The 57,671-nt window shown below is 47.4% G+C and carries 52 protein-coding genes and 3 tRNA genes (2 of these 55 running past the window's edge); 19 read left to right on the top strand and 36 right to left on the bottom strand.

Features of this window, described 5'->3' with window-relative positions; genetic code table 11:
- The 6 genes from glgB to F6I03_RS00625 all read right to left on the bottom strand — a co-directional run.
- A protein-coding gene (gene glgB, locus F6I03_RS00650; protein WP_150983032.1) for a 1,4-alpha-glucan branching protein GlgB crosses the window boundary here: on the bottom strand, positions 1–142 show its 5' portion. The gene continues 1,817 nt to the left of window position 1, outside the view; 142 of the gene's 1,959 nt are visible here — the first part of the coding sequence; it begins with the start codon at positions 140–142; the stop codon falls past the left edge of the window.
- Positions 143–383: 241 nt separating this feature from the next.
- A complete protein-coding gene (locus tag F6I03_RS00645; RefSeq protein WP_070430945.1) occupies positions 384–770 on the bottom strand; it encodes a VOC family protein in 387 nt (128 codons plus the stop codon).
- A 418-nt stretch (positions 771–1,188) separates the two neighbouring features.
- Positions 1,189–1,273: transfer RNA gene (locus F6I03_RS00640), tRNA-Leu, on the bottom strand.
- 66 nt (positions 1,274–1,339) lie between these two features.
- A complete protein-coding gene (locus tag F6I03_RS00635) occupies positions 1,340–2,140 on the bottom strand; it encodes a hypothetical protein (RefSeq protein WP_070430946.1) in 801 nt (266 codons plus the stop codon).
- A 160-nt stretch (positions 2,141–2,300) separates the two neighbouring features.
- Entirely contained in the window at positions 2,301–2,792 is a 492-nt protein-coding gene (locus F6I03_RS00630; RefSeq protein ID WP_083290562.1) for a SprT family protein, read from the bottom strand.
- Positions 2,782–4,929, bottom strand: a complete 2,148-nt coding sequence (locus F6I03_RS00625) for a Tex family protein (protein WP_070430947.1) — start codon at positions 4,927–4,929, stop codon at positions 2,782–2,784. Before F6I03_RS00625 ends, F6I03_RS00630 begins: the two co-directional genes overlap by 11 nt.
- 377 nt (positions 4,930–5,306) lie before the next feature.
- On the opposite strand from F6I03_RS00625, the gene F6I03_RS00620 reads away from it, so the two are divergent.
- Complete coding sequence (locus tag F6I03_RS00620; RefSeq protein WP_070431016.1) at positions 5,307–7,976, top strand: cation-translocating P-type ATPase; 2,670 nt, start codon at positions 5,307–5,309, stop codon at positions 7,974–7,976.
- 77 nt (positions 7,977–8,053) lie between these two features.
- On the opposite strand, the gene F6I03_RS00615 is transcribed toward F6I03_RS00620, so the two are convergent.
- Positions 8,054–8,743, bottom strand: a complete 690-nt coding sequence (locus tag F6I03_RS00615; RefSeq protein WP_070430948.1) for a hypothetical protein — start codon at positions 8,741–8,743, stop codon at positions 8,054–8,056.
- 257 nt (positions 8,744–9,000) lie between these two features.
- Between F6I03_RS00615 and F6I03_RS00610 the strand changes: the two genes are divergently transcribed.
- Positions 9,001–10,197 (top strand): O-antigen ligase family protein, encoded by a 1,197-nt coding sequence (locus F6I03_RS00610; protein ID WP_070626019.1) that lies wholly within the window; start codon positions 9,001–9,003, stop codon positions 10,195–10,197.
- A gap of 83 nt (positions 10,198–10,280) precedes the next feature.
- Here F6I03_RS00610 and argS read toward each other — a convergent pair whose 3' ends face one another.
- Together argS and F6I03_RS00600 are read right to left on the bottom strand one after the other, a co-directional pair.
- A complete protein-coding gene (argS, locus tag F6I03_RS00605; RefSeq protein WP_070430950.1) occupies positions 10,281–11,972 on the bottom strand; it encodes an arginine--tRNA ligase in 1,692 nt (563 codons plus the stop codon).
- An 88-nt stretch (positions 11,973–12,060) separates the two neighbouring features.
- Positions 12,061–13,959 (bottom strand): M13 family metallopeptidase, encoded by a 1,899-nt coding sequence (locus tag F6I03_RS00600; protein WP_070430951.1) that lies wholly within the window; start codon positions 13,957–13,959, stop codon positions 12,061–12,063.
- A 236-nt stretch (positions 13,960–14,195) separates the two neighbouring features.
- Between F6I03_RS00600 and F6I03_RS00595 the strand changes: the two genes are divergently transcribed.
- Positions 14,196–14,483 carry a hypothetical protein gene (locus F6I03_RS00595; RefSeq protein ID WP_070430952.1) on the top strand — a complete coding sequence of 96 codons (288 nt, stop codon included), beginning with the start codon at positions 14,196–14,198 and terminating at the stop codon, positions 14,481–14,483.
- A gap of 40 nt (positions 14,484–14,523) precedes the next feature.
- Here F6I03_RS00595 and F6I03_RS00590 read toward each other — a convergent pair whose 3' ends face one another.
- The gene (locus F6I03_RS00590) at positions 14,524–14,724 is read right to left on the bottom strand and encodes a helix-turn-helix domain-containing protein (protein ID WP_070430953.1); all 201 of its coding nucleotides are present in this window, start codon (positions 14,722–14,724) and stop codon (positions 14,524–14,526) included.
- Between the two features lie 180 nt (positions 14,725–14,904).
- Here F6I03_RS00590 and F6I03_RS00585 point away from each other — a divergent pair, with 180 nt between their 5' ends.
- Positions 14,905–15,210, top strand: a complete 306-nt coding sequence (locus F6I03_RS00585) for a helix-turn-helix transcriptional regulator (protein ID WP_070430954.1) — start codon at positions 14,905–14,907, stop codon at positions 15,208–15,210.
- 263 nt (positions 15,211–15,473) lie between these two features.
- Here the strand turns inward: F6I03_RS00585 and fsa are convergent, their stop codons facing one another.
- The gene (gene fsa, locus F6I03_RS00580; RefSeq protein WP_070430955.1) at positions 15,474–16,121 is read right to left on the bottom strand and encodes a fructose-6-phosphate aldolase; all 648 of its coding nucleotides are present in this window, start codon (positions 16,119–16,121) and stop codon (positions 15,474–15,476) included.
- A 531-nt stretch (positions 16,122–16,652) separates the two neighbouring features.
- Between fsa and F6I03_RS00570 the strand changes: the two genes are divergently transcribed.
- Positions 16,653–17,030: a type II toxin-antitoxin system HicB family antitoxin gene (locus F6I03_RS00570; RefSeq protein ID WP_070430956.1), complete on the top strand. Its 378-nt coding sequence runs from the start codon at positions 16,653–16,655 to the stop codon at positions 17,028–17,030.
- Positions 17,031–17,467: 437 nt separating this feature from the next.
- Here F6I03_RS00570 and sufB read toward each other — a convergent pair whose 3' ends face one another.
- The 5 genes from sufB to sufC are packed head-to-tail and all read right to left on the bottom strand — an operon-like array spanning position 17,468 to position 22,650.
- Complete coding sequence (sufB, locus tag F6I03_RS00565; protein WP_070430957.1) at positions 17,468–18,868, bottom strand: Fe-S cluster assembly protein SufB; 1,401 nt, start codon at positions 18,866–18,868, stop codon at positions 17,468–17,470.
- Positions 18,869–19,360: a Fe-S cluster assembly sulfur transfer protein SufU gene (gene sufU / locus F6I03_RS00560; RefSeq protein ID WP_070430958.1), complete on the bottom strand. Its 492-nt coding sequence runs from the start codon at positions 19,358–19,360 to the stop codon at positions 18,869–18,871. It lies immediately after the preceding gene.
- Positions 19,347–20,576: an aminotransferase class V-fold PLP-dependent enzyme gene (locus F6I03_RS00555; RefSeq protein ID WP_070430959.1), complete on the bottom strand. Its 1,230-nt coding sequence runs from the start codon at positions 20,574–20,576 to the stop codon at positions 19,347–19,349. The genes sufU and F6I03_RS00555 overlap by 14 nt, the downstream gene beginning before the upstream one ends.
- A complete protein-coding gene (sufD, locus tag F6I03_RS00550; RefSeq protein ID WP_141737854.1) occupies positions 20,569–21,864 on the bottom strand; it encodes a Fe-S cluster assembly protein SufD in 1,296 nt (431 codons plus the stop codon). The genes F6I03_RS00555 and sufD overlap by 8 nt, the downstream gene beginning before the upstream one ends.
- 18 nt (positions 21,865–21,882) lie before the next feature.
- A complete protein-coding gene (gene sufC, locus F6I03_RS00545) occupies positions 21,883–22,650 on the bottom strand; it encodes a Fe-S cluster assembly ATPase SufC (RefSeq protein ID WP_070430960.1) in 768 nt (255 codons plus the stop codon).
- Positions 22,651–22,871: 221 nt separating this feature from the next.
- Here sufC and F6I03_RS00540 point away from each other — a divergent pair, with 221 nt between their 5' ends.
- Genes F6I03_RS00540 through F6I03_RS00525 form a run of 4 tightly spaced genes read left to right on the top strand, consistent with a single transcriptional unit; the run spans position 22,872 to position 28,878 of the window.
- Positions 22,872–24,515 carry a class I adenylate-forming enzyme family protein gene (locus F6I03_RS00540; protein ID WP_070430961.1) on the top strand — a complete coding sequence of 548 codons (1,644 nt, stop codon included), beginning with the start codon at positions 22,872–22,874 and terminating at the stop codon, positions 24,513–24,515.
- Entirely contained in the window at positions 24,502–26,748 is a 2,247-nt protein-coding gene (locus F6I03_RS00535; RefSeq protein ID WP_070430962.1) for a 3-hydroxyacyl-CoA dehydrogenase/enoyl-CoA hydratase family protein, read from the top strand. Before F6I03_RS00540 ends, F6I03_RS00535 begins: the two co-directional genes overlap by 14 nt.
- Positions 26,749–26,760: 12 nt before the next feature.
- A complete protein-coding gene (locus tag F6I03_RS00530; RefSeq protein ID WP_070430963.1) occupies positions 26,761–27,930 on the top strand; it encodes a thiolase family protein in 1,170 nt (389 codons plus the stop codon).
- 12 nt (positions 27,931–27,942) lie between these two features.
- Positions 27,943–28,878, top strand: coding sequence for an NAD(P)H-dependent flavin oxidoreductase (locus tag F6I03_RS00525; protein ID WP_070430964.1), 936 nt, complete (start codon positions 27,943–27,945; stop codon positions 28,876–28,878).
- Between the two features lie 64 nt (positions 28,879–28,942).
- On the opposite strand, the gene F6I03_RS00520 is transcribed toward F6I03_RS00525, so the two are convergent.
- The 5 genes from F6I03_RS00520 to F6I03_RS00500 form a co-directional block, all read right to left on the bottom strand.
- Entirely contained in the window at positions 28,943–29,305 is a 363-nt protein-coding gene (locus F6I03_RS00520) for an ArsC/Spx/MgsR family protein (RefSeq protein ID WP_070430965.1), read from the bottom strand.
- Entirely contained in the window at positions 29,268–30,572 is a 1,305-nt protein-coding gene (locus F6I03_RS00515; protein WP_318174203.1) for an FtsW/RodA/SpoVE family cell cycle protein, read from the bottom strand. The genes F6I03_RS00520 and F6I03_RS00515 overlap by 38 nt, the downstream gene beginning before the upstream one ends.
- Positions 30,572–31,558 (bottom strand): YihY/virulence factor BrkB family protein, encoded by a 987-nt coding sequence (locus tag F6I03_RS00510; protein WP_070430966.1) that lies wholly within the window; start codon positions 31,556–31,558, stop codon positions 30,572–30,574. Before F6I03_RS00510 ends, F6I03_RS00515 begins: the two co-directional genes overlap by 1 nt.
- Before the next feature lie 93 nt (positions 31,559–31,651).
- Entirely contained in the window at positions 31,652–32,224 is a 573-nt protein-coding gene (locus F6I03_RS00505) for a hypothetical protein (protein ID WP_141737855.1), read from the bottom strand.
- Between the two features lie 110 nt (positions 32,225–32,334).
- Positions 32,335–33,150 carry a MetQ/NlpA family ABC transporter substrate-binding protein gene (locus F6I03_RS00500; RefSeq protein WP_070430968.1) on the bottom strand — a complete coding sequence of 272 codons (816 nt, stop codon included), beginning with the start codon at positions 33,148–33,150 and terminating at the stop codon, positions 32,335–32,337.
- A gap of 251 nt (positions 33,151–33,401) precedes the next feature.
- On the opposite strand from F6I03_RS00500, the gene F6I03_RS00495 reads away from it, so the two are divergent.
- Positions 33,402–34,586, top strand: a complete 1,185-nt coding sequence (locus F6I03_RS00495) for an NADH-dependent oxidoreductase (protein ID WP_083290564.1) — start codon at positions 33,402–33,404, stop codon at positions 34,584–34,586.
- Positions 34,587–34,637: 51 nt separating this feature from the next.
- Here F6I03_RS00495 and F6I03_RS00490 read toward each other — a convergent pair.
- The 4 genes from F6I03_RS00490 to F6I03_RS00475 all read right to left on the bottom strand — a co-directional run bounded on the left by F6I03_RS00490 (position 34,638) and on the right by F6I03_RS00475 (position 37,148).
- Positions 34,638–34,711 (bottom strand) — tRNA-Arg (locus F6I03_RS00490).
- Positions 34,712–34,840: 129 nt separating this feature from the next.
- Positions 34,841–34,937, bottom strand: a tRNA-Sec gene (locus F6I03_RS00485).
- Between the two features lie 45 nt (positions 34,938–34,982).
- Entirely contained in the window at positions 34,983–36,206 is a 1,224-nt protein-coding gene (locus tag F6I03_RS00480) for a beta-ketoacyl-[acyl-carrier-protein] synthase family protein (protein WP_070430970.1), read from the bottom strand.
- Positions 36,207–36,272: 66 nt separating this feature from the next.
- On the bottom strand, positions 36,273–37,148 hold the full coding sequence (locus F6I03_RS00475) for a DegV family protein (protein WP_070430971.1): 876 nt from the start codon (positions 37,146–37,148) through the stop codon (positions 36,273–36,275).
- A 151-nt stretch (positions 37,149–37,299) separates the two neighbouring features.
- Between F6I03_RS00475 and F6I03_RS00470 the strand changes: the two genes are divergently transcribed.
- Positions 37,300–37,905 carry an SGNH/GDSL hydrolase family protein gene (locus F6I03_RS00470; RefSeq protein WP_070430972.1) on the top strand — a complete coding sequence of 202 codons (606 nt, stop codon included), beginning with the start codon at positions 37,300–37,302 and terminating at the stop codon, positions 37,903–37,905.
- A gap of 40 nt (positions 37,906–37,945) precedes the next feature.
- Here the strand turns inward: F6I03_RS00470 and rpoD are convergent, their stop codons facing one another.
- The 5 genes from rpoD to tig all read right to left on the bottom strand — a co-directional run bounded on the left by rpoD (position 37,946) and on the right by tig (position 44,456).
- Complete coding sequence (gene rpoD, locus F6I03_RS00465) at positions 37,946–39,172, bottom strand: RNA polymerase sigma factor RpoD (protein ID WP_224788478.1); 1,227 nt, start codon at positions 39,170–39,172, stop codon at positions 37,946–37,948.
- Positions 39,173–39,190: 18 nt separating this feature from the next.
- Positions 39,191–41,056, bottom strand: a complete 1,866-nt coding sequence (dnaG, locus tag F6I03_RS00460) for a DNA primase (protein ID WP_150983031.1) — start codon at positions 41,054–41,056, stop codon at positions 39,191–39,193.
- A 76-nt stretch (positions 41,057–41,132) separates the two neighbouring features.
- Positions 41,133–41,732, bottom strand: a complete 600-nt coding sequence (yihA, locus tag F6I03_RS00455) for a ribosome biogenesis GTP-binding protein YihA/YsxC (protein WP_070430975.1) — start codon at positions 41,730–41,732, stop codon at positions 41,133–41,135.
- A 74-nt stretch (positions 41,733–41,806) separates the two neighbouring features.
- Positions 41,807–43,075 carry an ATP-dependent Clp protease ATP-binding subunit ClpX gene (clpX, locus tag F6I03_RS00450; protein ID WP_070430976.1) on the bottom strand — a complete coding sequence of 423 codons (1,269 nt, stop codon included), beginning with the start codon at positions 43,073–43,075 and terminating at the stop codon, positions 41,807–41,809.
- A gap of 100 nt (positions 43,076–43,175) precedes the next feature.
- Entirely contained in the window at positions 43,176–44,456 is a 1,281-nt protein-coding gene (gene tig / locus F6I03_RS00445) for a trigger factor (protein WP_070430977.1), read from the bottom strand.
- Between the two features lie 314 nt (positions 44,457–44,770).
- On the opposite strand from tig, the gene recU reads away from it, so the two are divergent.
- Together recU and F6I03_RS00435 are read left to right on the top strand one after the other, a co-directional pair.
- Positions 44,771–45,388: a Holliday junction resolvase RecU gene (gene recU / locus F6I03_RS00440; protein ID WP_070430978.1), complete on the top strand. Its 618-nt coding sequence runs from the start codon at positions 44,771–44,773 to the stop codon at positions 45,386–45,388.
- A gap of 35 nt (positions 45,389–45,423) precedes the next feature.
- Entirely contained in the window at positions 45,424–47,847 is a 2,424-nt protein-coding gene (locus F6I03_RS00435; RefSeq protein ID WP_070430979.1) for a PBP1A family penicillin-binding protein, read from the top strand.
- A gap of 58 nt (positions 47,848–47,905) precedes the next feature.
- Here the strand turns inward: F6I03_RS00435 and F6I03_RS00430 are convergent, their stop codons facing one another.
- Positions 47,906–49,414 carry a DUF1846 domain-containing protein gene (locus tag F6I03_RS00430; protein WP_070430980.1) on the bottom strand — a complete coding sequence of 503 codons (1,509 nt, stop codon included), beginning with the start codon at positions 49,412–49,414 and terminating at the stop codon, positions 47,906–47,908.
- 188 nt (positions 49,415–49,602) lie between these two features.
- Here F6I03_RS00430 and F6I03_RS00425 point away from each other — a divergent pair, with 188 nt between their 5' ends.
- Positions 49,603–50,523, top strand: coding sequence for an alpha/beta hydrolase (locus tag F6I03_RS00425; protein WP_070430981.1), 921 nt, complete (start codon positions 49,603–49,605; stop codon positions 50,521–50,523).
- Positions 50,524–50,704: 181 nt separating this feature from the next.
- Positions 50,705–51,139 (top strand): CopY/TcrY family copper transport repressor, encoded by a 435-nt coding sequence (locus F6I03_RS00420; RefSeq protein WP_070430982.1) that lies wholly within the window; start codon positions 50,705–50,707, stop codon positions 51,137–51,139.
- Here the strand turns inward: F6I03_RS00420 and F6I03_RS00415 are convergent.
- Complete coding sequence (locus F6I03_RS00415; RefSeq protein WP_070430983.1) at positions 51,136–51,810, bottom strand: uracil-DNA glycosylase; 675 nt, start codon at positions 51,808–51,810, stop codon at positions 51,136–51,138. The two genes, F6I03_RS00420 and F6I03_RS00415, sit on opposite strands and share 4 nt — an antisense overlap.
- Positions 51,811–51,917: 107 nt before the next feature.
- Between F6I03_RS00415 and F6I03_RS00410 the strand changes: the two genes are divergently transcribed.
- The 4 genes from F6I03_RS00410 to F6I03_RS00395 all read left to right on the top strand — a co-directional run bounded on the left by F6I03_RS00410 (position 51,918) and on the right by F6I03_RS00395 (position 54,401).
- On the top strand, positions 51,918–52,796 hold the full coding sequence (locus F6I03_RS00410) for a Cof-type HAD-IIB family hydrolase (protein ID WP_070430984.1): 879 nt from the start codon (positions 51,918–51,920) through the stop codon (positions 52,794–52,796).
- 68 nt (positions 52,797–52,864) lie between these two features.
- On the top strand, positions 52,865–53,347 hold the full coding sequence (locus tag F6I03_RS00405) for a low molecular weight protein-tyrosine-phosphatase (protein WP_070430985.1): 483 nt from the start codon (positions 52,865–52,867) through the stop codon (positions 53,345–53,347).
- Positions 53,347–53,889, top strand: a complete 543-nt coding sequence (locus F6I03_RS00400; RefSeq protein WP_070430986.1) for a TIGR01440 family protein — start codon at positions 53,347–53,349, stop codon at positions 53,887–53,889. Before F6I03_RS00405 ends, F6I03_RS00400 begins: the two co-directional genes overlap by 1 nt.
- Before the next feature lie 47 nt (positions 53,890–53,936).
- Positions 53,937–54,401, top strand: coding sequence for a Dps family protein (locus tag F6I03_RS00395; protein ID WP_070430987.1), 465 nt, complete (start codon positions 53,937–53,939; stop codon positions 54,399–54,401).
- A gap of 69 nt (positions 54,402–54,470) precedes the next feature.
- Here F6I03_RS00395 and F6I03_RS00390 read toward each other — a convergent pair whose 3' ends face one another.
- The 4 genes in view from F6I03_RS00390 to F6I03_RS00375 are tightly spaced (at most 18 nt apart) and all read right to left on the bottom strand, a layout consistent with a single transcriptional unit that may run on beyond the window.
- Positions 54,471–55,217, bottom strand: coding sequence for a glycerophosphodiester phosphodiesterase (locus F6I03_RS00390; RefSeq protein WP_070430988.1), 747 nt, complete (start codon positions 55,215–55,217; stop codon positions 54,471–54,473).
- An 18-nt stretch (positions 55,218–55,235) separates the two neighbouring features.
- Positions 55,236–56,354 (bottom strand): ABC transporter ATP-binding protein, encoded by a 1,119-nt coding sequence (locus tag F6I03_RS00385; protein ID WP_070626015.1) that lies wholly within the window; start codon positions 56,352–56,354, stop codon positions 55,236–55,238.
- Positions 56,355–56,357: 3 nt separating this feature from the next.
- Positions 56,358–57,236, bottom strand: a complete 879-nt coding sequence (locus F6I03_RS00380; RefSeq protein WP_150983030.1) for a carbohydrate ABC transporter permease — start codon at positions 57,234–57,236, stop codon at positions 56,358–56,360.
- Positions 57,236–57,671: the final stretch of a carbohydrate ABC transporter permease gene (locus tag F6I03_RS00375; RefSeq protein WP_224788477.1), read on the bottom strand. Its footprint extends 452 nt past the window's final position; only the last 436 of its 888 coding nucleotides appear in the window; its start codon lies off the right edge, out of view; the stop codon is at positions 57,236–57,238. The genes F6I03_RS00380 and F6I03_RS00375 overlap by 1 nt, the downstream gene beginning before the upstream one ends.

Raw genomic sequence — 57,671 nt, 5'->3', positions numbered from 1 at the left:
CCCAAACTGTGAAATGGTAGCCCTCCTGGCCAGCTTGGTTTCTACCAGGCTTGGCGCCCAGAAACTGATATGCGGAAAAATGATTGCCTAAATTGAAATAATACATCTCTGTCGCCAGCTGGTCTTTGGTCAATTGCGGCATATTCCCCCTCCTCCCTAAATAAAAACGCTTGCATTTTTTCTAAAAAAGAAAGCGAGAACAAATTTAATTGTTCTCGCTCTCTCCTAGACTAGGGATAAAGCTGTTCACATCAACTTTATCCGAGCACCTACTTCCCGTAGTGTTGCTTAGCAACTTGTGCTCTCTATATTCTCAATACACAGTTAAGTGTACTCAGCTCATCGCGAGATAAGTATAACATGGTTTCCACTAAAAAGGCAAGTTATTTCCAAGCCTCTTCATCAATAACTTCAATCTTATAGCCGTCTGGGTCAGTTACAAAGTAGTAAAATGGTTCTGTCCCAGGTAAACCTACATAGTCTGTTACGGGATAACCAGCTTCCTTATGAGCTTGGTGAAGTCCTTGGGCATCCGCCGTTACAATGGCAATATGCCCATAACCATCGCCTAAATCATAGGCTTCATGGTCATAGTTATAGGTTAACTCTAATTTATAGTCTTGGCCTGGTAGTGAAAGATAGCAGAGGGTAAATTCATTGTCAGGAAAGTCCCGACGTTCCACCTCTTCAAAACCAAAGGCATCTTGGTAAAACGTAATTGACGCTTCTAAATTTTTGACACGTACACATGTATGGTCTACAAATGCCATTCAATCATCACCTTTCCTTATGTCTATTCTACCTAACTTTCACGCATTTTAAAAGAAATATGATAAAAAAATGATAAGTTTATCAAAGAATTTTTGTGACCTTCATCTTTTAGTCCTTATGATTGAATGACCTGGCTGTTAGAGAAGTTCTTTTACTTGTTTACTCTCCGTAAGCGTCGGCTGATTATTCTTCTCATCATAAAGAAGGCCAAGTAAAAACAAGCTAAAATAAGGTTTATTTTTAACATGATTGATAAGTCTAGCCTTGCTGGACCTGCCCCTCCCCTCTCATCTTTAAGATAAGTTCATTCTATCACAAGAAACGAATTATTGCTTAACATAAAAAAGGCTAGCAAGGATTGCCTTAACAATTCTTGCTAGCCTTTTTGATAGCTGCTAAAGTTTTGCAGTTTTTTTATGCGGGTAACAGGACTTGAACCTGCACGGGAGTTACTCCCACTACCCCCTCAAGGTAGCGCGTCTGCCTATTCCGCCATACCCGCGTTGCTTAACACAAGATATATCTTACCGCATATCGGTTAAGCTGTCAACTATTTTTCCTAATTTTTTTAGAAAATAATATTTATTAGGAAGATATTGAGCAGGACAAAGCAGGCAATAGCAAGTAAAGACGCATAATAGCGATTGATCCAAGCCACCCGCGACTCATAGAGGTAATAGAGAAGCGGAATGGAGATAAGGAAGACGATATACTCCAGGAGCATCAAGAAGAGTACGAGAATGGAGAATAGCAAGGGAGCGATCAGGCTACAGAGCATAGCCAAGATCGAGAGGACCACTGTCAGGCTGTTCATCCCCATAAAGCGGGTCAACCATTCTAGGTTACTCTGATCCAGCTTAAAGATCAGGCGCATGGTAGCCTGGCTAACCGCTGCGATCAGCCAGAACATGACAAAGAAATAAACCAGGGCCTGGACAAAGAAGAGCCAAGGATTAAAGCTATAGTCAATATTCGGTAAGATGGAGATACTGGATAGCCAAGCATAATTGGAGAAGGCAAAGTTAGCCATAGCTGTTAGGGTCACCGTATTCGTCAGGGTCAGAATAATGAGCATGGCGACCCCATAATAGGAATTGATGTAGCTAGCATTCTGGATATTCTTAATCGGATTCCTTAAAAAAGCTAAGAAGCAGCGGAAAAAGTCTTTAGCATAGGCCGACCACTTCTCCTGGTCTGCCTTCTTCTTCCGGCTCAGCAGCTTGGTCTTCTTCTCTGCTTCTGCCTGGTCTGGCTTGACTTCTTCTTCCAAATAAAAATCATCGTCTGTCTGGAAAACCTGTCCACACTTGGGACAAACTAAATCGTTTTCCGCCAAGAGGCAGTCGCAATTTTGGCATCTTTTAATCATGAAAAACTCCTTTCTTTATTATTAAGGGTGTGAGAGAATGCGGGAGAAATAGACCTCTGGAGCAGAGAGCCAGAGAAGACTGCAAGTCTTCGGCGGATCTTTGTGAAGAGGAGCTATTTCTACATCCTCGAACCCGACTATAGGATGTGAGAGCGCGCGATCAGCTTCCTTTCAAGCCAGCTTCAGGTCCCTCGACTTGGACTAAGCCCCCCAAGCAGAGGCCGCAAACGATGCGGCTTTTCACGATTCGACGTTCACGTTCATACACTTGATGGCAGCATTGGCAACGGTAATAGTAGAGCTTACGCTCAGAGGGATCAAGCAAGTCCGGCACATAGTCGATGCCCCCTACTTCTTTTAAGAGCTCTTTGAAGTCCCAGTTTCCATGCCGGTAGCCCTGCCCTTCTCGGTAGAGGTGGTAGTGGCAGAGTTCATGGCGGATCACTTGGATCAATAAATCTTCATCATAACGGTCGAGGATTCTCGGGTTAAAATCCAATTTGCAGGACGGGGAATGGAAGCGCCCACCTGTCGTCCGCAAGCGCCGGTTCCAAATGGCCCGGTGCATGAAAGGGCGACCAAAGTCTTCTAAAGAGACCTTTTCCACCAGGGCCTGAAGTTTGTCAGCTGAATAGGTCGGTTTATTTTTCAATCATGGTCAGTCCAATCCGTCCTGTTTGGGTGTCTACCGATTCCACCCAAACATTAACAATTTCACCCACTGCGACGACATCGCTCGGATGCTTGACAAATTTCTTGCTGAGCTTGGAGATATGGACTAGGCCATCTTGCTTCACTCCGACATCCACGAAAGCGCCAAAGTCGACCACATTGCGGACGGTACCTTGTAGAGCCATCCCCTCTTTAAGGTCACTAAGTTTCAAGACATCAGAGCGCAGGATTGGAGCATCCAGATCATCCCGTGGGTCGCGTCCTGGGGCTAGGAGGGAGTCTTGAATATCCTTGAGACTTTCTTCCCCAATCCCATAATTAGCAGCCAGAGACGAAATATCCCAAGCCTTAATCTGTTGGCGGACGCTATCTTGGTGGATTGCTCCTAGGTCAATCCCCTGGTCAGCCAGGAGCTTTCTAGTGAGTTGATAGCTTTCGGGGTGGATAGCCGTCGCATCTAAGACTTCTTCACCATTGAGGATGCGCAGGAAGCCCGCACACTGTTCAAAGGCTTTAGGCCCTAGGCGTGAAACATCCTTCAGTTCTTTACGGTTCTTAAAGAGGCCCTTGTCATTGCGGTAGGCCACAATATTCTTAGCCACTGACTTGTTCACGCCGGAGACATGGACGAGTAAGGAAGGGCTTGCCGTATTTAAGTTTACCCCCACCCGGTTCACCACTGTTTCTACCGTAAAGTCTAGTGAATCGGAAAGTTCTTTTTGAGACACATCATGCTGGTATTGGCCGACCCCGATGGACTTGGGATCAATCTTCACCAATTCCGCAAGGGGATCTTGCAAGCGGCGGGCGATGCTGACGGCAGACCGCTCTTCAACATTGAAGTCCGGAAATTCCGCCCGGGCCACCTTGCTAGCAGAATAGACCGACGCCCCACTTTCATTAACGATCATATATTGAAGTTTTGGAAAGCGATCCTGGATTTGGTCCGCCACAAACTGTTCGGATTCCCGGCTGGCTGTTCCGTTCCCAATTGCCACCATTTCGACCCCATATTTTTCAACTAATTGGCCAAAAATTTGGGCTGCTTCTTCGACCTTGTTCACTGGATGCGTCGGATAAATAATCGCCTTGTCGAGGAATTTCCCTGTTTCGTCAACCACTGCCAGCTTGCAGCCGGTTCGGAAGGCAGGGTCCAAGCCGAGCACCACCCGCCCCTTGAGCGGTGCTTGCATGAGCAAGTGGTAGAGGTTCTCGGAAAAGGTCTCAATGGCATGGCCTTCCGCCTCTTCTGTTAATTCAGAGCGGATTTCTCGCTCAACAGCTGGCAGGAGGAAACGCTGCATGGCGTCCTGGATGGCTGCCTGGAGTTCCTTCAAGCTGACCGGATGGCCCTCAATGACCTGGTTGACCAGGTATTCTAAGACCGGAAATTCATCAAAATTGAAGCTTAAGCGCAAGATTTTTTCTTTTTCACCACGGTTAAGGGCGAGCACTTGATAGGGCTTGAGCTTGCTAATGGCCTGGGAGAAGTCGTAGTAGACCTTATAGACTTGCTTATTGTCCTCAGCCCCCTTGGCCTTCTCGCTCACTAGGCGGCCCTCTTCTTTGACATAGCGACGCAGCCACTGCCGGTAGCGGGCGGTTTCGCTAATCCATTCGCAGAGGATTTCGTGGGCCCCAGCTAGGGCATCTTCCACTGTGCCCACTTCATCGGACAGATAGGCAGCTGCCTTTTCTTTAGGGTCCCCCGACTTCGGACTCGCATAAAGCCATTCCGCCAAGCCTTCCAGCCCTTGTTCCTTGGCAATCGTCGCCTTGGTCCGGCGCTTGGGTTTGTAGGGTTCATAGAGGTCCTCTAATTCTTGCAGCTTGTTGGCCTTTAAGATTTCTTTTTTCAGTTTGGAATCGAGCTTGCCCGCTGCTTCAATGGTCTCTAGGATGGTTGCTCTACGCTTCTCTAAATTTTCAATATACTCATAGTTTTTTTGGATTTGACGGATTTCCACTTCATCTAAAGCTCCCGTTTGCTCCTTACGGTAGCGGGCGATGAAGGGCACCGTGTTGCCCTCAGCTAATAAACTAAGGACACTTTGAATTTGTTTTTTTGAATAAGTTGGCATCTCTTGATGCACTAATTTCAAATAATCTTCATTCATAAATCTGTGACACCTAACTTCCTTTAAAAATTCCCTTATAAGTTTTCATTATAGCATTCTTCTCCCGCTTGTACACGTTTAAAATAATTGCGGGAAATGCCAGTTAAAAATTGCAATTTCAAGGATTATCCACTATACTTACTATACATATTAGTGTACAAATCATAAGGGAGTAACCTGCAGCATGTCTGCGGTAATATCAACAGGCGCAGTCAATTGTATTGCTGGTATTACCTTAATTTGGTGAGACTTATGCTACTGGGGGATGACAGTAGTATGGGTCTTTTTTTACACTATTATATAATAAAAAGCTCAGCTGAGCGAAGAAGGAGTGTTTATAATTGGACGAACAACAGTCAGGGAAGAAATACTTCACCATGGATATTCCTGCCGTTGAAGAAGAATTCCAAACGTCGACTAGCGGCTTAAGCGATACCCAAGCCAAAGAACGTCTGGACCAATACGGCCCGAATGAAATCCAAGAAGGTGAAAGTAAGTCCACTTTCCAAAAGTTTATTGATCAGTTCAAGGATCTGATGATCATTATCCTGCTGATTGCCGCCGTGCTTTCAGTGGTTCTTGAAGGTTATGAGGGGATGGTCGACGCGATCATTATCCTTGCCGTCGTTATTATTAATGCCATCCTTGGGGTTATCCAAGAGAATAAGGCTGAGGACGCCATCAATTCATTGAAGGAAATGTCTTCACCCCAAGCCAATGTCCGCCGTAACGGTCAAATCCGCGCTATCGATTCGCGAGAAATTGTACCTGGCGATGTGGTTTTACTCGAAGCAGGGAATGTGGTTCCAGCTGATATGCGCTTGATCGAAAGTAATTCCTTGCAGATTGAAGAAGCTGCCCTTACTGGGGAATCTGTTCCCGTAACCAAAAACTTGGAATTGGTTGATGACAAGGCAGCTATCGGGGACCGCAAGAATATGGCCTTCTCCTCCACTAACGTGACTTATGGACGGGGTGCTGGGATTGTCACTGGTACCGGGATGAACACAGAGGTTGGTCATATCGCTACCATGTTGGATAATGCCGAAACCAAGAAGACCCCATTACAAGAAGACCAAGACAAGTTATCCAAGTTCCTAACGGTAGCGATCATTGTCATCGCGATCATTATCTTCGTGGTTGGTTTAGTCCAAGGCCGCTACTGGGTAGACATGCTCCTGACAGCCATTTCGATTGCCGTCGCTGCCCTACCAGAAGGCCTGCCTGCGATTTCAACCATTATCCTCGCTTTGGGTACCCAAAAAATGGCCGACCGCAACGCCCTTGTCCGCAAGTTGCCTGCTGTTGAAACCTTGGGGGGGACTGAAGTTATTTGTTCCGACAAGACAGGTACCCTGACTCAAAACAAGATGACCATTGAAAAAGTTTACTATAATGGGCAACTCCATGATGCGAGCGAAGAGATTGACTTCGAAGAGCCTGTCTTCAAGATTATGAATATGGCTAACGATACCACGATCTCAGAAGATAAGAGCCTAGCCGGTGACCCAACCGAAACCGCCATGGTGCAATTTGGGATCGACAAAGGCTTCCAACTTGACCAAGCTCTCGAAGCCCAACCTCGGATTGGCGAAATTCCTTTCGACTCCGAACGTAAGATGTCAACCACTGTTCACCCTAGCGCCGATAAGAGCCAAGGTCAATTTGTAGTCATGACCAAGGGGGCTCCTGATGTTATCATCGATAACTGTGACTACTACTATGAAAATGGCCAAGTCCATGAAATGACAGAAGCCTACCGCGAGAAACTTCTAACCGCTAACCACGACATGGCCGTTGAAGCCCTCCGTGTGCTCGCCATGGCCTTCAAGTATATCGATGAAGAAGCCGACGAGTATACTAGCCAAGAGCATGAACGTCACTTAGTTTATGCCGGTATGGTCGGTGAAATTGACCCTGAGCGTCCAGAAGCTAAGGATGCTATCGCAACCGCTAAGGCAGCTGGTATCCGGACTGTTATGATTACCGGTGACCACCAAACCACAGCTGCTGCCATTGCAGAGCGTTTGGGTATCATTACGGAAGAACATGACGAATCGGCTGTCACGACTGGGGCCTATCTTGACACCATCGATGACACCCAGTTGGAACAAGAAGTTGAACAATACTCGGTTTATGCCCGGGTTGCTCCTGAACATAAGGTCCGCATTGTGCGTGCTTGGCAGTCTAAGACCCACAACAAGGTCGTTGCGATGACCGGTGATGGGGTTAACGATGCGCCATCCCTCAAACAAGCTGATATCGGGATTGGGATGGGGATCACTGGTACCGAAGTATCTAAGGGTGCCTCAGACATGGTACTGGCTGACGATAACTTCGCTACTATTGTCCATGCCGTTGAAGAAGGACGTAAAGTCTTCGCCAATATCCAAAAAGCGGTTCAGTATCTCCTCTCCGCTAACTTGGGTGAAGTAATGACCCTCTTTATCGCAACCTTTGCGAACTGGACCATCTTAGAACCGATCCATATTCTTTGGATTAACCTGGTTACCGATACCTTCCCAGCCATTGCCCTCGGTCTAGAAGAAGCAGAACCTGACGTGATGGAACACAAACCACGTGGGCGCCGGACCAACCTCCTCTCTGGTGGGGTCCTGGAAGGAATTATCTACCAAGGGATCTACGAAGGTGGAATTACCCTCTTCGTCTACTGGTATGCGATTAACCGGATGCAAGTTGAGCACGTTGATGCGGAAGCCATGGCCTTCCTCACCCTGGCCTTCATCCAACTGGCCCATGCCTTCAACTGTAAGTCCGTTTACCGCTCACTCTTCTCGGGTAACCCCTTCAACAACAAGGCCTTCAACTTGGCAATCTTAGTATCAGCTGCTATGCTGATCATTACCGTCTTCGTACCAGGCTTAAACGATGCCTTCGGTACTGTTCACCTGGTAAACGATCCAAATGCTGGCCAAATGTGGACAGTCATCATTGTAGCTGCCCTGTCCATCATCCCTTACGTAGAGATCGTCAAATTCTTCCTACGTCAATCCGGCTATGCAGCGAAATCAGAAGACCATAAATAAGCCTTTAAGCTAGGCCTAAAAAAACAGAGCCTCCTGTCCATAAAGACAGGGGCTCTGTTTTTATTTGTTATGACCGCTTAAATAAAGAGATCCAAAATATCATTTAAAGACTTACCAAAGACAGTCCGACCTTCTGCTTCTTCAGCCTGATCTAAGGCCTCTTGCCGGTAGCTATTACGATGGAAACGGACAGCTTCATCTGCTTCCCCCTTGTTGTTCTGGTCTTCTTCCTCTAAGGAGTCAAGGGGTTCAGGTAAAGGCTCTAAATAGGCATAGGTGAAGCCGTACTTGGCTGGTAGAATAGCCTGGGACTTGCCGTGGTTATCATAACAGCGGAATTCCAAGTCGCCCTGGTCATTGTAACGGTAGGCGTAAGCCAGGAGCCAGTGGTTGCCATAGGGTGAGCCTAAGAGACCAGCTGTTCCTAGAACAAAGGGTCCATAGCCTGCTTGCATCAGTTCTGGCACATGAACTTCAGGGAAGAGGCCCAGCCTAACCCGGTAGCCCTGAGGCCCGAGTAAGCTATCCAAGCCCGAATAGATATTCCAGATAAAAGTGCCCTTGTGCAGGTGGTTGTCATCAACCAGCTCTTGACTGGCTCCCAGTAATAAGTCCTTATCTAAATTTCGCCCGGTATCTTCAAACACCCGGTCGTGCACCAAAACAGCCGTGACATAAGAGCCACAGATTCCCGGCTCCTCGCGGTTAATCCATCTTCTATATTTAGCAAAACGCTCTGCTGGCAGACCCTGCCATTGTTCAGTCATGCCTTTCCCTCCATCTCGCAAATTTTCATAGTCTTATTCTACCATTCCTTGGCTACTTTGTCAGACTTGGGACTAGGAATTAGGCCAAACGAAGCCTTTCGTCCTATCCCTAGCCCTTGCTAGGAGATAGGATATCACTGCAGGGCTTAAGCCCTGTTCGTTCACTTCCTTTGATTTTAGAAATTCTTTGTACTTCTCCAGTCATAACATGGTATCATAATAATTAATGACATTTTATAAAGGAGGAGGTGATTCGCATGAAGACCCTCTCAAGCGATCGTTTACCCTGGGACTTACAAGCCCTGCTCTTAATGATCCTCTTAATTAGCAATTTCTTCCCCTTCTATATTACGGTCACCGTGATGACAGTGATTTTTATCATTTTAGCGGTCTGTGGGCTCTTCCGCCCCAGCTTTACCGATAATAGTGGGGTCATGGCAGCCTTTTGGATATTTATTGCCTATAGCATTTCGATTTCTCTCGTCTATCAGAACTGGCTGGGTGTCTTGATTTCCTTGGGCTTTGCTATTTACCTGATCTTCTTCAAGTATTATTTTGATGCCATCAAACCCTATTTTGTAGAAGACCTGATCAATATCAGCCTTATTGCCAGCTTTATCCTCTTTATCTTTGCCCTGCTCGAGCACTTCCAGTTCATCCAGGAATGGGACTATACCTTTATTTCTGAAGCCATGGGCAAGCAGCATGCGGATCGGGTGGAAGCGACCTTTTTCAACCCGAATTACTATGCCATGATGCTTGAATTCTTTATCATTATTGGTTTCTACAAGTTGACCCGGACCAAGAAATTACGGAAAAAATTAGCCTTTGCCTTCATTACGCTCTGTAACCTATCAGCTATCTTCTTTACCGGGGCGCGTACGAGCTTTATGGTGGTTGTTGGCTCCATCGTCGTCTTCTATTATGTCTATGGCTACCACAAGCAGGCGCTCATCAGTCTCGGCATTATGGTTTTGGCTGTTGTTGGCTTAATGCTGACCAACCTCTTCCCCCGCATGGACACTCTGTCCTGGGCTTTAGGCGACCGGATCCATATCTGGCAAACGGCTTTACGGGCCATCCGCCACAATTATCTATTCGGCCAAGGCCCACTGACCTACTTGCAGGTCTGGAATGAGTATCCAGGTGGGAAGTCGACCATTCATTCCCATAGCATCTACCTCGATCCGATCCTGAGCTATGGCATTGTCGGCTGCAGCATCCTCTTTCTCCCCTTCTATCGCTTGGCGGCGATGATCCATACCATGAGGCGCTACCCCGCCCTCCGCTTGCGTTTGGCCCTGATCTGCTCCTTCATCTCGATTGTCCTCCTCCATGGCCTCTTAGATTTGACCATCTTTTGGATTCAGACCAGCTTCCTCTTCTTAATCATCGTCCTCCCGATTAAGAATATAATCCAAGAAGCTCAAGCAGGCCAGTATCCCTATAGTTAAAAAAAGAAGCCTTGACCCCAGTTAGACTGGCAGGTCAAGGCTTCTTTTTTTGATTTTCTAGGAATTATTCATAGGGCTGCTAGCTACATTTCGTGCGGGGCAGCAACACCTAAGAGGTTTAGGGCGGCTTCTAGAACGATTGTTGTCGCTTTGACAAGGGCTAGACGTGAAGCTAAGCCCTCGTTGTCTTCTAGAATCCGATTGTGGGCATAGTAGCGGTTAAAGTTTTGCGCGAGGTTGATCGCATACTTAGCAATCACACTCGGTTCATAATGCCGGTAAGCCTTCTCAATCGTCGCTGGGAAGTCGTTTAAAGCCTTGATAATCGCATAGGCTTCTGGATCTTCCAAGGAGTAATCAGCTGATAGGTCAAGCGTTTGGCCGGACTTACGCAAGATAGAATGGGCCCGAGCATTAGCATATTGGACATAAGGTCCAGTTTCCCCTTCAAACTGAACAATTTCATCCAGCTTAAAGTCGAAGTTATTCATCCGGTCATTCTTCAGATCGTGGAAGATAACCGCCCCAACCCCAACTTGGTGAGCCACTTGGTCCTTATTGGGCAAGTCTGGATTCTTCTCTTCAATCTGTGCCTCAGCTAAGCGAATGGCTTCATTGAGGACTTCTTCTAAGAGTACAACCTTCCCTTTACGGGTCGATAACTTCTTGCCGTCCTTGGTCACCAGGCCAAAGGGAATGTGGTGGATATCCTTATACCAGTCATAACCCATCTCTTTAAGGACAGCTTTCAATTGCTTGAAGTGGATGCTCTGCTCATTACCCACAACATAGAGAGATTGGGCAAAGTTATAGTGGTCCTTGCGGTAGAGGGCAGCGGCCAAGTCCCGGGTCATGTAGAGCGTTGCCCCGTCTGACTTCTTAACTAAGGCAGGGATCAGGTCGTACTTGTCCAGGTCGACAATGGTGGCGCCGTTATCAACTTTGAGCAGGTCTTTTTCTTCTAAGAGCTCGATGACACGGTCCATCTTATCATTATAGAAGGCTTCCCCCTTGTCAGAGTCGAATTCAATGCCCAACATGGCATAGATGCGGTTGAATTCTTTGAGGGATTCGCTTCTAAACCAACGCCAGAGGGCCAGTTCTTCTTCTGAACCTTCTTCTAAGGCCTTGAAAGCTTGCCGGCCCTTGTCATTGAGGCTGTCATCTTTCTCTGCTTCTTCGTGGAACTTCACGTAGAGGCGCAAGAGTTCTTGAATCGGGTTAGCCCGAACTTCTTCTTCCGTCCCCCATAAGCGGTAAGCAACGATCAATTTCCCGAATTGGGTCCCCCAGTCGCCCAGGTGGTTGATTCGAATGGGATTAAAGCCCACCTTAGCCAAGATATTCCCAATGGCATTCCCAATCACGGTTGAACGCAAGTGGCCCATAGACATTGGCTTGGCAATGTTAGGGCTGGACATGTCGATGGTGACATTGCCCCCTTGACCCAGGTCTTGCTGGCCAAAGTCTGAAGCTTGGCTGAGAATTTCTTTGAGTACCTGCTTAGAGACTTGGTCTGCTTTGAGGAAGAAATTCAAATACGGACCAACTGCTTCCACCTTTTCAAGGGCAGGGTCTTCCATCTCAGACGCTAGGTCTTGGGCAATCGCTTGGGGAGCCTTGCGCAAGGCCTTGGCTAAAAGAAAGCAGGGAAAGGCAATATCGCCATGATCACTATGCTTAGGCGTTTCGAGGGCAGCTTCAATTTGATCCAGATCTAAATGGTCAGAAACTGACTCGTAAATCACTTCAGCAACATGATGTTTTAAATCCATAACACAACTCCTTGTCTTTTTAGGTGCAGATTTAAGCACCACTTTCGTCTTATCTATTTTAGCATAGAATGTATTCGACTTATAGCACCTACCAAATAACCACGCGATTTTCTTTGGCTAGGTACATCGGATCACCTTCCTGGACGTCGAAACAAGCATGGAAGGCATCGATATTCTTCACTTGAACATTGGCGCGAAGAGGACTTGGGGCGTGGACATCCATGCTGAGCAGCAATTGCTTGTATTGGTCTCGGGCTTTCTGGCACCAAATCCGTGCCCAGTTAATGAAGAAGGCTTGGAGATCGTAGTCTTCTTCATGCTGGCAGGCTTCGAGAGCTGCTTGGAGGCCGCCAGCATCAGCAATATTTTCCGAAACTGTCAGTCGGCCATTCACTTGTCCCCCAGCAAAAGGCAGGCCATCGAATTGATCGACCATATCTTCCGCCTTGGCATTGAAGACCTCATAGTCAGCTTCCTGCCACCAATTGGTCATATTTCCCTTCTCATCAAATTGGGCCCCATTGTTGTCAAAGGCATGGGAAATTTCATGGGCAATTACCGCCCCAATCCCGCCATAATTTTGGCTCCGGCTCTGGTCAATGGCATAGAAGGGCGCTTGCAGGATAGCTGCAGGGAAACAGATATGGTTGAAGCTAGGATTATAGTAGGCATTCACCGTGGCGGGTGACATCCCCCATTCCGTCCGGTCAACCACTTGGCCGTAGCGTCCCAAACGATTGGCCACTTTGATCTGGCTGAAGGCTTGGAGGTTGCCGTAGAAGCTGAGCTCAGGATCCACCTTCAACTGGCGGTAGATATCGGGATAAGTGTCCGGATAGCCGACCAAGATATCGATGGCATCGAGCTTCACAATGGCCTTAGCGATGGTTTCCGGACTCAGCCAATCATTGGCTTCTAGACGCTGCTTATAAACCTCAATCATTTCCACAACCATCTGGCGGACATCCTCGCGAGCTTGGGGGCCGAAATGTTTCTTCCCGTAATAGAGGCCAATCACCTGGTCAAACATAGCGGTAGCCGCATAGAAGGCCTGCTTCTCCTGGGATAGGGTTTCCGGATTTCCAGACAAAGCCAAGCTGTACTGGCTGCCAAGTTGGCGCATCTCTTCACTCAGGCAATTAGAGGCTGAATTGACCACTTTGACTAGGAGCCAGGCTTTCACTTGATCGAAAGTCGATGCATTGACTAGCTCATCGAAATGATCAAAGAAAGCAGGCTGGGTCACAATGACTTGGTCAGGGACTTGACCTATGACCGCCTCAAAGTAGGCTGTAAAATCAAAGTGGGAAGAATAGGCCTGGACCTGGTCCAAGGACCGTGGATTATAGAGCTTGGGGTAGTCCGCTAATTCCTCATTAGACTTCATATAACGGGCTAGGGACCGGTCAAAGGCTAGGGCATCAGCCGTCAGTTGGTCAGCCTGGTCAATCCCACAATAAGCCAGTAATTCCTTAGACTGCTTGGCAAAGATAGCCAGCAAGACTTGGCCAGCCTCATGCCCTTCCTCGTAATAAGTCGTATCCGGTAAAATCAGGCTGGGAGCATCCAAGTAGAGGATGTAATGATCCGTGTCCTTCATGTCTGCTTCCACACTGATTGCAAAGGGAAGGTCATTATTCTTAAAGGTCCAGTCTTTGGCAAAGGCCTGGAAGTCCGCGATGTCTTCTAAGTGAGCCACTTGAGTCATTTCATCTTGCAGAGGCTGGCTCCCTTGTGCTTCCCTCTCCTCAAAGTCTAGGGCCTTATTATAATAAGCCACGAATTCTTGAATTTCCGGCTGGTCTAAGCCGATTTCACCCTGACGCATGGCCTGGGTCTCTTCTAACAAGAGGTCTTCCATCTGGTCTCTTAGACTGGTAAAACCTCCTGTTGCAGCTTTGTCAGCAGGAATTTCTGCTTGAGCTAGCCAGTCACCGTTAACGGCTAGGTAAAGGTCATCTTTAATCGAATCATAATCGATGGTCATTTTGCTCTCCCTCTCCATATAGTCTGTAGTTTCTATTTTAACACAAGCGCTGGGCAGCTGAGCCCTTAAAGTTTCCTAAAAGCGCTTTTAAGCTAAGTGATAATTGAAAGCTTGGCTTTTTTAGCTTCTGCTAAAGAGTGAACTTTCAATAATTTTAGAAGCATAACTTGTAAACGCATACATTTATAGGTACAATGATTAAAAGCATACTAACAGCATACGAGGAGGAATTTAGCATGTCTAAAGAACTAATCACATTCTTAGAGTACGAATACAGGGTCCAACCTGGCCAATATTTCCAATTTGATTATTCTTTTACTGAGGATTACTTAATCCGAAATGTTATTATTGACCAGGATGATGTCTTCACCAAGCTCTTGACCATCTACCCCATTACGGATACCCGCGACTTCGTCATGTACATGGAACAAAACCAAGATGGATCGCTCTATCGGACCAACTATCCCCTTAGATTAAAGGATAATTCCGATATCTATGAAGCCATCCTCCCCAACTTTAAATAAGACAAAAGCAGCAAAGTGTCTCTACTGAACTTTGCTGCTTTTATTTGATTTCTAATTGGTCTGGGTGAATATTTAAGACCTCTGCTATTCTTAATACATTGGCATATGAGGCGTGGCAGAGATTTCGTGGGTCCTTCTCATAATTTGCAATCGTCCGGGTTGTGATACGGACAGCCTGGGCCAATTGTTCTTGGGTCAGTCCCTTACTCTTGCGCCAGTCCTCTAGGTGTTTTCTTTCCATAGCAAGCCTCCTCATATGAATTATATAGTTAGCATATATGTAAGTCAAATTTATTTCATCAAATTTCTAAATTATCGAACTATATTTCTAAATATTAGAAGTAAAACAAATTTCATGAATTTGGTTTCATTATTCATATGAACATGCTATGATTAATATAAATATAAAGGAGGGTGTTATATGTTAGCAGAAAACTTAAAATATCTGCGCCAGAAGAATCATTACTACCAAAAAGACATTGCTCGTAAGCTTAACCGCAAAACCAATTCCACAATTTCAGATTGGGAGAATGGAAAATATACCCCATCCTTGGATGTGGTAGAAGAATTGGCTGCCATTTACCATGTCGGCATTGACGAGCTCCTCACAGAAGACCTGCGTGAAAAGTACCAGAGCCCAGGTGACCAACTCGTACAAATCTTCGACTCCCTGGATACAGACAAGCAGGCCCAATTACTCCACTATGCCCAAGAGTTAAAAGACTAAAAAAGAGAATCTACCTCCTACCGTATGGTAAAGTGTAGATTCTCTTTTTTTGACTGGCTATGATTGGGGTCAGACGCACAGAAAGCTATCGCTCTGTAAAAAACTTTCGCCAGAGCTCCCTTTCTAAGCGCTCTTGCTCACACCCTTTAGTTGGGTTCGGGCTAGCAGAAATAGCTCCTCTTCGCAAAGATCCGCCGAAGACTTACAGTCTTCTCTGGCTCTTTGCTCCAGAGGTCTATTTCTCCCGCTAGCCCTCACACCCTTTACTTATTTGAATAGTTTTCCCAGTCTTTGAGGAAGCCTTCGATCCCTGAATCTGTTAGGGGGTGTTTCCACAATTTAGGGAATAAGTTACCTGGCACAGTGGCAATATGGGCGCCGCGCCGGACAACTTCTTCAAAGTGAGGCAGGGTCCGGATGCTGGCGGCAATAATTTCGGTGTCGTAGCCGTAAAAGTCCAGCATGTCCCGAATATCGGAGATCAGGGCATAGGCATCTGTCCCGATATCTTCCAAGCGCCCAACGAAGGGACTGACATAAGTAGCGCCAGCCTTGGCTGCCATCACTGCCTGGCTAAGCGTAAAGACCAGGGTCACATTCGTCTTGATTCCTTCTTCTGACAATTGGTAGACAGCTGCTAGTCCTGCTTCCGTCATAGGAATCTTAACCACAACATTAGAAGCCCATTTGGCTAAGTTGCGGGCCTCATTAACCATACCTTCTGTGTCCAAGCTCACGACTTCCGCACTAACAGGTCCGTCGACGACAGAGCAGATTTCCTTGATCACTTCCTCAAAAGGCCGGCCTTCCCGTGCAATAATACTTGGGTTGGTCGTCACCCCATCCACCAAGCCTAAAGCTGCGATGCGTTTAATCTCATCTACATTGGCTGTATCCAGGAAAAATTTCACCTGATCTCCCCCTTTAATCATTTTCTAATTTTTATAGGTCCATTCTACCATACTTCATAAAGCGGTCACAAGGAATATCTTTTGCATACGGCTTAAGTCACATTTAAGCCTAAAACCCCAGCTGGTCTAAACATCTGTATACTTAGTACCTTCTGGGGAATTGTCATTTATATCATCTTTGATTAAACTCTTCTTGCAATATAGTTAGACTAGTATATTTTTTTAATAGAGTGCTTAGGGCTTGATTCACGTCCATTTTGTATGTATGATATATGTATATAAAAGAGTTAGGAAATACCGATTATACCACATAAACTAGTCAAAATGCTTAAGAAAAACAGTCTTCAAGAAGTACGACAAGCTGGCAGTCATAAGCTTATGTCTAACAACACAAGCAATAGAACACTGTGGTTCCTTTGCATAACAAAGATATTGATGATTCGTTTTACAAAGAGATATTAAAGCAAGCGGGGCTAAATTAACCTACAGGCTTTATGGCTTTTCTAACGTCAACGAAAGGATTGAATTCTTATGTTAGTTTATCCGGCAACCTTCGAAAAAGATGAAAAATATATAATGGTTAAATTCCCAGATATCCCAGAAGCAATGACCCAAGGTGAAGATATCACTCAAGCTTATGAAATGGCAGAGGAGGTTCTAGGGACCGCTCTTGAAGACTACACAGATTATCCCAAAGCAAGCTCTTTAAAAGAGATTAGAGATCGGTTTCCGGACAAAGACGCTGCTCTTATTGGAATTGATTTAGCTGCTTTTCGGCGCAAATACCACTCTAAAACAATTAGAAAAAGTGTTACTGTTCCTGAATGGATTAATGACCTAGCCAACGCTGAGCAAATCAACTTTTCGCAAACTCTAACCGAAGCACTCAAGGAAAAACTAGGTGTTTAACGCTCGAAAGCCCACTATTTGGTGGGCTTTTTTTGAGCTTCAAATGCTTCAATCGTTGCTTTCTGACGGTCTAGAGCTCTCGCCTGTTCCTGAATGAGGACTTCACATTTAAGGAATGGTTAAAAATTTTTGCTATAAAAATAAAAAGTTTGTCAAGGAAAAGTACTTAATCGTATTTTTCCCCATGGCGTTAGACACAGCAAGCAACGCTTCTCTATAAACTAGAAATCAACCTAAAAGACGCCCAACATCGTTTAAGACATAAAACTATCAAAACGACATTGGACGTCTACACTCATTTGTCTGAAGAACGAAATAAGGTAGCAACAAATACCTTAAATGCTTTTTCTTCTAATGGGGCAAAAAAGGGGCAACTATATCAAATTTAAGTGTTTATAGAGCTCAAAAAGGGCTTTAAATCAATGTTTATAAGGCATCTAGCCCACAGACCCTTCCATTTCATAAGAAATCAGACGGTTCAATTCGACCGCATATTCCAGTGGCAATTCCTTGGAGAAGGGTTCCACAAAGCCCATGATAATCATTTCAGTCGCTTGGGCTTCGGTTAAGCCTCGACTCATGAGATAGTAGAGTTGTTCTTCTGAAATCTTGGAAACCTTAGCTTCATGCTCTAGGTCTACTTGGGAGTTATGAATTTCATTCATTGGAATGGTATCTGACTTGGAATCCTTGTCGATCAGGATGGTATCGCACTCAATGTGGGACTTAGACCCTTTAGAGTTCTTAGCAAACTTAACATCACCTAAGTAGTCGGTAATCCCAGATCCCTTAGCGATCGATTTGGAGATAATCGAAGACGAGGTATGAGGGGCATTGTGAATCATCTTAGCCCCCGTGTGTTGGTGTTGGCCAGAATTGGCGAAGGCAACCGACAGCATAGTGCCACGTGCCCCTTCCCCATCCAAGTAGCAGGAAGGGTATTTTTGGGTTAGCTTAGCGCCGAGATTGCCATCGACCCATTCCATAGTCGCATTCTTTCCTACTTTGGACCGTTTAGTAACTAGGTTATAGACATTGTCGGACCAGTTTTGAATAGTGGAATACCGGCAATAACCGCCTTCTTCAACGAAGATTTCAACAATGGCAGCGTGCAAGCTATTGGCGGAATAAGTTGGGGCCGTACAGCCTTCGATATATTCCACAGAGGCGCCTTCATCCACAATAATCAAGGTCCGTTCAAATTGTCCCATGCTTTCATCGTTCATCCGGAAGTAAGTCTGCAGCGGAATGTCAACCTTGACACCCTTAGGCACATAGATGAAAGTCCCCCCTGACCACACACTTGAGTTCAGAGCAGCTTGGAAGTTATCCGATGGGGGCACTAAGGTTGCAAAGTATTTTTTGAAGAGTTCGGGATATTCCTTCAAGGCCGTATCGGTATCGGTAAAGATTACCCCCTGGTCTTCATAGATGGCCTTGGTATTGTGGTAGACTGCTTCTGATTCATATTGGGCCACAACACCAGCTAGGCTGTCCCGCTCGGCTTGGGGAATCCCAATCCGTTCGAAAGTTTCTTTAATTTTATCCGGCACATCATCCCAAGTTCTGGAGTTTTTATCTGATTTTTTCTTATATAAGGTAATGTCATTTAAGTTTAAGTCAGAAATATCAGGGTTCCAGTCTGGAATATGGCTATTTTGGAAGCGTTTGAGGCTTTTGAGCCGGAAGTCAAGCATCCACTCAGGTTCTTCTTTTTGGGCGGATATTTCACGGATGACTTCCTCTGTTAGACCGGTATCGATCCCAATTTCAACTTTAGAATCTACATCATCATGGAAACCATACTTATAATCATCAATTACTGGAAGTTCACTCATTTATTCTTCTTCCCCCTCTTCTACTTCTACATCTTCTTCAATTGTTTGAGCATCATGGTGTACGCCTTCTTGGAGGGCCTGCCAGCCTAAGGTCGCACACTTCACCCGAGCGGGAAACTTACGGACACCAGATAAGAGAGCAGCTTCTCCGAGCTGGTCTTGGTAGTCGGTGTCTTCGTCCAATTCAGGCAAGGTTATCATATCAGTAAAATCCTTAGCTAGATGAAGGGCCTCATCCAAGGTCTTTCCTTTGATTAAATCCGTCATCATACTCGTACTCGCTGTTGAAATTGCACAGCCTTGGCCGTGGAAAGCCAGGTCAATAATTTTGTCATCCTCAATTTTTAGGTCAAGGAAGATGACATCCCCACAAGTCGGGTTGAGCATTTCAATCGTTTGCGTGGCCTGGTCCAAGGCCCCATGGTGGTGGGGATTCTGGTAGTGGTCCACGATGACTGCGCGGTACAAGTTTTCCATTTTAGATAAAGCCATTGGTGAAAAATTCCTCCACTTCTTTTAAGGCGCTAACTAAGCGGTCAACATCGTCTTTGGTATTGTAATAAGCAAAACTAGCCCGTGCAGTTGCCCCGAGGCAAAGCTCGCGCATCAAGACTTGGGCGCAGTGGTGGCCCGCACGAACGGCAACCCCCAATTGGTCCAGGCCTGTTGCCAGGTCATGGGGGTGGACACCTGCTAAATTAAAGCTAATCACGCCATGGTGGTGGTCAGGATTTGTCGACCCGTAGATCGTCACCGCTTCATAATCAGCCAAAGCAGCCATGGCATAGCGGGTAAGTTCGCGTTCATGGTCAGCAATGGCGGCCATGCCTCCAATCCGATCGATCCAATCCAGAGCAGCTGCAAAGGCAACCACGCCAGCAATATTCTGGGTGCCCCCTTCGAATTTATAAGGCAAGTCCGCCCAACTACTGTCTTCACGTTGGACCAGGGTAATCATTTCGCCTCCGTATTCCAAGGGCTCCATCTGGTCGAGGAGGTCGCGCTTGCCATAGAGGACGCCGACTCCGGTTGGGCCATAGACTTTATGGGCGCTGAAGCAGTAGAAGTCACAATCTAGGGCTTGGACATCCACAGGCAGGTGGGCAGCTCCCTGGGCTCCATCTACTACGATATAGCCCTGGTTGGCATGGATCACCTGGGCGAGGGCTTGAATATCCTGGGCTGATCCGAGGACATTTGACACATGGGAGATGGCCAAGATCTTGGTCCGCTCGCTGATTGTTTGCTTCAGGTCTTCTGCCGTCCAGATGCCTTCCTGGTTCATGTCGAGATAGCGCAGCTTAGCTTGGTTGCGCTTAGCGGCTTCTTGCCAAGGAATCAGGTTGGAATGGTGCTCAATCGGCGAAATCAAAATCTCATCACCTGGCTCGAGTACCCTATCCGCAAAACTCCGAGCAATCCAGTTGAGGCCCTGGGTCGTCCCCTTGGTGAAGATAATCTCTTCACGATGCTTTGCATGGATAAAGGCCTTCACCTTGTCCCGGGTCCTTTCATAAGCTTCGGTTGCCCGATTGGCTAAAGTATGGACCCCGCGGTGGATATTGGCATTATCATGCAAGTAGTAAGCTTGGAGGGCGTCAATCACTGCTTGGGGCTTTTGAGTTGTTGCTGCATTATCTAAGTAGACCAGGTCTTCATCATTAACTTTCTGCTTGAGAATCGGGAAGTCCTGGTAAATATTAGTCATTGTCAATAGCCATCAACTTCTTATCTATAATTTCAATTAATTCTTCACGCATCTCTTGGAGAGGGATGGCGACGATCACACTGCCTAAGAAGCCACGAATCACCAGACGTTGGGCTTCTTTACCAGAGATCCCCCGGCTCATCAGATAATAGAGTTCTTCTTGGTCTACTCGGCCCATAGAAGCCGCGTGACCAGCTGTAACATCATTTTCATCAATTAATAGGATAGGGTTCACGTCGCCCCGGGCCCGGTCAGAGAACATCAGGATCCGTTCTTCTTGTTGGGCATCGGCACCTACTGCCCCGCGGTAAATATGACCAATCCCGTTAAAAGCGAGGCGTGAGCGGCCGAGGATAACCCCTTTTTGGTAGATATGACCGACACTGTGACGGCCATAGTTGGACACCCGGGAGTTCACTCCTTGGGTTTGCCGGCCATCTGAAATGCCGACCACATTGACATAGCTGACAGAGCCATCGCCGATAAGTTCAGCATTATAATCCGCTACGACATTCCCATCGTTAAGCATACCGACTGCCCAGTCAATCCGGGCTTCGGACCCACAATGCCCCCGCCGTGTAATGAAGCCGGTTGTATTTTCACCCAGCTCATCTAAGGCCGCATAATGGACTTCCGCATGGTCAGCTGCAATAATTTCGGTCAAGATATTGGCTGAATTCGCTTGGTCTCCATAAGTTTGGAAGCGTTCCACAAAGCTGAATTTAGCCTTGGCTTCTGCCACAATCAAGACATGGTGGTTATAGGCCACATCTTGACTTGCATCTTGGAAGGCATTAACTTCAATCGGGTCTTCAATGTGTACATTGGCTGGGACATAGAGGAAGATCCCGCTATTCATATAGGCCGTGTGGTAGGCTGTAATCTTATTATCACCTGGTTTAGCGGCCTTAGTCATGTAATAGTCTTTGAAGAAGTCAGGATAGGTTTGCATGGCCTCGAAGATATCCATCAAGATGACCCCTTGATCTCTCAAGTCTTGGCTCAAGTCCAAGCTCAAGGTCTGGTCGCTAAATTGGTTCATGAGGGCATCTTGACCATGGTGTTGGTAGCGTTCATCCAATTCAAAGTTGGCTTCCCCTTCCCCCTGGATCTTGGCACCGTACAGAGGCCAGCGTTTGACATCCATCTTAGGGGTATCCGGTAAGTCGAGTTGATCAATATTTTGAAAAGCTTTTTCTCTCAAGGCAAGTAAAAAATCGGGTTCCTTTTTGGCTTGGGAGAAGGCTTGTATGGCTTGCCAGTCTTTCTGGCTCATTTGTTCTGACATAGAATCCTCCCTTATCCGCTAGTCTTCGTCCAAGTCGATATTAAGCTCTTGAGCGAGGCCCTTGTAGCCTTCAGCCTCTAATTGCTTGGCTAAGTCAGCATCACCAGATTTAACCACCCGGCCGTCCATCATGACGTGGACATAGTCAGGTACAATATAGTCTAAGAGGCGTTGGTAGTGGGTGATAATTAGAGAACCAAAGTTATCGCCACGCATAGAATTCACCCCATTGGCAACAACCTGCAAGGCATCGATATCTAAGCCAGAATCAATCTCATCTAGGATGGCAAAGGTCGGTTCAATCATGAGCATTTGTAAGATTTCATTGCGTTTCTTTTCCCCACCGGAGAAGCCTTCATTTAAATAGCGCTCTGCCATTTCTTCAGGCATTTCTAAGACTTCCATCTTGCTGTCGAGCTTCTTGATGAAGTCCATGACGCTGATCTTATCGTCTTCAGGCCGTCTCGCATTAATTGCTGCCCGCATAAATTCTGCATTGGTAATGCCAGGGATTTCAGAGGGGTATTGCATAGCTAGGAATAAGCCTGCCAAGGCCCGCTCATCGGTTTCCATTTCCAGGATATTTTCACCATCTAAGAGGATTTCACCTGAAGTCACTTCAAAGGCTGGGTGGCCCATAATGGCGGCAGATAGGGTCGATTTACCTGTCCCATTGGGTCCCATAATGGCATGGACTTCCCCCGTATTAATGGTTAAATTAACCCCTTTTAAAATTTCATTATCTTCTACTGAAACATGTAAGTCTTTAATTTCTAATGTCGACATAATGCCCTCCTTATAAAACAATCGTTAGTCTCTTCTTATTCTAGTCTATTTGATAATACTTTTCAAATATGTGAACCAGAAGACTCTCTAGGCTCAAATTGACTCGAATGATTCTAAATTAATTGGAACTAACAAATTAGCTTCTAAAAGTGGGAAGCGTTTTAACTTACTAAGTTTTTAGTTATAATGGATACGAGTGACCTATAGAAAGGAAAACGTAAATGCTTATTGATGTTCAATCGCTATATAATCGCCGAAACAATAGTCTCTTCAACCGGACAGCTGTAGGGGATCTCTTAGAAGCCCTAGGTCATAACCGACCGGACGATACCGCCCTAATCGCAGGACCTGGCGCCTATAGCCTGCCCGAGAACCAGAGCTTAACTTACGGAACTTATAATGCCAAAGCCAATCAATTTGCCCAGAGGCTCGACCAATTAGGCCTCGAACGGGCGAGCCGCGTCCTCTTTATCTGTGAGAATTCGACAGAAGCCTTAATCGCTAAATTTGGGACAGCCAAAGCGGGGATGGTTTCCGTTCCTGCTAATCCAAGTTTTTCAGATGATGTGATGGCCTATTTGATTGACTTGACCCAACCCCAGGTCCTGGTCATTGATGCGGCCTTCGTGCGTCGCTTTAGTGCCGTGCTGGACCCTTACACCTTCCAAGCCAAGCTTGTCATTCCGATTGGCGGGCAAGTCCTTGATTCCTACCAGGACTTCAATGAATACCTGAGGGGGCAGGCCCAAGTTCAACCTAACCGCTACCCTATCCATGGGGACGACATCTGGGAAATCCTCTTCACCTCTGGGACCACTTCTTGGCCGAAAGGCGTTATGATTAGCCACCATTACAGCTACCATGCAGCTTCAATCTATGGCATGCATATGAGTCGGGGCGTAGACCAGATCCACCACTACCGGGTAGCCTCCTTCCTGCCTCTAATCTACCACTGCGCCGATCTGACTCTGGCCATTTCAGCCCTGCTCTACGGCGGTTCCTTGGTTTTTGGACGACGCCAGGATGCCCAAGAAATGGCAGAAGTCCTTTCCCAGACCCAAGCTACAGCAGTCTGGACAGGTCGGATTGATATTATGGCCGAGGTCTTTGCAGTCGCCCAAAAAGAAAACTTGGACTTATCTGCCATCACTTGCCTGCTCTATGCCTACTCCCACTTGGAAACTGAGCTCTACCAACAGATCCAAAGCTACTGTTCCCCTCAGGTTCAAGTTATCAATTCTTTCTCTCAGACCGAAGTTCTTGCAGGATTCAGGCTCTACCATGCAGGCAATGAAGAGCTCTTAAGCGACCACCCAGGAGAGAACGTGATTGGGACAGCAGACGCCCGGCTCCAACACAAACTCGTCCCAAGCAGTCAAGAAACTAGCGGTGAAGTGGCCTACCGGTCTCCTGCTGCCTTCTCAGGCTACTATCAAAATCCCCAAGCCACAGCCGCCGCCATCCAGGACGCTTGGTTTCATTCCGGCGATGTGATTGACCTCGAAGCGCCCAAGCAAGCTATCATGGTCGACCGCAAGAAGGATATGATTAAGACCGGTGGCGAAAATGTCTCCTCTGCCCGCGTAGAAAGCGTCCTCCTCCGCCATCCCCTAGTTAAGCAAGCTGCAGTGGTCGGCATGCCTGATGCCTATTGGGGCGAGGCGGTTACCGCTGTGGTCAGCTCGGATACCCTCGGTGAAGGGGATGAAGACGCCTTGATTGCATTTTGCCACAAGTACTTGGCTGGCTTTGAGTGTCCTAAGCGGGTTTATTTTAAGGACGAGATCGACGAATCAATTGGAGGCAAGGTGAAGAAAGCCTCCCTCAAATCATGGATAAGGAGAAGAGAAAATGAACAAGCCTAAACTTACCATCATCGGCTGCGGCTTTATGGGGAAGCAGATTGCCGCTAGCTTCATCAATGCAGGTCTAGAGGTCTGCTTGGTCAAGTACGGCCCGGCGAGTAGCCAGGACCTGGCCCAAGTCCAAGCAGCCTGCCAAAAATTACTGGCTGACCCGGCAGAGGCTAGCGCCCTCACTGTGGTCTCTTATAAGGACTACCGCCAGCAAGGACAGACTAGTGGCCTTGTCATCGAATCCATCATAGAAGACCAAGCGGCCAAACAAGCCCTCTTTGCTGACCTGGGGCAAGTTTTAGCTTCAGAGGTCCTTCTAGCGACCAATACATCCAGCTTGTCTATCCAAGCTTTAGCCGAAAAACTCAGCCCAGAGCTTAAGCAGAACTTCCTAGGTCTCCATTTCTTTGCGCCAGTCACCAGCAATCCCTTAGTCGAGGTCATCCCCCATCCCGATCTTGCGGATGAGAAGGTCCAAGCGCTCTGCCAGTGGCTCAGTCACCGGGTCGGCAAAAAATATATCATTGCCCAGGACGTCACGGGCTTTGTCGCCAACCGGATTGCTTTTTACAGTAATTATGACATTATGTGCCGGGCTGAAGCCAAGCACTGGCTCCCTAGCCAAAGTGATGCCCTGTCTGGCAAGTATATCGGACGAACGAAGATGGGGCCCTACCGCCTAGTGGACTATACCGGCCTGGACCTCTTCGAACAAGCCCTAGCCAACTACCAAGCTGATCCGACCTGCCAGGACTTCTTCCCTAGTCGGTCAGCCCACCAGCCCCTCCTTGAAGCAGGCTTCTACGGCGATAAAGTGGGACAAGGTTATTACAAAAAAGATCAGGGCAAGCGCTATCATTTTAATTTCCAAAAGCAAACTTATGAAGAAACGAGCTTCCCGCGCTTTGCGATCATGGATGAATTAGACCGATTAGCATCTAGCGATCGCTTCAAGGCCATCCTGGATGCCGAGGACCCTTATGGCCAGTTTATGGCTCAGACCTTGATCAAGCTCCTCTACTTCGCGGCACAGAATGTCGGCCTCGCCTGTCAAAGCTACCAAGATATTGACCGGGCCATGGTTTGGGGTTACCAGTGGACATACGGTCCCTTCCAGATCTGGGACATGATGGGCTTCGACCGGGTCAAAGACCTCCTAGCTGCTAGCGACAAGCCCCTCCCTGACTGGCTAACTCGCTTCCAGGGTCCCTTCTACCCTGACAGCAAGAGCCTGGCCCGCCACCAGTCCCTCAGCGCTTATTCGACCGACCAGATCCTTGATCAAGGGCCTGACTTCATCCTCTACCAAGCCCCCCAAGACGCCTTAATCTTTAGCTTGGAAGCTAGTCACAGTGTCATCAGCCTGGACTTGCTGAAGGGCTTGGACCAGGCCCTAGACCGTCTCGCAGAGGGCTCTCACAAGGGATTAGTCATTTACTCGCCACAAAAACATTTCTCCCGGGGCTACGACATCAAAGCTTTTGAAGCCAGTATTGCCCAGGACCGGGTCCAAGAAGCTTGCCAAATTTCTTTTGCACTCGGCCATCGCATCATCCAACGTATCAAGTACAGCCAAAAGCCGATTGCTGTAGCCTGCAGGGGCTACTGCCTGGGTGCAGGCGCTGAACTCGCCCTCCACGCCAGCAAGATCTTCGCTAGCCCCCAGCTTCAGATAGGGCTACCTGAAGCAAACCTGGGCCTTATTCCCGGTGCTGGAGGCTTGGTGGAATTGGCTGAGCGCATTTACACTGAAGAGATGAGCCGGATGGAGCGCAAAGAACGCCTGCTTGCTTGCTTTGAAACAGTCGCCTATGGGAAGATTTCTGCCCATGCCAAAGAAGCCCTGCGTCTGGGCTATTTGCGCCAAGAAGATGTGATCGTGCCCAATGAAGACTATCTCTTGGAGGCGAGTTTGGACTGGTTAACCTTCCAAGCCCACTACCAGACCTTCCGTCCTCAGTTCCCTCAGTCCTACCCTGTCCTGGGCAAGGAATTCATGGCGCTCGTCATGGGGACGACCCAGAATTGGCGCCAGGGGCTCTTTATCAGTGACCATGACAAAGTTTTGGCCGATGGGATTGGCCAGGTCCTAGCTGGCGGTGATGTAGCCATGGGGATCCAGGTCAATCGGGAGGATTTATTCCAGGTTGAAAAGACCGTCTTTAGCCAACTTCTCTCGAGCCAAAAGACCCAAGAACGAATCCAACACTTTGTTAAGCACAAGACCATCTTGCATAATTAGAAGGAGGAAACTATGTCTGAAGCATATATTGTCGCCTTTGCCCGCTCCGCTGTCGTCAAAGGCAAGCCCTCTGGCAAATTTGCCTATGATCCAGCAGAGGATATTGCTGGCCAAGTCCTCCAAGGCTTGATCAAAAAACTAGGGCCCAAGTTCGACCCCTACTTGATCGATGATCTCATTGTGGGTTGCTCCATGCCCGAAAACCTACAGGGGGGAAATATTGCTCGCAAGCTAGGCCTGCGCGCTGGCCTCCCTGTCCAAGTCCCCGCTGAAACCATTAATCGTTTTTGTGCCTCCTCCCTCCAGGCCCTGGCCCACGCTAGCCAGGCTATCCAAGCGGGCCAGGCAGACTTTATCCTAGCTGGTGGTCTGGAATTCCAATCCACCACCCCTTATGCGAGTCTCGAGGCCCACAATAATTACAGCCTAGAAAGCGCAGGCTGCCATCTCAGTGATTGGATGGGCTTGACCGCTGAGCGCCTGGCAGAAGACTATGGGATTAGCCGCCAGGACCAAGACCAATTCGCCGTAGACAGCCACCACAAAGCCCATAAAGCCCAAGTTGAAGGCAAGTTTGAGGATGAAATTGTTCCGGTCCAAGCCCACACGGCCAAGGCCCATCAAAGTCAAATCGTCCAAGCCGATGATGGCATCCGGCCAGATACTAACTTAGACCAGGTCAGCCGGCTCAAAGCCATCTTTAAACGAGGGGGCACTGTCACAGCAGCTTCTTCCTCACAGATATCAGACGGAGCGAGTTTCCTCGCCCTCGTCTCGGAAAGTATGCTAGACAAACTCCAAATCCAACCCTTGGCCATTTTTAAAGGCTATCAGGTCGCTGGGGTGGATCCTGCAGTGATGGGGATTGGGCCCGTCCCTGCCATCCAAAAGTTACTCAAACGGCAAGCTATCAGCTTAGACCAGATTGACCTCATCGAACTCAACGAAGCCTTCGCTGCCCAGGCCCTAGCTGTGATCAAAGCCCTCCACTTAGACAAGGAACGAGTGAATCCTAATGGCGGCGCCATCGCTCTTGGTCACGCCAACGGGGCGACAGGAGCTGTCCTTAGCTGCAAACTCTTAAGCGAAATGGCCAGACGTTCCCAGGCCCGTTATGGCCTCGTTTCCATGTGCATCGGCGGCGGTATGGGAGCGGCTGCCCTCTTTGAACATTTAAATTAGGAAGGTGATGGAATGACTCTCTTCGAAAAAATTGGACTCAAATACCCTATCTTCCAAGGGGCAATGGCACGGATTTCAACACCGGAGCTGGTGGCCGCTGTCAGCCAGGCTGGGGGGCTGGGGATCCTCTCTAGCTATGGGATGTCGGCTACTGAACTCAAGGCTGCCCTCCAAGACATCCGCCAGCAGACCGACCAGCCCTTCGGCGTTAACCTCATGCTCCAACAGGATAATATCCAAGACCTCCTCCCCATCCTCTACCAGGAGGAGATTGCGGTAGTCACGACTGGAGCCGGCACACCCAAGGCTTTTGCCCAGGATCTGAGGGCTTCAGGAAGCCTCCTGATCCCTGTTATTGCCTCGGTCAAACATGCTCAAAAAATGGAAAAACTTGGGGTGGATGCCCTCATTGTTGAAGGGCAAGAAGCCGGCGGGCACATCGGTCAAAGCGCTAGCTTACCCTTGCTCCAGGCCGTTCGCCAGCACTGCCAGCTCCCGCTTATTGCAGCAGGAGGCTTTGCGACAGGGGCAGGCCTGCTTGCAGCCCAGGCCTTGGGCGCTTGTGGGGTCCAAATGGGCACCCGCTTCCTGGCTTCGGAGGAATGCCCTATCCCAGATGTCTACAAGGCTGCCCTGCTGGCGGCAGATGACCAAGCCAGCATTGTTACCGGTCGGACTTGGGGACAGGCCGTCCGCAGCCTCAAGACGCCCTTCTTGGAAGAGATCCTAGCTGCTGAATTCAAGGGCCAAGACCCTGGTAAAATTCAAGCGGCCCTCAAACAATCCTATCAAAAAGCACTAACTGAAGAAAGTTTCGCCCAAGCCAGTCCCATGGCTGGGGAAAGTGCCGCTAGTATCCATGACATCCGCCCAGTCCAAGAAATCATCGAACAAATCATGGCCGAAGCTGAGCAAGTCCGCCAGAAGCTCTGCCAAGCCAAGCTGTAAACCAAGCAAAAAGGCATCCTAAGCCCTTCTCAGAAGCTAGCTAGGATGCCTTTTCTTATTTATTTTATTGGTCCAACCATTTGGCTAAAGCCTGGTCCCGGCTACCGACCGACACCTGTTTGCCATCAGTCAAGAAAGGCCGCTTGATCAGCATGCCATCCGCTGCTAGGGCATCAATGATCTCCTCTTTAGACATTTGAGGAATTTTATCCTTGAGGCCCGACTGCCGGTAGGCTTGCCCCGAGCTATTAAAGAGTTTTTTAACCTCAGGCCAGGCCTGGTCGACAGCAACTTGGATAAGTTCTTTGCGCGGTGGGGTCTCCCGGATATCGATCCAATTGAGGCTATAGCCCCCAGCTTCCAGAGCCTTGCTGACCCTTTGACAAGTGCTACACTTCTTCAGTCCGTATAAATCTAAAGCGTTCAAGATTAGCCTCCTTTGTTAATTTGCGTGCCAGACGGATGACCAGATTCTGTTGGTGGTCTCTTTCCGTTTGGTCTTCATTGTAGCGAATCGAGGCAACCAAGCCCACACACATCATGTTGGTGATAAGGGCTGAGCCCCCCTGGGAGATGAAGGGCAAGGGGATCCCTGTCAGCGGCAGGAGCCCAATCGTCATCCCAATATTTTCGATAATGTGGAAGGAGAAGAGAGTCACAATCCCTGCTACCATAGCCACATAGAAACTATCATTGGTCTTAAAGGCGGCAGAAATCATGCAATAGATCAAGATGAAATAGAGCAGGATTAAGAGCGAACTACCAATAAAGCCAAAGTTCTCCGCAATACTGGAGAAAATCATATCCGATTCCCGGACAGGGACATAAACCTCAAAATTACCTAGTCCCTTACCGAACATCTTCCCTGACCCTACTGCTTTAATCGACTGGCTGAGCTGGTAAGATTCTGACGCCGTATTCTCAAAGGGCGCCAGCCAGGAGTCGATCCGGGAGAATTGATAGTCCTGGAAGCCTAAATTCAAAAGCAGGTCCCGGTCGTAGACCACCAGGAAGAGGAGCACAAGGAAGAGCAAAGTAATAGCCAGGAAGGTTGGCAGGATAATATGCCAAGAAATCCCCGAAACAAAGATTATCCCAATCAAGATCATCATAAAGACGAGCATGGTCCCAAAGTCATTCTGCAGGACGATTAAGAGCATGGGCGGCAAGGACCAAGCAAAAAGCTTCAGAAGGAAACGCCAGTCCACCCGTACCTGGTCGCGGACAGGCATCTCGTCATAGCCCATCCGGTTACAGTCCCGGCTATAGTCGTCCACTAGCCGGCCCATCATCATAATATAGAAGAGCTTCATCAATTCAGAGGGCTGGAAGGTCAATCCCCCAATCGAGAACCAGGACCTGGCCCCGCTAGCCTGGGCCAGACCGCGGTCATAAAAGATGAGGACCAAGAGGAGGAGGACCAGCCCAAAGAAATACGCTAAGGGGGCTAGGCGAAAGAGGGTTTTACGGTCCAACTGCATCATCAGATAAACCAAGACCAAGCCCACCAAGAACCAGGCCCCATGCATCAAGGTCGGCAGAAGGGAGGCCTCCTCATACTGGAGGTAAGTCGTCGAAAAAACCGTAATCATCGAATAAGCCATCAGGGCGAGTAAGCTTAGGAGCAGGGGAAAATCATAGCGGGTCTTCGTCAAGTTCTTAACCCGCTGGTACTTGCTTCGTTTCATATCCATCAATCATCACCAACTTCACTAAAATAATTATCTTCAAAACGTATCGGCGCATCCAGCCTCTGGAGGTCACCATAAGCAATTGTCGCCTCTTCCGCTTGGTCCCAAGTACTCGACCGTCGATTAATATAGGCAGGCTGTTCCTTTAAATAATCGGACAAGTGGTCAAAACGATAGTAGAGAATATTGATCAAGGCCCCAGAGACAATCGATATACAGAAAAGATAGATATAGATCATTAGGACCACAAAGACCCCAATCGTCGAGGAGGTCAAGGATTGACCGACAAAATAATCCACATAGTAACTGAACAAGGTGCTAATCAAATACATCATCAAAGTCGACACCGAGGCACCAACGAGTGAGTACTTGATATGCCAGCCCGGCATAGGGACCACCTGGTAGAGGTAGCTATTGAATAAGAAGAGCGCTATAAGCAGCCAGAGATCCTGGACCGAGAGAAGGCCGCCGATAATCTGAACGAACTGGTCAGGCAGGTTAATATGGGCTTCCAGCAATTGGAAGAAGGCCTCGCCGAACATGTAGACTAAGCTAAAGACTGCCACCACTAGAACCAAGGCAAAGGCCAGGAAGAAGGAAATCAGGCGGGTAAAGATCATATTATTCTTATGGTCAATGCCATAAACCCGCTTAAGGACTCGCTGTAAACTGGTGAAGCCCGTCGATCCGGACCAAATAATAGCAATGGATGACAGGGAGATAACCCCCATGTTCACATTCCCCAAATATTGCTTGAGTACCGGAATAATAAAAGGAGCCACCTGGTCCGGTAAGAAATCTGTAATCACTTGAATCACTTGCCCAGTGTCCATGGGGATAATAGGAATCACATTAGCTAATAAGATGAGCAAGGGAATGAGGGCGAGTAAGGTATAGTAGGACATTTCTGCAGCACTTCCTCCTACATAAGCATCTTGTACGCTGCGTTGAATAACTGGCAAATACTTCTGCTGGAACTTTGCAAACATCAGCTTGCCTCCCTTTTTATTAATCACATCAAAAAAGTTCTGCACCTATCGAAGAAGTGCAGAACTCCGTGTGCAAGTTATATTTTAACACACTTATGGGGTAACATCATTCCAAGTGTTGGTTAAAATATCCTGTTGCAAGAGTTGCCCCGTATTGGGTTGGTAACGGTAGATGGTCACCAGGTTGGATTGTTGCATGTTCTCAGGGGCTTGGCGGCGGACTTCGACTTGGAAGCTACCATCCTCTAAGACACTTGGCATGAAGTAGTAATCCTCATTATTATAAATATTAGCTGAAGCTTGGTGGATGAGGCTAGAGACCTTGGGTAAGAGATCCTTAGAGGAATCGGGATTAGATTCCGTATTGGACGCTAAGGCTTGGTCTGAGCTCGACTCTGAAGCCTTCGCGCTTGTTCCTTGTGAGCTCGCTTGGTCTGAGCTTTGGCCAGCGCTTTCTTCCTTGTCGTCGTCTCCTTGGTCAGCTGGATCCGCTTGGTCACTGGCTTCTTCCGATTGACTGGCGCCCCCCTTACTGGCTTGAACTGTCTGTGCAGAGGACTTCTCTTGGTCCCCAGCAAAAGTTAAGGACTGGTCACTACGTCCACAAGCAAATAAGACCAGGCTCAGACTGAAGAGGCTTAAGCTATTCACTAATTTTTTCCACATCTGATTTTACCGTCCCATCTATTATTTTCTGCCTATATTTTAGCACAAAACTTCGCTTCAAAAAGGAGCATTTTTCCTTTCTTAAGCGAAGTTTAATAGATCATGAGGGCTTACTTGCTCTCGTTCCAAACTGGAATACTGGAGCCATTGGTCATTTCATCAATGATCTTGGCCACTTCATCCGTCTGATAGTATTTGACGATGGTTTGGTAGACGTCCTTATCCTTTTCATCCTGGCGGGCCGCAATGACATTATAATAAGGCTTAGAAGAGTCTGCCACTGGTTCCAGGTAGATGCTATCTTGGGTAGGAACAAAGCCCGCATCAGAAGCCATATCGTTATTGATCAAGGCGATATCGGCATCCCCTAGAGAACGCGCGGTTTGGTTGGCTGCCATGGATTCAAATTGTAAGTTCTTGGGGTTGTCAGTAATGTCACTAATGGAAGGGAGGAGGCCCTTGTCTGGGTCCAACTTAATCAGGCCCGCTGTCTGCAGGAGTAAGAGAGCCCGACTTTCATTCGAAACATCGTTAGGGAGAGCAACCACTGCCCCATCTCTCAGTTGGTCGAGCGAGTCAATCTTTTCCGAGAAGACGCCCATGGGGTTGAGAGTCGTATAAGCGATGGTAGTATTCGTGTAGCCGCCTTCTTTATTCACTTCATCCATGAAGATTTCCGTCAAAGCGGCATGCAGGTCAATCGAGCCATCTTCTAAGGCCACAATGGGTCCCCGGTAGTCCGTAAACTTCACCAATTCAAGGTCAATGTTCTCCTTGTCCTTCAGTTCTTTTTGGATATATTCCCACTGGTCATTCTTATCCCCTACTACCCCTAACTTGACATGGGTCGCTTCCTTGCCTGAATTGCCACATGCCGTTAAGAATAGGGCAATAACCGCCATAAATAAAATCAATTTCTTTCGCATTGTCTGCCACTCCTTGTGATTTGATTCATCCTGACCATGTTAAAAGGAGCAGGATGCCTCTTACTATTATATAAAGCCTGCCCGGAAATAGCAAAGGCTTAAGTATAGGATTTATTGATAGCGGATGGACGCTTGACCCGATCAGTCCTTCCAATAGTCAGCAGAGATAGCTGTTATTATTTATTTCTATAATAAAAGACTTTAATTAATGTTAGACTGGTCCTGACAAGCCAATTGAAAGGATGATCAGCTTGACTAAAACATTAAGAGATACCGTGAAATTCCGCCACGGGGCAGAAATTAAGGGACGAATTGTCCAACCCCCTATGCTCACCAATAGTGGGCTAAGCCAGGGCTTCGTTAGTCCAGACACCCTCAACTACTACCAAGCCCGGGCAGAGTCTGCGGGTCTTGTCATTGTCGAATATTGCTATGTCATCAAGGATGGTGGCCCCTCCCATACTTGGGCAGCGAACAAAGAACAGCTAGGGATCCAGTCCGATGCCCATATCGAAGGCCTGAGCCAGATTGCCAAGGCCCTAAAGGCTAAGGGCAACAAGGCCATGGTGCAAATTAACCACTCAGGCCGGGAATCCAATTTTCCTGCCCGCCACGGAGGCCGTGCCTTAGCGCCGAGCGCCATTGATTTTTCTTTCTTAGATTACCCCGTTGAAGAAATTACTGAAGAAGAAATCTACCAAGTTATTGACGCTTTCGGTGAAGCAACACGGCGGGCCATCCAAGCCGGCTTCGATGGGGTTGAAATCCACGGGGCCAACCACTACCTCCACCAACAATTCTTCTCCAAGTGGTCCAACCAACGAAGCGATCAATGGGGTGGCTCTTACGAGAACCGGACGCGCTTTATCCGCGCAGTCAACGACAAGGTCTTTGAAGTCGTTCGAAAGGAAGCCCCGAAAGATTTCATCATCGGTTACCGGATCAGTCCCGAGGAAATCCATGGCGATAATGTAGGCTACACCTATGAAGACTCTACCCGTCTAGTCGCTGACCTCGGCCGGGACTATGACTTCGACTACATCCATATCTCCCATCTCGACTACAAGCACCGACCAGAAGGCCAAGATCTGACCTATGCCCAAATCTACCGTCAAGTCCTTCCCGAAGAGGTCAAACTCATTGTCGTGGGAGGCATCACCAATGAAGAAAAAGCAGCCGACGCCCTCAATTATGCAGACTTAGCCGCTGTTGGCCGGGGAACCCTAATTGACCCTGAATTTGGCAAGAAAATCATGGAGGGTCGAGGCCAAGACATTGTGACAGAAATTTCACCCGAACAAGTTACAGTCTCCAAACTCCCTCCAGCCCTCATCACCCTCTTCTCCGACCCTCAAATGCCCCTCCAATTAGCCGGGCGAGAATCCATCTTCTCCCTCCATGGCCAGGATAGCGACTATTACCGAGAAGGCTATTAAAAAAATCCCCATAAAAAAATGCTGACTCATTAACAAGTCAGCATTTTTTGACCTCGAGAGCGAGATTCGAACTCGCGACCTACGGTTTAGAAGACCGGTGCTCTATCCAGCTGAGCTACCCCGAGAACTCACAAATTATATTTTACCTCTTTAAGTCAGCGCCTGTCAAGTAGATTTTAGATGGCTTGCTTTCTCAATATGAAAAAGCCCAGCTTGGAAAGCCTGTTTGGCTTCCAAACTGGGATAATAGTCTTTGGCGGGAACGTGTGAGAATCGAACTCACCCAAGAAGCTTCTAACTCCTTATACTGGTTTTGAAGACCAGAGGGAACACCAGAACCCATCCGCTCCCAGGACAAAGTCTATTATAACATTTATTTCTTATTTAGGCAATAGTTTATGACTTATCCTGCTCATATTTTTTAAAACAGAGAACCGCATTATGTCCACCAAAGCCCGCACTATTGCTTAGGGCATACTGAAAATTAGCAGACCGCCCACGTTCGGGCACATAATCAAGGTCAAGTCCCTGGTCCGCATGTTGTAAGCCCAATGTTGGGGGGATAAATTGTTTAGTCAAGGCCATGAGCGTAAAAATAGCTTCAATCGCGCCAGCTGCCCCTAATAAATGCCCCGTAAAGGACTTGGTTGATGAAACTGCTAAGGCTTGGGCATGGTCTGCAAAGACCGCTTTGATGGCTTCCGTTTCACTGGCATCGTTAGCAGCCGTCGATGTCCCATGGGCATTGATATAAGCGATGGCTTCTGCCGGCAGCTGAGCTTCTTCCAAGGCTTGGCGCATGGCTTGACCGAGCCCCTGGGCATGCGGGGCCGGAGCCGTTAAATGATAGGCATCGCTGGAGGCCCCGTAACCCAGTATTTCGCCATAAATAGGTGCCCGACGAGCCTGGGCCGAAGCTAGCGATTCCAAGATTAAAAAGGCTGCCCCCTCCCCCATGACAAAGCCGTCACGGTCCCGGTCAAAAGGAATCGAGGCCCGATTGGGATCAGCCTGGTGACTGAGAGCTGTTAAATTATCAAAAAAAGCTAGGCCACTGGAATTTAGGCAAGATTCGCTCCCTCCAGCTAATGCAAGATCTAAATGACCTGTCTTGATAGCGCGAAAGGCCTCACCAATCGCAGAATTAGAAGAGGCAAAGGCTGTCGAAATCCCCAAGGCAGGTCCCCTAAAGTTTAAAGACTGGGCCAGAGATAAGGCCGTCTGTCCGGCTAGGTTGGAAAGAAAAAGCTGGCTAGGCAACTGGCCTGCAATTGCACCTTCAACTGTTCTCAAGCCACCTAGCCCATTCCCAAAATAAACCCCTGCCCGATAAGCAGAAAAATCCTTTGCCTGCATAGCACTCTGCTGGTAGCAAGACTGGGCGACTTCATGGGCTAAAGAAAGGTAAAGTTCCTCAGCTGCATAAGAATCAACATTGAGTTCACGATCTGGGATAGGGGCGCAAACACTGACGCCCAGACCTCCCTTAGCTGCTATTCCCAGCTCCTCAAAGCTTCGAATGCCATGCCTTCCTTCTTGCAGACACTGCCAATTCTCTTCTAAACTGCGACCTAGTGGGCTAATCGCCGCCATAGCTGTCACCACAACACGTTGCGTCATGCGTCACCTCTCCTCATTCATTCAACAAAAAAGGCTTGGCTCATACCCTACCAAGCCTCCAGCCTGTTATAAATCTTCTAAAGATTGTTTATCTGTATCAATACTCCACATCAAAGCAAAGGCATTCGGCCCACTATGGACGCCTACCGTTGGCCCAATAATCCCTTCTTCTAAGCGTATATCAGGGAATTTCTCTTGGACCATGGCTTTAAGTGACTGGTAGGGCTCAAAATCTTTGCGTCCTGAAATTGTAGCCCGTAAAGGGAGACCCTTGCTGGCATCCGCTTCTAAACTTTCAACAACTCGTTGGATAGCCTTCTTTAAACTACGCGTGCGAGCAGATAATTCTAGGCGGTCTTGACCGACTTTGACAATTGGTTTGATCTTAAGGAAGTTAACCAAGGCTGTCGCAGCCGAGCCCAATCGTCCGCCCTTAAGCACATAGCGGACATCATCCAGGATCACATAAAGCTTACTGTAGGGATGAAGTTTGTTTAGGTTATTTACGATCTCTTCGATCGACCGTCCTTGGTCACGCTCTTTCACTGCTTCTTCAATATAATAACTTTGGGCTTGAAGACCAATTTGCGAATTAAAGGGATAGACTTCGAGATCTTCCTCCTGGTCAGCCGCCATCTTCAAGGTCTCAAAGGTGCCCGAAGCGCGAGGCGTCACCATAATAGCCAAAACTTGGTCGTAGCCCTTAGCTTGGATCTCATCGAAGGCTTCCATAAAAGCACCTGGGCTCGGTTGGGATGACTTCGGAAATTCACCAGTCGCTTCGACCTTAGCATAGAATGTTTCATCATCAATATCTACCATGTCACGGTAGGTCCCATCAGAAAACGTTACGGACAGTGGAACCACAAAAATATCATGTTCTTCTTTAAAAGCCGGATCAAGATAGGCTAAACTATCGCAGAGAATTGCGATCTTTGACATGCCTTTTCTCCCCTTTCTCATAGGAAACTGTCATTCTTTATAATTTTAACATACTGTTTTTATAAAAACAATTTTTTATTCACTAAAAAATAAATACCAAAATTGCTTAGGCAAACTTTTCGTGTAAAATAAGGATAGGGAGGTGCTTACCATGCATACGATTTTATTTATCGGTGATAGTCAAGTTGCTGCTGGCCGTAACCAAGCTAAACGTTCAGATGATCTAGGCCAGGGCTTTGTTGCCCAGCTTGAAGAGATATGGCGAGAAGAGGGTCTTCCCTATACAGCAATTAATAAAGCCTATAAGGGAGCTCAGTTTAAAGATATTTGGTCCGATCTCCGCCCCAATTTAGACCAGTTAGATGCTATCGATGGCCTCGTGATTGGTGCTGGCATTAACGATATCTATTTTCACCGGCAATTAACTACGGACGAATGGCAGAACTACTTAGGGAACTGGCCTCAAGACTTCAACAGGCTCTTAGACCAAGTCCAAAGTCATTTTGCACCCAAGTTTATCCTTTTTTTAGATGTGACTGCGGGCTTTGAAGACCCCCTGCTCCAAGAACGTCTCCTCGATTTCCAGATTATGTTTAGACAGTGCCTAGGCAAGCAAGCTCACTTTCTAAGCTTTGCCCAGGTCTTTGAAAGTCAGCCTAGCAAATACTTTAGAGAGGACCATATCCACTTCAGCCCCTCTGGCCACCATTACTTAAGCCAAAAAATCAAGGAAAAGCTGGAACAAATACGGGTCTAAAAAAAGAGGTCGGCCAAGGCCAGACCTCCTCATTGCTGTATTATTCTTCCATGAAGTCCTTCAATTGTTTAGAGCGGGAAGGATGACGTAGCTTGCGCAAGGCTTTCGCTTCAATCTGACGGATCCGTTCCCGGGTCACGCCGAATTGCTTACCGACTTGTTCCAATGTCTTGGATTGACCGTCTTCCAGACCAAAGCGTAAACGTAGAACATTCTCTTCCCGGTCTGTTAGGGTGTCCAAGACCTCATTGAGCTGTTCCTTGAGCATTTCTTGGGAAGTGAAATCTTCTGGACTCATGGCTTCATTGTCTTCAATGAAGTCCCCCAAGTGGGAGTCATCTTCTTCCCCAATAGGCGTCTCTAGAGAAACTGTTTCTTGGGAAATCTTCATGATATTGCGGACTTTTTCTGTTGGCAGGTCCATTTCTGCCCCAATTTCCTCCGGTGTGGGTTCACGGCCCAAGTCTTGGAGGAGTTGGCGCTGGATACGAACCAACTTGTTAATGGTCTCTACCATATGAACAGGAATCCGGATCGTCCGGGCCTGGTCAGCGATCGAACGGGTGATGGCTTGACGGATCCACCAAGTAGCATAAGTTGAGAACTTAAAGCCCTTGGTGTAGTCAAACTTTTCAACTGCTTTCATGAGGCCCATATTCCCTTCCTGAATGAGGTCAAGGAAGGACATCCCCCGGCCGACATAACGCTTGGCGATCGAGACTACCAGACGAAGGTTGGCTTCAGCTAGTTCCTGCTTGGCAATCGGATCACCTTCTTCAATGCGCTTAGCCAAAGCGACTTCTTCATCAGCTGTCAGAAGGGACACCCGACCGATTTCCTTTAAGTACATCCGGACAGGGTCATTCATTTTGACATTAGCAGGAATACTCGTTTCGTCTTCTTCCTTGTCTTTGGCTTTTTTATCCTGTTTATTCTTTGTATCTGACTTCTTGCTGGTCTTTTTATCCTTATCGACAATTTCATCGATGGTATCGTCATCAATTTCTTCTTTTTTGATATCATCCGATTTCTCAGCTGTCCGTTGCAATTGGCGGTTGGTTGGGCCCCCATCATTGTCAACCACAGCGACACCCGCCTCTTCGAACTGCTCAATCAAGTCATCAATTTCTTTGTCATTGAGGCCATAAGGTTGGGCAATGCTATCACTTAATTCGTCATAGCGAATCGACCCAAAAATACGTTTTTCATTGATTAATGCTTTGCTTGCCTGCTTCAAACTTGGTTTTTTATCGTCTGTTTTAGCCAAATAAATCTCCCCCATTTGTTATCTTTTCATCTGTCTCAATATTTGAATCCGTTTGAGGTTTAAGTCGCCGATTCGCGCTTGGTCGTTAGTCAGCTTCGCCTGTTCCATCTCGTCCTTGAGTGCGGCTAACTGACCCTTTAAGTCTGTCTTAGTTCTTATATTATAGACCAGGTCCTCTAGCTCTGCTTCACTCACTTCTTCAGGCATATCCAAGCAATAAATTTCCACCAACAAGGCTTGGTCAGCTTGGTCGAGTAAGCGGTTATAAAAAGCCTGGGGTGAATAATTGGCCCCCTGGTCCTGGCGGAAGGCTTCGAGCAAGGTAAAGAGGGTCTGCATCTTGACCGACTGAAATTGGAAGTCTGGATACTTAACTTTAAGCATAAGCCAAGCATCATCCTGCTTCAATAAACGATTAAATAAGTGCATTTCATTAATTTCTAAGGGACTATAGGCCTCTTGGGCAGGCTGGCTCGACGGTCCCAGCCAGGAGCTGGCCACTGCTTCTTCTGCCTGCCTCTCCCCCGTTTGACTTGGCCGCGAAACCGTCTGCTGGACCTGTAGGAGCTGGTCTTTGAGGCTGTCAAGGGCGAGCTGGGTCTCTTCGCTAAGTTCTTTGAGGTAGAGCTCCTGCTCCACTGCTGAATCTAAACGAGCAATCCGCTCGATAATTGCCTCAATGTATTGAAGTTTGCCTGAATCGGTCCCTAAGTCATAGTGCAAGCGGTAGTAATACCGGTAAAAATGCATCACAGACAAGCGCTGGTTGACAATGAAGTGACCAAACTGCTCGCTCCCATAGCGTTCAATATATTCATCCGGGTCCATCTGGTCAGGAAAGACACAAACTTGGATCTTTAGGTCAGGCGCTTGCTCACTAAAGTGGTCAAGCGCCCGATAAGCCGCTTCGATCCCAGGTTTATCCCCATCATAGGCCAAGAGAACTTCCTTAGTCTGGCGTCGGACCATCTGGATGTGCGCCGATGTCAAGCTCGTTCCCATCGAAGCCAGGCCATTCTTGATCCCCGCTTCACTGGCCTTAATCACATCCATAAAGCCTTCAAAAAGAATCACTTCCTTGACCCGCCGAATCTCTGGTCGGGCGAGGTCGAGGTTAAATAGAAAATGACTCTTCTGGAAGATCGCTGTTTCCGGGCTATTTAAATACTTGGCCTGGTCACTCTGAGTCCCAGATTCCTGGGGCAAGATGCGGCCAGAGAAAGCCACCGTCTCCCCTTCCGGACTGCGCAAGGGAAAGATCAAGCGACCAGAGAAGCGATCGCGCAGCTGGTGGTCATAGTCACTCCGGATAAAAATGCCAGAAGCCAGGAGCGCTTCATCTGTGAAGCCCTTAGTCAGCAGATGCTGGTAGGATAATTGGCCATCCTCTGGAGCTATCCCTATTTGATAGCGGTTGATAGTCTCTTGACTAAAACCCCGGCCTTTTAAATAGGCCATGGCTCCTTGCCCATACTGGGTCACTGTCAAGAGATAATGGTAGAAGTCCTTTGCCGCCTCATGAATAGCAATCAAGTTCTCTTCTTCTGGGGACCGCCTCGTCTGCTGCTTGGCTGTAAGGTCAAAGTCAAAGTTGACACTGGCATGCCCTTTCATCGCAACGCTTGCGACAGCTTCAGGGAAGGAAAGCCCTTCAATATCCATAATAAAAGAGAAGACATTGCCACCCCGGCCGCAAGAAAAGCACTTAAAAAATTGCTGGTCAGCCTCAACAGAAAAAGATGGCGTCCGCTCATCATGGAAGGGACACTTGCCAAAGTAGTTTTTCCCCCGCTTCTGCAAGTCCACATATTCTCCCACAATGTCTAGGATATCGACTTGCTCTCTAACCGACTGAACCACTTCATTAGGTATTGCTTTTGCCACTGGTTCACCCTCTTAATGCCATAGGATTGTGCATTCTATAGTATACTTCAAGTTCTATCCAATTGCAAGAAAAGGCTTAGTCGTCATATGCCCCAGCAATCACGTCTTCAATAATCTCCCAGGCCTCATCCTTTGCCTCCGCTGTCTTCGAAGAGAAGGGTAGAATTTGATCTTCTGTCACCAGGTCTAAGTCCTGCTTAATTTGAGCCAGGTGTTTGTTCCATTGAGACCGTTTCACCTTGTCTGATTTCGTAGCAATGACAAAATATGGAATCTCATAAGTTTCGAAGAAATCCTTCATTTGGATATCTTCCTTGCTGGGCGCATGACGGAAGTCCACCAAGAGAAGGGCCATCACTAAGTTAGGCCGTGTCATAAAGTATTGGTCCAGCATGTCCCGCCACTTCTTCTTTTCGCTCTTGCTGACCCGGGCGTAGCCGTAGCCTGGTACATCGACAAAATAGAGGCTATCCTCGACGGCATAATAATTTAATTGTTGGGTTTTGCCTGGTTTGCTTGAAGTCCGTGCAATGTTTTTGCGCCTTACCATGGTATTGATGAAGGAACTCTTGCCCACATTGGACCGACCAGCCAAAGCGATTTCGGGCCGGTCCGCTTCCGGGTATTGGTCGGGCCGCACCGCACTGATTAAGAATTCTACTTGATGAACTTGCATTGTCCTAGCCTCCTATTGAATAAAAACGAAAGGGGCTGGGAGTCCTTCCCAACCTCTTACGTCCTTATCCCTACTTAGTCTTTCACACGCTTTCCCTCAGCATCCAAAATCTCAGGCTGGGCCTCATGGTTGATCACGTCTTCAGTGACGATTACCTTAGCTGCCTGGTCATGGCTAGGGATATCATACATAATATCAATCATGCTCTCTTCGATAATGGCTCGCAAGCCCCGGGCGCCTGTTTTACGTTCGATAGCCTTCTTGGCAATCGCCTGGAGGGCTTCGTCCGTGAATTCAAGGTCCACATCATCTAAGGCAAGCAATTGTTTATATTGCTTAATCAAGGCATTCTTAGGTTCGGAAAGAATCCGCACCAAGTCTTCCTCAGTCAATTTATCCAGAACCGTGATAATCGGTAAACGGCCAATAAATTCTGGAATTAAACCATAGGACTGGAGGTCTTGCGGAATAATATGATTAAGAATTTGTTTCTTCTCCTCTGGGCTCTCTTGGCCTGCCGTTTGGCCAAAGCCAATCACCCGTTCGCCCAGACGCTCTTTAACAATATTTTCAATGCCATCAAAGGCCCCGCCCACGATGAATAGGATGTTCGTGGTATCCAATTCAATAAATTCTTGTTGGGGGTGCTTACGACCGCCTTGTGGGGGAACATTAGCAGTTGTTCCTTCCAAAATTTTGAGCAAGGCTTGTTGGACCCCTTCCCCGCTCACATCCCGGGTAATGGAAACATTCTCAGATTTGCGGGCAATCTTATCAATTTCATCCACATAGATGATGCCATACTGGGCACGTTCAGGGTCATTGTCAGCGGCTTGGAGGAGTTTGAGCAAGATATTTTCCACATCTTCTCCCACATAGCCTGCTTCTGTCAGTGAGGTCGCATCAGCAATAGCAAAGGGGACCTTCAATAAGCGGGCTAGGGTTTGGGCCAGGTAAGTCTTCCCGGAACCCGTTGGCCCAATGAGGCAGATATTAGACTTCTGCAGCTCTACCCCTTCCATTTCTTTATCCTTATCTGTTTGAAGGTTACTATTGACCCGCTTGTAGTGGTTATAAACGGCAACGGATAAGGCTTTCTTAGCATCTTCTTGACCGATAACATATTGGTCCAAGACTTCATGAATTTCAGCTGGTTTCGGTGGGTCTACCATAACCAGTTCATCCGAAATTTCCATTTGGGCTTCGTCATCAATTATTTCTTGGCACAGGCTGACACATTCATTACAGATGTAGACGTCTGGTCCAGCAATAATCTTGTTGACTTGGTCTTGGGACTTGCCACAAAAGGAACAATGGACTTGAGCAGTATCATCATTAAACATTTATTGCCTCTCTCCCTTCTTACACATCAACTAATTTTGTCAAAAAAAGAGGTTGAAGTCAACTTATCCAACTCCAACCTCTCTCTTTCTCAATTAAAGCTTATTCTTCAACTGCAGAATCCGTAATCAAGCTCATAGCTTTCTTAAGGGCAATATCACGTTTCAGCATATCTGAAGTCACAACTTGACGTACTTGTTCTTCAGGCATGTTATATGTTTCTGCTAAGGACTTGATTTCTTCTTCAACGTCTTCGTCGCTTGCTTCGATATTTTCATCTGCAACGATTTGTTCAAGAATCAAGTTTGTTTTCACACGTAGTTCAGCATCTTCAGCGAATTGTTGACGGAGGTCTTCTTCTGAAGTGCCAGTTAATTGATAATACAAGTCAGGGCTGATGCCTTGGCGTTGCATTTCATTTAAGTAGTGTTCTAATTGGTGGTTCACTTCTTCGTCAACCATAGCTTGTGGTAGGTCTTCGATTTCTGCATTGTCAACGGCTTGACGGATAGCTTCTTCATCACGCGCATCGTCTGCTTGGCGAACTTTAGCTTCTTCAATTTCTTTCTTGTAGACTTCCTTCAATTCATCTAAGCTGTCAACTTCTTCGTTAACGTCCTTAGCGAATTCATCATCAAGTTCAGGAACTTCTTTAGTCTTCACTTCATGAACTTTAACTTGGAAGGTCGCTTCTTGACCAGCTAAGTCTTCTGCATGATATTCTTCAGGGAAGGTAACTTTAACTTCTTTCTCGTCGCCTTCTTTAGCCCCTACTAATTGGTCTTCGAAGCCTGGGATGAAGCTATTTGAACCGAGTTCTAAGGAGTAGTTTTCATCCTTACCACCCTCAAAGGCTTCCCCATCTTTGAAACCTTCAAAGTCGATAACAACGGTATCGCCTTCTTCAGCAGGACCTTCCTTAAGGGTTAATTCAGCCAAGTTGTTTTGAGCAGCTTCTAGGCGTTGATTGACTTCCTCTTCGCTAACTTCACGGTCTTGCTTAGCGACTTTAAGGCCTTTGTAGTCCCCTAATTTAACAGCTGGTTTCGTAGCTACTTCAGCTTTCAATTCCCAGTCTTGGCCTTTTTCAATTTTTTCAATGTCGAATTTAGGTTGGCCAACAATGTCCAAACCTGATTCTTCAACGGCTTGGGCATAGGCTTGAGGGAGAACCAAGTTAATGGCATCTTCGTACAAAGCAGCTTCCCCAAACATCTTAACAAAGACTTGGTAGTTTACTTTCCCTTTACGGAAGCCAGGTACGCTCACATCTTTCTTCACACGTTTGTAAGCTTGCTTCATTGCCTTTTGGGCATCTTCTTGGGCTACGGTAAAGTGTAGAACGCCTTCATTAGTACTTGTCTGTTCAAAATTTACTGTCATGTATTAATTCCCCTAACTCTTCAAAATTTCATTTTTTGATTAATCGATAGATAGCTTCAAAGTAAGCAAATTGCCCTAACAGGCATATCATCGTTCACATTTTGACATATTACACTAAAAAGCTTAAAATGTCTAGTTTAAACCCAATAAAGTTATGAAGTCTCCTTGTCTAGCCAAGCAGCCGGCACTAGAGCGCTAGACTATTAAGAAGCTTGCAGGCGTGTTATAATTGTGTTAATTTTTGTGCAATTTATTCCTTTTATCGGGTAAAATTGCTATACTTATAGGGATAGATTGGAGGAGTAGACGATCAGATGCGTTATCCAAACGGTAAAAAATTTGAAGGGAGTTTGGACCAAGACAAGGCCAAGTCCAACCGTCAAAAAATTCAATTTGGCCATCGGGGGATGCGGCTTGAGAATATGCTCAACCAATCCAACCAATGGTATCTCAACCGTGGACTGGCAGTCATCCATAAGAAGCCCACTCCCATCCAGGTGGTCAAAGTGGACTATCCCAACCGGGCCCGGGCTAAGATTACGGAAGCCTATTACCGGCAAGCGTCCACGACGGACTATAATGGAATCTACAAGGGCTGGTATGTGGACTTTGAAGCCAAGCAATCCAACCGCATGAAGAGCTTCCCACTCAATAATATCAAGGCCCACCAAGTCAAGCACATGACTGCCTGCAGCCAAGCAGGAGGCTTGAGTTTTGTTATTTTTTGGTTTTCCAAGCGGCAGGAAGCCTATCTATATCCTATTGAGGCCCTCCAGGAAGACTGGCAGGCCTATCAGGCTAAGGAACGGTCCTCGATCCCCTTCCAGCGAATCGAAGACTACGCCTACCCTATCGCCCTAAAATACCAACCTTACTTAGATTATCTCCCCTTGCTTGACCAATATATTACAGACTATGGCAAGTGCCACTAGTCACAGCTACATACTTATAGGAAGAAGGTTTTAATATGTCTGAAAAAGACCGCCGCCACCAACGCTACAACAAGAAGCGAAAACCGCGCCAGGCCTTATCAAATCAGTCACTTTGGAAAAAAATCATCCTAGCCATTGTCGGTTTCTTTGCCGTCATCGCCCTCCTTGTAGGCTCAGTCTTCGCCTACTGGGCCTTCACCGCCCCTGAACTGACTGAGGACGAATTACGGGGGTCAATGGCTTCCATTGTCTATGACAACCAGGGCCAGGAAATCTATGAAACCAGCCAAAATGAACGACGAATTGTGAAAGAAGATGAAATTTCCCAACTCACTTTCGATGCGGTCACTTCAGTTGAGGACCAACGTTTCATGCAGCACAATGGGATCGACCCTCGACGGATTATTGGCTCTCTGATTGCTAATATCAAAGCTGGGGGCATCTCCCAAGGCGGGTCTACCCTGACCCAGCAGCTGGTCAAACTCTCCGCTTTTTCAACCAAGTCGGAAGACCAAACCTACAAACGCAAGGTCCAAGAAATGATCCTAGCTCTCCAGCTAGAAAGAAATTATACCAAGAAAGAAATTTTTGAATTCTATATTAATAAGGTCTATATGGCTAACGGCGTCTATGGGATGGGGACCGCAGCGGAAGTCTACTATGGGACGAGCTTAAATAATCTCGGCCTCCCTCAGACCGCCCTCCTCGCAGGCATGGTTCAAGCGCCTAACAATTACAACCCTTATACGAATCCCGAGAATGCTAAAGAACGGCGGGACTTGGTCCTCTCCGAAATGCTAGAGAATGGCAAGATTAGCCAAGCCGACTACGAAGCAGCGGTTAACACCCCTATCGATGCTGGCCTCCAACCCCTTGAAGAGAATCGAGAGAAAGAAAATACGGTCAACCAAGTTGTGGATTCTTATATCCAGCAAGTTGCAGAGGACGTCAAGGCAGCTGGCTACGATATGTGGTCAGACGGCCTTAAGATCTATACCCATCTTGACATGGATACCCAAAACTATATCACCGAGCTTCTCAACGATCCCAATGGGGCCTACTTCCAAGATTCCGAAGTCCAAGCTGCGGCATCAATTGTCGATACGAAGACAGGCCATATTGTTGCCCTCTTCGGCGGCCGCAACCAGACAGAAGCTCTGAGCTTGAACCGGGCCACCCAATTGAACCGGAGCGTAGGCTCTTCAATCAAACCTCTGAGTGACTACGGCCCTGCTATCGAGCACTTAAATATCAGCCCCGCAACTGGGGTTAAGGATGAACCCTACCGCTACAGCAGTGGCGATCCGATTAATAACTGGGACCGCCAACACCAAGGCCTGATTACCATGCGTCAAGCCCTAGCTGAATCGCGGAATATCCCCGCACTCAAGGTCTTCCAAGCTGTAGGGGCAGAGAAGGTTAACGACTTCCTCAATAATTTAGACATCTCCCTCAATAAGGGACAAGGCGTCTATGAATCCAATTCCATTGGTGGGGAAATCTCGCCACTGAAATTATCGGCCGCCTTTGCAGCAGTGGGCAATTACGGGGAGTATAACGAACCTAAAGCCGTAGACTACTTCCTCACCCTCAACAATGAGAAGGTTGAAGTCTCCGGTGAAAGCCGACAAGCTATGCGAGAGTCTACCGCCTATATCCTGACCGACATGATGAAATCTGTCTTTACCGAAGGGCTCTCTGCGCCTTACCACAATGGCGCCATCATCGAAGCAGGGAAGTCGGGGACAACCAACTATACCGACGACCAGATTGCCCGCTTCAATATTCCATCAGGGGCTGCCCCTGACCGTTGGATGTCTGGCTTTACCACCGATTATTCCATCTCGGTTTGGATGGGCTACGATAACCCGAACTCCCCTAATGGCTATATCACGGAAAGCGCCGGCCATGCCGTCGACTATCTCTACCGGCGGATGATGGACTATGTGTCCAATGGGGCCCACAATGAGGACTGGGAGAAACCAGATACCGTCCACGAAGCCAACCTGGTAGCCCTATCCAACCCTGTGCGTTTGGCCACCGCTTCCACTCCTTACAGCCAAACCACCCGCGACTTGATCAATGAAAACCTTTATGAGGAATTCAAGAATTCGGCTGCTAGCCAGGGCAACCTAGACCCTAATGGCAGCTATTACAGCCACTCCACCCGTCGCTATAACCGGGTACCTAGCTATGAATCCAGCTACCAGTCAGGCTACGGTGAAGAAGACTACGAAGAAACCAGCGGGCGTTCCAGCCGGTCTGTCTCGGATAGTCAAGTTGAAGAACAGGGAGACTATGAGCAAGGCCAGTCAACAGGTGGCGGTCAAACATCCATAGTGCCCGGATCGTCCAGTCAATACCAGGGACCTACTTCACAAGTAAATCCACAAACTGGAACTGATGGAAATCCTAGGGGAAATGCTTCTCCTTCCACTTCAGCCCCTGCTTATCAATAACAAAAATCTCGCTTCCCTCCTTGCTTGGAGGTGAAGCGAGATTTTTTATTTTAAACTTTTAATTCGCCAATAAATTATTCGCCGAATACACCGGATCATTGGTAATATCGATTCCCAGACGCTTGATGGTCTTTTCATTCTCCCGGCTGAGAATGAAGGTCGCATGGGCCTGGCAGTTCTCTAAGGCTTCCAATTGGTCATAGGCTGCCTTAGCCGTTGGATTGGTAACCGCGCTCATAGATAAGGCGATTAAGAGCTCATTGGTCGTCAGGACAGGCACCCGGCTGTGGAGGGCATCCCGCTTGAGGTCTTGGATAGTATTGAGGATCATCGGAGCAATCAAGTCAATTTCATCGTTGATGCCAGCCAAGGCTTTGAGACTATTGACGATCACAGCAGCAGAAGCATCCATAATCTCGCTGGTCCGACCGGTAACAATCCGTCCATCCTCTAGGGCCAATGCAACTACCCCTTGGATTTCATTCTTGCCTAAGCGTTCCTGAACCTCAGCTTCATAATCACGGGCCGGTTGGACAACTGCTCGGTCGGTGCCGTGGAGGTCGCTCTCTTCCATAATGATCTGCATCCGGCGTCGACAGTCCTCATCCAAGGTCCCCTTGACAAAATCATTCTCAATCGCAAAGTAACGGCGGATAATTTCCTGCTTAGCCGCTTGCCTGCAGACCTCATCATCGATAATCCCATCTGCAATACAGTTGACGCCCATGTCCGTGGGTGACTTATAGACTGATGGGGCTTCCGTAATATTTTCGATGATACGACGGATGACAGGGAACATGTTAATGTCTCGGTTGTAATTGACCGCCACTTCACCATAAGCTTCGTAGTGGTAGTTATCAATCATATTCACATCTTTAAGGTCCACTGTGGCCGCTTCATAGGCGATATTAACTGGGTGCTTTAAGGGCAGGTTCCAAACCGGGAAGGTCTCAAACTTAGCATAAGACGCATTCACTCCCCGGGTATGCTCATGATAAAGTTGGTTCAAGCAAGTCGCCAGCTTGCCGCTACCTGCACCTGGGGCAGTAACCACAACAACGGGTTTACTGGTTTCAATATAAGCATTCTTAGCAAAACCTTGGTCCCCAAAGATCGCTTCAATGTCTGTAGGATAGCCTTTGATGGCTTCATGGGCATAGACCTTGATGCCCCGATTTTCAAGATTGGTCATGAAGGCCTTGGCATTGGGCTGACCATTGTAACGGGTGAGCAAGACACTGTTAACCGGAATCCCGTAGCGTTGGTATTCTGCAATCAGACGTAAAACATCTTCATTATATGGAATGCCGTAGTCGCCACGGATTTTGTTATTTTCAATGTCACCCGCATAGATACAAATAATGATTTCGGCCTGGTCCTTGAGCGTTGCCAGGAGCTTCATCTTGGCATCTTCATCGAAACCAGGAAGAACGCGTTTGGCATGCTTGTCACCGATTAACTTGCCGCCAAATTCAATATAAAGTTTATCCTTGCCGGCCACACAGTCCAGGATGTGTTTGGATTGTTGGGCTAGGTATTTTTCTGTATCAAAACCAATTTTATTCATTTGCAACCCTCTTTATCTCTTTAATTTAACGTCATCATCTGAGATCAGATCTCCTTCATACTACTTTAGCACCCTGAGGAAGACTTGTAAATTAAATCATAGAACTTTAATCAAAATCTCTGGAAATGAGAGGCAGCTTAAGTTATCATGCAAGTGACCTTAAAGTATTATTGTAAAGGAGCCTCAGCGTGACCTACCAAGTCTATACCCATATTCCCTCAGCTTCAAAAGACCGCCCCTATACCCCTGTCCATGCCTGGGAGGTCTCCCAGCCCCGGGCTATCCTCCACGTGGTCCACGGCATGTCCGAACACGGTGGGCGCTATGAAAAGCTTGCCCACTACTTTAACCAAGCAGGCCTTACTGTCATTGCTCATGATCAATTAGGGCATGGCGCCCTCGCACGTGACCACCATAGTTTGGGCTATCTGGGAGCCCCCAAGCAAGCCAAGGACCTCCTCGTCCGCGATGTCCTGGCTGTCGTCAGAAGCTTTAAGCAAGAGCAAATCCCCTACATCCTCCTAGGTAATAGCATGGGAGCCTATGTGACCCGGCTCTTTCTCAAGACATACAGCCAGGAAATTGACGCCTGCATCCTATCGGCTAGCCATGCCCATGTGCCCTTCATCGGAGGCGTCCGACGTGCCCTCCAAGCCCTCAGCTTCCGAAATCAGCGCCAGACCAATCTCAAGCTCCACCGTCTTATCTTCGGCCAGGAGCCTGTCAAGGCCAAAGACTCGCCCGCCTATAAGGCGACCTGGCGAGCTGGCCAAACCCTTAAAGAAGAGCCCCTAACAGGCTTTGTCTTCACCAATGCAGGCTTCCAAGCTGTACTCGACTTAGCCCAGCAGGCGACCCGAAAAAATTGGGCTCAGGGCATCCGACCGGACCTCCCCTTCCTTATTATTAACGGCGGTTCGGATCCCCTCCACTTTAGACGAAACGAACAGGAGAGACTCAAAGCAGAGCTAAGCAAGCAAGGGATCAAGCGGGTGACCTGCCAGCGTTTTCCCGGCCACGGCCATGAACTGTACTTTTATAACCATGAAGAGGAGGTCTTTCGCTTCATTGAGGACTGGTTGGAGAAAGAAATTCTGCCGAATTCATAAAATATTCACATTTAGCCCTTATACTATAGGTGTACTAGCAAAAGATGTTGATAAGAGAAATTCCTTACTTCCTCTCCCAACTAAGTTAAGGAATGTTCGGTAGAACCAAAAAGGACTGCACAAGCAGTCCTTTTTAAGAGTTATAATGTTTACAAATGTAACCTGAAATGGAGATGATTAAATGCTGACAGGACAAGACAAATCAATCAGCCCAGCCGAATGGCAAATCATGCGGGTCATCTGGGCTCAAAAAGAAGCCAGCAGCCGCTATATTATCGATTGCCTAGCTGAAGCCATGGCTTGGAAGGACTCCACCATTAAGACCCTGATCCGGCGCCTAGTAGACAAGGGCTGGCTCGCTAAGGAGAAGCGTGGCCGGGCCTATGTCTACCAAGCCCAGGTTAGCCAAGAAGAAGCCAGCCGTTTAGAACTCAAAACCATCTTCGACAACCTCTGCCAGTGCCAGGCAGGAGATCTTATTATCCAATGCATCGAGGACAATGCCCTGTCCCAGGATATGATTCGGAATATCCAATCCGCCCTCGCTAAGAAAGAGCCCCAAGCTGTGACCTGCTCCTGCCTCCCCGGACAATGCCGGTGCCAAGTTAAACACTAGGGGGTCAGTTGCCAGTTAATGGGCGCTTGACCACTCGCTGTGAGGATGTCATTACATTGGGAGAAGGGCTTGGAACCAAAGAAACCACGGTGGGCAGATAAGGGACTGGGGTGGACCGAGGTTAAGACGGCATGCTTCGATTCGTCAATCAGGGGCCGCTTAGCCTTGGACGCATTGCCCCAGAGAATAAAGACAATCTTTTCCTGGCGCTGGTTGAGTTGAGCAATTGCATAGTCCGTCAGCTCTTCCCAACCCTGGTTCTTATGGGAATTTGCCTGGCCCTGGCGGACAGTTAAAACGGAGTTCAACAAGAGTACTCCCTGGTCAGCCCATTCGGTGAGGTTGCCATGCTGGACAGGTTGAAAGCCCACATCATCGGCCAATTCCTTATAAATATTGCGCAGGGACGGGGGGATGGGAACCCCCTTCTGCACGGAGAAAGATAGGCCATGGGCTTGGTTCGGTCCATGGTAGGGATCTTGGCCCAAAATAACCACCTTGACCTGGCTAAAGTCCGTTCGTTTGAAGGCCTCATAGATATGGAACATATCAGGATAGACCACCTGTTCTTGGTACTCTTTCTTTAAGAACTCCCGTAATCTTTGGTAGGTCGCTCCGTCAAAGACCGGCTCCAAGACCTCTTGCCATTGGTTCGCAATAATTTGATGCATAGCTGTCCTCCTCTTTTATTTCCTCAGCAGATTTCTAGTCTAGGCCTTCTTAAAATGGTAGAATAGACATAGACTTAAGATAAACTTATTATAGGAGGAAATTAGCGATGATTCAACTGATTGCTTCAGATATGGACGGGACCTTATTAAACGGTAATATGGAGATTCCCCAAGCTAATATCGATGCCATTATGCATACCTACAGCCTCGGTATCCCCTTCATTGTGTGTACCGGACGGAACTTCGAAGAAGCTAAAATTGTGCTCGATGAAGCGGGCATTCGCTGTCCGATTATCGGCCTCAATGGGGCTATTGCCTTTGATCGGACAGGAACGGTTGATTACGAGATTCCTTTGCCAGATCAAGAAGCAATCGCCATCATCGACCGGGGACGTGAACTGGGTTATTATATGGAAGCAATGACCTCAAAGAATGTCTACTCGAGCTCTCGGACCCAGCGCATCCAAGGCATTACCCGGCTCATCCAACAGATGAACCCTGGCATGAACCAAGAAGAAGCTGAACAACGAGCCACCCAGTCAACCGAAGTAACAAAGATTGACTACCGGGATGACCTCCGAGACCTCATCAATAAAGAAGGACAAAAGATCGTTAAGATCACCTTCACCCACCAAGATCCTGACAAGCACCTGGTCCCTCTCAAAAAAGAATTGACACAAAAATTTGACGATATCTATGTGACCTCGTCCTTTAAATATAACATTGAAATCAGCCAAACCCATGCTAACAAAGGGGCAGCTCTCAAGCGTTATTGTGAAGAACATGGCTATGACCTCAACCATGTCTTAGCCATTGGGGATAATTACAATGATATCCCCATGCTAGAAATCGCCGGCTACAGCTTTGCCATGGAGAATGGGGAAGAAGCCGTCAAACAAACAGCCAAGTACCAAGCCCGTTCCAATAATGCGGCAGGTCTCGCTGGCGCCATCCAAGAAATTTTGGCTCTGGAAAAAGAAGACTAGACCAAGCTTCTTAGCTTCTAACTGTGTTATACTAAACTTAATAAATGATTAGCAGTTGGAGGAAGCCCATGTTTAACTTTAACCGTACCCGTGTTCTCTTTGTTTGCCGGGCCAACATTTGTCGGTCTCCTATGGCCGAAGCTATCCTGCGGCAAAAAGTCAAAGAAGAAAAATTAAGACGTCATATTGCTGTCGATTCCGCAGCCATCGAAGATTGGCGGGTGGGCAATCCGCCCCATCCCGAAACCATCAAAATCCTGGAACAATTCCACATTGATCCTGGAAAAATGAAGAGCCGGCAACTGACTGCCAAAGATGGTAAAAAATTCGATTATATTATCTGCATGGACCAAGATGTTAAGAAGGATGCCTTAGAACGCATTCCCGAAGCCTACCATGACCGGGTTTACTTGTTTAATGAATTTTTGGGAAGTGATGACGATGTCCTAGACCCGATTATAACCAAAGATTTTTTAACTACTTTTGATGACATTTACGAAGGCGTCAATGCCATTACAGACACTATCGTGAAGGAAAGGAAGTTATCGTAATGGAAACACTAGCACAAGAATGTCGTGACTTGGTCGAAGAATTGGTTCAAGAGGCTAAACTCAAAGCCGGACAAATTGTTGTCGTTGGCTGCTCGTCATCCGAAATTATTGGCGAGCGCATCGGCAGCCAGTCCTCACCAGAAATTGGGCAAGAGGTTTTTGAAGCCATTCATGAGAGCATTAAAGGCCACGGCATCTACCTAGCAGCCCAGTGTTGTGAGCACCTCAACCGGGCGCTTATTGTGGAGCGTGAAGCTCTTCCTCAGGCCATTGAAGTTAACGTGGTCCCCCAACCCAAAGCAGGGGGATCCTTTGCTACAGCGGCTTATAAGAGCTTTGACAATCCCATCGCGATTGAAGCCATCCAAGCTGATGCAGGCATCGATATCGGTAATACCCTGATTGGGATGCACATTCTGCCTGTTTGCGTGCCCTTACGCCTCCAACACCATCGGATTGGAGAAGCCTGGGTCAATGCTTGCCGGAGACGTCCTAAGTCCATTGGTGGCGAAAGAGCCCACTACAACAAGGATTTAAAATAGCTTATTTCAGATAATGGGTTTATAATAGAGTCAAGGAGGAATTTGACATGACATTTGAAAAATCTAAAAAGAATCTCAACCAATTAGTTGCAGACCTGACCCAAATGAAGTTGATCCTACATAAGACGCATTGGTACATGCGTGGGGCTAATTTCCTTTTCCTCCACCCTCTCCTCGACGAGTGGATGGACGAAATCGACGAACAATTAGATGAAGTGTCCGAACGCCTCATCACCATCGGCGGTTCACCTTATGCTACTATGGAAGAATACTTAGAAAATACCAAGCTCAGCAACCAAAAGGGCAACTGGGAGCAATCAACCAGCGAACGCTTTGCTGAACTTCTCGATAACTACCGCTACCTCGTTGGTTTATACCGCGAAGCAGTTATTGAAGCAGACGAAGAAGGTGACGGGGTTACTAACGACCTCTTACAAGGCCACCAAAACGCACTGGAAAAACGTATCTGGATGCTTGCGGCTGAACTAGGTCAAGAACCTAATATTTATTAATATTTACGGATCAAAAAAGGGATCCCCAAGAACTTTTCGTCTTGGGGGTCCCTTTTTAAGCGCTCGCTCTTAGATAGCAAGCTCAATTTTGCGCGAATTTAGAAGAGCCCTTAAGCTGGCAGGATCATTTGTGATCAGCCCATTAATGCCCTTATCCATGAGATCAGAGGCCAAGTTCAGTCCATCAACGGTCCAGACGTTGACCTTAATCCCTTTGTCGTGGAGGTTTTCAAGCATGGTATCATTGATAGCAAAGAAATGTGGATGGTAATAATCCACGCCATGCGCCTGGCAGTACAAGCCAGGAGAAATCAGGCTGTTAACTTCCAGGAAGGCACAGGCTAGGTCAGGCGCTAGTGCTTTAACCTCTTGGATGCTGTAGTGGTTAAAAGAAGAAATCAGCACACGCGGTGCACACTTATACTGTTGAACCAGGTCCACCACCTTCTCTGCCAAACCAGGATAGGCGTATTGGTTGGTCTTCAATTCAATATTGAGAACCATGTGATTGCCCTGTAACCATTGGAGGACTTCTTCCAATGTTGGAATTTGCAAGTCTTCGCTTGGTCCAATTGAAGCAAAACCATTGGAAAAATCAAAGCTTTTAAGTTCAGCTAAGCTATAATCCATAATCCGTCCGCTAGCGTTAGAGGTGCGGTCAATCCTCTCGTCGTGGCAAACCACAACCTGGCCATCGCGGCTGAGCTGCACGTCGAGTTCTAAACCATCTGCTCCGGCTGCATAAGCTTCGCGAAAGGCTAACATGGTATTTTCTGGATACTTTGAACTGTATCCCCTGTGTGCTAGAATTTGCATGTGGTCCTCCTTATTGAATTAAAAGCGTCTAGGCGCTAAGATAGCTTCGCCTGTTTCCTTATCGAATAAGACGATTTGACTCATGTCCAAGCCCACATAAATATCTGTATCATAAGGAATATGGATAGGTGGGTTAAAGCGAGCCGTACACTCCCGGTCTGATTCGTGGAAGTCAAAGTAAACATAAGTATCTGAACCCACCTGTTCCACATTATTAGCGTGGACTTTAATCACATTTGGTCCTTCCCGTGTCTCTGCATGGTAGAGATTTTCAGGACGGATACCAATCAAAATATCCCGGCCGTCTGCTTCAACTAGCAGGCGGTCTTTTAAGTCTTCTGTTAACATGAAGGTTTCATTGGCGCTCTCCATAGCGGGCCCTTGGTCGGTAGACACTAAGCGGGCATTGATCATATTCATCTGCGGGCTACCAATAAATTCAGCCACAAAACGGTTGACTGGGTTGCGGTAAAGATTATCCGGCGTATCAAATTGTTCAATCCGTCCCCCATTAAGAACAGCAATCCGTGTTCCCATGGTCATTGCTTCCGTCTGATCGTGGGTAACATAGATGAAGGTCGTCCCTAGTTCCCGGTGGAGGCGGACAATTTCAGACCGCATGCTGACCCGTAATTTAGCATCCAGGTTAGAGAGCGGTTCATCCAGCAAGAAGACTTTTGGCTTTCTCACCATAGCGCGTCCTAAAGCGACCCGCTGTCTTTGCCCACCAGAGAGGGCAGCTGGTTTGCGGTCTAGGAAGGGGGTTAATTGGAGCACTTCAGCTACCTCTTCAACCCGTTGGTAGCGCTCTTCCTTAGAAATCCCCTTCATCTTCATGGCGAAAGCCATATTATCCCGCACATTCATATGGGGATAAAGGGCATAGGATTGGAAAACCATGGCAATGTCCCGGTCCTTAGCCGGCACATTGTTTACGAGGTCATCCCCAATATAGAGCTCCCCTTCTGAAATATCTTCCAATCCTGCGATCATACGCAGGGTGGTCGACTTACCACAACCGGATGGGCCAACAAGAACAATGAATTCTTTATCGGCAATATCCATATCAATATTATGGATGGCCTTGTAACCATCTTCATAAATTTTTCCTACTTTATTTAAAACTACTTTAGCCATTTTCTACCCCTTTACTGCACCTTGTGTTAAACCTTTTACCATATTACGTTGTCCGAAGATAAAGATTGCTAAGCTTGGCACCATACAGATGACAACGCCAGCTACCATGAGCACCATTGACTGGGAGTCCACACTATTGAGCATGCCAATTCCTACCTGCACTGTCCGGGCCTGGTCATTATTAGTAACTAAGAGTGGCCACATATACATATTCCAGCCGGATAAGAAGGATTGGACTGCCATGGCCCCAATTGTTGGCTTAAGTAAGGGCATCATAATTGTGAATAAGAAACGAATATCAGAACAGCCGTCAATCTTAGCCGCCTCATAGATCTCATAAGGGAAATTCTCAAGCGCCTGGCAGCATAAGAAAATATTAAAGGCAGATACCATATAAAGGACGATGAGCACAATTAAGGTATCATTCCAACCCCAACCCGATACCATCAAGAATTGGGAAATAATCACAGCTTCACCAGGGATCATCATCGTGGATAAAATCAAAGCATAGATAATCTTTTTGCCCTTAAAGTCAATAAATTGGAAGGCAAAACCTGCCAATAATGACGTCACAATCTGGAATGCTGTAATCGCTAGGGAGACAATAAGGGAGTTCCTGATATAGGTGGCAATCGGAGCCATGGAGAAGACATCCACAAAGTTCGTCAATGTAATTTCTTGCGGAATCAAGATACTGTCGGGATTGTAGAGTTCACTGGCTGGCTTGATGGCCATTAAGAAAGCATAGATTAAGGGGAACATCACGAACAACCACATAATGACATTAAGTAATAAGAGCCACCAGCGCTTCTTTGATTTACCCCGCGAAGGATTTGTTCCTTCTTTCTTTAAACTTTTGTCTTGACTGAGTACAGATTCCATTAATGATCTAGCCCCTTTCTGACTCTAAACATGATAAAGGTGAGCAACATAACGATGAGGAATAGAATAACTGATTCTGCCGAAGCAAAGCCATAGCGGTAGTTCATGAAGGCATTGCGGTAGATGTCGTAGACGATTACATTCGTTGCTTCGCCAGGGCCGCCCTTGGTTAAGATATTAATTTGACCGAAACCTTGGAAGGCATTGATGATATTCGTCACAAGGACAAAGAACATGGTTGGCTTGAGCGATGGGAGGGTGATATTCGTAAATTGTTGGAAGGAGTTAGCCCCATCGATAGAAGCCGATTCGTAGAGGCTATCGTCAATACTAGCCAAACCTGAACTGAAGTATAAAAAGTTCATCCCGCTATTCAACCAGCCGGTCAGAACGCCCACCGCAATCAAAGCCAGAGTCGGATCCGTTAACCAATTG

This window comes from Aerococcus sanguinicola (genome assembly GCF_008726925.1).
Taxonomy (GTDB): Bacteria; Bacillota; Bacilli; order Lactobacillales; family Aerococcaceae; genus Aerococcus.
The sequence above is the reverse complement of the archived record's forward strand: the minus strand, read 5'-3'. Positions and strand labels throughout refer to the sequence as shown.

Bases quoted from the DNA above. Each gene is read 5' to 3' on its own strand.
- F6I03_RS00645 (WP_070430945.1), bottom strand. From the start codon at position 770: ATGGCATTTGTAGACCATACATGTGTACGTGTCAAAAATTTAGAAGCG.
- F6I03_RS00635 (WP_070430946.1), bottom strand. From the start codon at position 2,140: ATGATTAAAAGATGCCAAAATTGCGACTGCCTCTTGGCGGAAAACGAT.
- F6I03_RS00625 (WP_070430947.1), bottom strand. From the start codon at position 4,929: ATGAATGAAGATTATTTGAAATTAGTGCATCAAGAGATGCCAACTTAT.
- F6I03_RS00620 (WP_070431016.1), top strand. From the start codon at position 5,307: ATGGATATTCCTGCCGTTGAAGAAGAATTCCAAACGTCGACTAGCGGC.
- F6I03_RS00615 (WP_070430948.1), bottom strand. From the start codon at position 8,743: ATGACTGAACAATGGCAGGGTCTGCCAGCAGAGCGTTTTGCTAAATAT.
- F6I03_RS00610 (WP_070626019.1), top strand. From the start codon at position 9,001: ATGAAGACCCTCTCAAGCGATCGTTTACCCTGGGACTTACAAGCCCTG.
- argS (WP_070430950.1), bottom strand. From the start codon at position 11,972: ATGGATTTAAAACATCATGTTGCTGAAGTGATTTACGAGTCAGTTTCT.
- F6I03_RS00600 (WP_070430951.1), bottom strand. From the start codon at position 13,959: ATGACCATCGATTATGATTCGATTAAAGATGACCTTTACCTAGCCGTT.
- F6I03_RS00595 (WP_070430952.1), top strand. From the start codon at position 14,196: ATGTCTAAAGAACTAATCACATTCTTAGAGTACGAATACAGGGTCCAA.
- F6I03_RS00590 (WP_070430953.1), bottom strand. From the start codon at position 14,724: ATGGAAAGAAAACACCTAGAGGACTGGCGCAAGAGTAAGGGACTGACC.
- F6I03_RS00585 (WP_070430954.1), top strand. From the start codon at position 14,905: ATGTTAGCAGAAAACTTAAAATATCTGCGCCAGAAGAATCATTACTAC.
- F6I03_RS00570 (WP_070430956.1), top strand. From the start codon at position 16,653: ATGTTAGTTTATCCGGCAACCTTCGAAAAAGATGAAAAATATATAATG.
- sufB (WP_070430957.1), bottom strand. From the start codon at position 18,868: ATGAGTGAACTTCCAGTAATTGATGATTATAAGTATGGTTTCCATGAT.
- sufU (WP_070430958.1), bottom strand. From the start codon at position 19,360: ATGGCTTTATCTAAAATGGAAAACTTGTACCGCGCAGTCATCGTGGAC.
- F6I03_RS00555 (WP_070430959.1), bottom strand. From the start codon at position 20,576: ATGACTAATATTTACCAGGACTTCCCGATTCTCAAGCAGAAAGTTAAT.
- sufD (WP_141737854.1), bottom strand. From the start codon at position 21,864: ATGTCAGAACAAATGAGCCAGAAAGACTGGCAAGCCATACAAGCCTTC.
- sufC (WP_070430960.1), bottom strand. From the start codon at position 22,650: ATGTCGACATTAGAAATTAAAGACTTACATGTTTCAGTAGAAGATAAT.
- F6I03_RS00540 (WP_070430961.1), top strand. From the start codon at position 22,872: ATGCTTATTGATGTTCAATCGCTATATAATCGCCGAAACAATAGTCTC.
- F6I03_RS00535 (WP_070430962.1), top strand. From the start codon at position 24,502: ATGAACAAGCCTAAACTTACCATCATCGGCTGCGGCTTTATGGGGAAG.
- F6I03_RS00530 (WP_070430963.1), top strand. From the start codon at position 26,761: ATGTCTGAAGCATATATTGTCGCCTTTGCCCGCTCCGCTGTCGTCAAA.
- F6I03_RS00525 (WP_070430964.1), top strand. From the start codon at position 27,943: ATGACTCTCTTCGAAAAAATTGGACTCAAATACCCTATCTTCCAAGGG.
- F6I03_RS00515 (WP_318174203.1), bottom strand. From the start codon at position 30,572: ATGGATATGAAACGAAGCAAGTACCAGCGGGTTAAGAACTTGACGAAG.
- F6I03_RS00510 (WP_070430966.1), bottom strand. From the start codon at position 31,558: ATGTTTGCAAAGTTCCAGCAGAAGTATTTGCCAGTTATTCAACGCAGC.
- F6I03_RS00505 (WP_141737855.1), bottom strand. From the start codon at position 32,224: ATGTGGAAAAAATTAGTGAATAGCTTAAGCCTCTTCAGTCTGAGCCTG.
- F6I03_RS00500 (WP_070430968.1), bottom strand. From the start codon at position 33,150: ATGCGAAAGAAATTGATTTTATTTATGGCGGTTATTGCCCTATTCTTA.
- F6I03_RS00480 (WP_070430970.1), bottom strand. From the start codon at position 36,206: ATGACGCAACGTGTTGTGGTGACAGCTATGGCGGCGATTAGCCCACTA.
- F6I03_RS00475 (WP_070430971.1), bottom strand. From the start codon at position 37,148: ATGTCAAAGATCGCAATTCTCTGCGATAGTTTAGCCTATCTTGATCCG.
- F6I03_RS00470 (WP_070430972.1), top strand. From the start codon at position 37,300: ATGCATACGATTTTATTTATCGGTGATAGTCAAGTTGCTGCTGGCCGT.
- yihA (WP_070430975.1), bottom strand. From the start codon at position 41,732: ATGCAAGTTCATCAAGTAGAATTCTTAATCAGTGCGGTGCGGCCCGAC.
- clpX (WP_070430976.1), bottom strand. From the start codon at position 43,075: ATGTTTAATGATGATACTGCTCAAGTCCATTGTTCCTTTTGTGGCAAG.
- tig (WP_070430977.1), bottom strand. From the start codon at position 44,456: ATGACAGTAAATTTTGAACAGACAAGTACTAATGAAGGCGTTCTACAC.
- recU (WP_070430978.1), top strand. From the start codon at position 44,771: ATGCGTTATCCAAACGGTAAAAAATTTGAAGGGAGTTTGGACCAAGAC.
- F6I03_RS00435 (WP_070430979.1), top strand. From the start codon at position 45,424: ATGTCTGAAAAAGACCGCCGCCACCAACGCTACAACAAGAAGCGAAAA.
- F6I03_RS00430 (WP_070430980.1), bottom strand. From the start codon at position 49,414: ATGAATAAAATTGGTTTTGATACAGAAAAATACCTAGCCCAACAATCC.
- F6I03_RS00420 (WP_070430982.1), top strand. From the start codon at position 50,705: ATGCTGACAGGACAAGACAAATCAATCAGCCCAGCCGAATGGCAAATC.
- F6I03_RS00415 (WP_070430983.1), bottom strand. From the start codon at position 51,810: ATGCATCAAATTATTGCGAACCAATGGCAAGAGGTCTTGGAGCCGGTC.
- F6I03_RS00410 (WP_070430984.1), top strand. From the start codon at position 51,918: ATGATTCAACTGATTGCTTCAGATATGGACGGGACCTTATTAAACGGT.
- F6I03_RS00405 (WP_070430985.1), top strand. From the start codon at position 52,865: ATGTTTAACTTTAACCGTACCCGTGTTCTCTTTGTTTGCCGGGCCAAC.
- F6I03_RS00400 (WP_070430986.1), top strand. From the start codon at position 53,347: ATGGAAACACTAGCACAAGAATGTCGTGACTTGGTCGAAGAATTGGTT.
- F6I03_RS00395 (WP_070430987.1), top strand. From the start codon at position 53,937: ATGACATTTGAAAAATCTAAAAAGAATCTCAACCAATTAGTTGCAGAC.
- F6I03_RS00390 (WP_070430988.1), bottom strand. From the start codon at position 55,217: ATGCAAATTCTAGCACACAGGGGATACAGTTCAAAGTATCCAGAAAAT.
- F6I03_RS00385 (WP_070626015.1), bottom strand. From the start codon at position 56,354: ATGGCTAAAGTAGTTTTAAATAAAGTAGGAAAAATTTATGAAGATGGT.
- F6I03_RS00380 (WP_150983030.1), bottom strand. From the start codon at position 57,236: ATGGAATCTGTACTCAGTCAAGACAAAAGTTTAAAGAAAGAAGGAACA.